This is a genomic window from Halobacillus sp. K22 (genome assembly GCF_052246795.1).
Taxonomy (GTDB): domain Bacteria; phylum Bacillota; class Bacilli; order Bacillales; family Halobacillaceae; genus Halobacillus.
In genome coordinates, this window is record NZ_JBQQCN010000001.1 from 115,343 (window position 1) to 173,013 (window position 57,671).

54 protein-coding genes, 5 tRNA genes, 2 pseudogenes and 2 riboswitches (2 of these 63 running past the window's edge) are annotated in these 57,671 nt (G+C 39.7%); of the genes and pseudogenes, 16 read left to right on the forward strand and 45 right to left on the reverse strand.

Going from position 1 to position 57,671, the window contains the following annotated elements:
- On the forward strand, positions 1-222 hold the 3' portion of the coding sequence (locus tag ACTWPM_RS00580; protein WP_443131127.1) for an SA1362 family protein. The gene continues 177 nt to the left of window position 1, outside the view; the window shows 222 of its 399 coding nt (coding positions 178-399); its start codon lies beyond the left edge, outside the window; its stop codon occupies positions 220-222.
- Positions 223-234: 12 nt separating this feature from the next.
- Here the strand turns inward: ACTWPM_RS00580 and ACTWPM_RS00585 are convergent, their stop codons facing one another.
- The 4 genes and pseudogenes from ACTWPM_RS00585 to ACTWPM_RS00600 form a co-directional block, all read right to left on the reverse strand.
- Positions 235-1,122 (reverse strand): patatin-like phospholipase family protein, encoded by an 888-nt coding sequence (locus tag ACTWPM_RS00585; RefSeq protein WP_443131128.1) that lies wholly within the window; start codon positions 1,120-1,122, stop codon positions 235-237.
- A gap of 89 nt (positions 1,123-1,211) precedes the next feature.
- Positions 1,212-1,643 (reverse strand): transcriptional regulator MntR, encoded by a 432-nt coding sequence (gene mntR / locus ACTWPM_RS00590; protein WP_443131129.1) that lies wholly within the window; start codon positions 1,641-1,643, stop codon positions 1,212-1,214.
- Positions 1,644-1,792: 149 nt separating this feature from the next.
- Positions 1,793-2,920: pseudogene (locus ACTWPM_RS00595) on the reverse strand (vitamin B12-dependent ribonucleotide reductase); the annotation flags it as partial.
- A 247-nt stretch (positions 2,921-3,167) separates the two neighbouring features.
- Positions 3,168-4,613: pseudogene (locus ACTWPM_RS00600) on the reverse strand (vitamin B12-dependent ribonucleotide reductase); the annotation flags it as partial.
- A 369-nt stretch (positions 4,614-4,982) separates the two neighbouring features.
- Here ACTWPM_RS00600 and ACTWPM_RS00605 point away from each other — a divergent pair.
- Positions 4,983-5,363 carry a rhodanese-like domain-containing protein gene (locus tag ACTWPM_RS00605; protein ID WP_443131130.1) on the forward strand — a complete coding sequence of 127 codons (381 nt, stop codon included), beginning with the start codon at positions 4,983-4,985 and terminating at the stop codon, positions 5,361-5,363.
- Positions 5,364-5,604: 241 nt separating this feature from the next.
- Here the strand turns inward: ACTWPM_RS00605 and gcvPB are convergent, their stop codons facing one another.
- From gcvPB to gcvT, 3 genes are read right to left on the reverse strand one after another with little or no spacing between them, the layout of a single operon-like run.
- Positions 5,605-7,074 carry an aminomethyl-transferring glycine dehydrogenase subunit GcvPB gene (gene gcvPB / locus ACTWPM_RS00610; RefSeq protein WP_443131131.1) on the reverse strand — a complete coding sequence of 490 codons (1,470 nt, stop codon included), beginning with the start codon at positions 7,072-7,074 and terminating at the stop codon, positions 5,605-5,607.
- Positions 7,067-8,416 carry an aminomethyl-transferring glycine dehydrogenase subunit GcvPA gene (gcvPA, locus tag ACTWPM_RS00615; RefSeq protein WP_443131132.1) on the reverse strand — a complete coding sequence of 450 codons (1,350 nt, stop codon included), beginning with the start codon at positions 8,414-8,416 and terminating at the stop codon, positions 7,067-7,069. The genes gcvPB and gcvPA overlap by 8 nt, the downstream gene beginning before the upstream one ends.
- A gap of 21 nt (positions 8,417-8,437) precedes the next feature.
- Complete coding sequence (gcvT, locus tag ACTWPM_RS00620) at positions 8,438-9,538, reverse strand: glycine cleavage system aminomethyltransferase GcvT (RefSeq protein ID WP_443131133.1); 1,101 nt, start codon at positions 9,536-9,538, stop codon at positions 8,438-8,440.
- Between the two features lie 69 nt (positions 9,539-9,607).
- A riboswitch (glycine riboswitch) is annotated at positions 9,608-9,705 on the reverse strand.
- 3 nt (positions 9,706-9,708) lie between these two features.
- A riboswitch (glycine riboswitch) is annotated at positions 9,709-9,795 on the reverse strand.
- Positions 9,796-9,969: 174 nt separating this feature from the next.
- Here gcvT and ACTWPM_RS00625 point away from each other — a divergent pair.
- Positions 9,970-11,613: a DEAD/DEAH box helicase gene (locus tag ACTWPM_RS00625; RefSeq protein ID WP_443131134.1), complete on the forward strand. Its 1,644-nt coding sequence runs from the start codon at positions 9,970-9,972 to the stop codon at positions 11,611-11,613.
- A 2-nt stretch (positions 11,614-11,615) separates the two neighbouring features.
- On the forward strand, positions 11,616-12,422 hold the full coding sequence (locus ACTWPM_RS00630; RefSeq protein WP_443131318.1) for a YqhG family protein: 807 nt from the start codon (positions 11,616-11,618) through the stop codon (positions 12,420-12,422).
- A 33-nt stretch (positions 12,423-12,455) separates the two neighbouring features.
- Here the strand turns inward: ACTWPM_RS00630 and ACTWPM_RS00635 are convergent, their stop codons facing one another.
- Positions 12,456-12,641: a YqzE family protein gene (locus ACTWPM_RS00635; protein ID WP_443131135.1), complete on the reverse strand. Its 186-nt coding sequence runs from the start codon at positions 12,639-12,641 to the stop codon at positions 12,456-12,458.
- A 47-nt stretch (positions 12,642-12,688) separates the two neighbouring features.
- Positions 12,689-13,174, reverse strand: a complete 486-nt coding sequence (locus ACTWPM_RS00640; RefSeq protein ID WP_443131136.1) for a shikimate kinase — start codon at positions 13,172-13,174, stop codon at positions 12,689-12,691.
- Between the two features lie 282 nt (positions 13,175-13,456).
- Here ACTWPM_RS00640 and comGA point away from each other — a divergent pair, with 282 nt between their 5' ends.
- The 6 genes from comGA to comGF are packed head-to-tail and all read left to right on the forward strand — an operon-like array spanning position 13,457 to position 16,956.
- A complete protein-coding gene (gene comGA / locus ACTWPM_RS00645; protein ID WP_443131137.1) occupies positions 13,457-14,452 on the forward strand; it encodes a competence type IV pilus ATPase ComGA in 996 nt (331 codons plus the stop codon).
- Positions 14,434-15,474 carry a type II secretion system F family protein gene (locus ACTWPM_RS00650; protein WP_443131319.1) on the forward strand — a complete coding sequence of 347 codons (1,041 nt, stop codon included), beginning with the start codon at positions 14,434-14,436 and terminating at the stop codon, positions 15,472-15,474. Before comGA ends, ACTWPM_RS00650 begins: the two co-directional genes overlap by 19 nt.
- A gap of 18 nt (positions 15,475-15,492) precedes the next feature.
- Complete coding sequence (gene comGC / locus ACTWPM_RS00655) at positions 15,493-15,795, forward strand: competence type IV pilus major pilin ComGC (protein ID WP_443131138.1); 303 nt, start codon at positions 15,493-15,495, stop codon at positions 15,793-15,795.
- A complete protein-coding gene (gene comGD, locus ACTWPM_RS00660) occupies positions 15,761-16,237 on the forward strand; it encodes a competence type IV pilus minor pilin ComGD (RefSeq protein WP_443131139.1) in 477 nt (158 codons plus the stop codon). The genes comGC and comGD overlap by 35 nt, the downstream gene beginning before the upstream one ends.
- Entirely contained in the window at positions 16,224-16,556 is a 333-nt protein-coding gene (locus ACTWPM_RS00665) for a hypothetical protein (protein ID WP_443131140.1), read from the forward strand. The genes comGD and ACTWPM_RS00665 overlap by 14 nt, the downstream gene beginning before the upstream one ends.
- Entirely contained in the window at positions 16,540-16,956 is a 417-nt protein-coding gene (comGF, locus tag ACTWPM_RS00670) for a competence type IV pilus minor pilin ComGF (RefSeq protein ID WP_443131141.1), read from the forward strand. Before ACTWPM_RS00665 ends, comGF begins: the two co-directional genes overlap by 17 nt.
- A gap of 444 nt (positions 16,957-17,400) precedes the next feature.
- Here the strand turns inward: comGF and ACTWPM_RS00675 are convergent, their stop codons facing one another.
- Positions 17,401-17,784, reverse strand: coding sequence for a Spx/MgsR family RNA polymerase-binding regulatory protein (locus tag ACTWPM_RS00675; protein WP_443131142.1), 384 nt, complete (start codon positions 17,782-17,784; stop codon positions 17,401-17,403).
- A 251-nt stretch (positions 17,785-18,035) separates the two neighbouring features.
- On the opposite strand from ACTWPM_RS00675, the gene ACTWPM_RS00680 reads away from it, so the two are divergent.
- On the forward strand, positions 18,036-18,281 hold the full coding sequence (locus ACTWPM_RS00680) for a DUF2626 domain-containing protein (RefSeq protein WP_443131143.1): 246 nt from the start codon (positions 18,036-18,038) through the stop codon (positions 18,279-18,281).
- A 46-nt stretch (positions 18,282-18,327) separates the two neighbouring features.
- Here ACTWPM_RS00680 and ACTWPM_RS00685 read toward each other — a convergent pair whose 3' ends face one another.
- Positions 18,328-18,951 (reverse strand): MBL fold metallo-hydrolase, encoded by a 624-nt coding sequence (locus tag ACTWPM_RS00685; protein ID WP_443131144.1) that lies wholly within the window; start codon positions 18,949-18,951, stop codon positions 18,328-18,330.
- Between the two features lie 162 nt (positions 18,952-19,113).
- Here ACTWPM_RS00685 and ACTWPM_RS00690 point away from each other — a divergent pair, with 162 nt between their 5' ends.
- Complete coding sequence (locus ACTWPM_RS00690; RefSeq protein WP_065814012.1) at positions 19,114-19,278, forward strand: DUF2759 family protein; 165 nt, start codon at positions 19,114-19,116, stop codon at positions 19,276-19,278.
- A 90-nt stretch (positions 19,279-19,368) separates the two neighbouring features.
- On the opposite strand, the gene ACTWPM_RS00695 is transcribed toward ACTWPM_RS00690, so the two are convergent.
- The 6 genes from ACTWPM_RS00695 to ACTWPM_RS00720 all read right to left on the reverse strand — a co-directional run bounded on the left by ACTWPM_RS00695 (position 19,369) and on the right by ACTWPM_RS00720 (position 25,814).
- Positions 19,369-20,136, reverse strand: a complete 768-nt coding sequence (locus ACTWPM_RS00695) for an ABC transporter permease (RefSeq protein WP_443131145.1) — start codon at positions 20,134-20,136, stop codon at positions 19,369-19,371.
- 14 nt (positions 20,137-20,150) lie between these two features.
- On the reverse strand, positions 20,151-20,837 hold the full coding sequence (locus ACTWPM_RS00700) for an ABC transporter ATP-binding protein (protein WP_443131146.1): 687 nt from the start codon (positions 20,835-20,837) through the stop codon (positions 20,151-20,153).
- A 120-nt stretch (positions 20,838-20,957) separates the two neighbouring features.
- A complete protein-coding gene (locus tag ACTWPM_RS00705; protein ID WP_443131147.1) occupies positions 20,958-22,841 on the reverse strand; it encodes an LTA synthase family protein in 1,884 nt (627 codons plus the stop codon).
- 280 nt (positions 22,842-23,121) lie between these two features.
- A complete protein-coding gene (locus ACTWPM_RS00710) occupies positions 23,122-24,078 on the reverse strand; it encodes an ROK family glucokinase (RefSeq protein WP_443131148.1) in 957 nt (318 codons plus the stop codon).
- A complete protein-coding gene (locus ACTWPM_RS00715) occupies positions 24,079-24,294 on the reverse strand; it encodes a YqgQ family protein (protein ID WP_443131149.1) in 216 nt (71 codons plus the stop codon). It abuts the gene before it with no gap.
- A gap of 65 nt (positions 24,295-24,359) precedes the next feature.
- The gene (locus ACTWPM_RS00720) at positions 24,360-25,814 is read right to left on the reverse strand and encodes a spore germination protein (protein WP_443131150.1); all 1,455 of its coding nucleotides are present in this window, start codon (positions 25,812-25,814) and stop codon (positions 24,360-24,362) included.
- 178 nt (positions 25,815-25,992) lie between these two features.
- Between ACTWPM_RS00720 and ACTWPM_RS00725 the strand changes: the two genes are divergently transcribed.
- On the forward strand, positions 25,993-26,853 hold the full coding sequence (locus tag ACTWPM_RS00725; protein WP_443131151.1) for a hypothetical protein: 861 nt from the start codon (positions 25,993-25,995) through the stop codon (positions 26,851-26,853).
- Here ACTWPM_RS00725 and ACTWPM_RS00730 read toward each other — a convergent pair.
- The 20 genes from ACTWPM_RS00730 to ACTWPM_RS00825 form a co-directional block, all read right to left on the reverse strand.
- Complete coding sequence (locus tag ACTWPM_RS00730) at positions 26,847-28,379, reverse strand: rhomboid family intramembrane serine protease (protein ID WP_443131152.1); 1,533 nt, start codon at positions 28,377-28,379, stop codon at positions 26,847-26,849. The genes ACTWPM_RS00725 and ACTWPM_RS00730 overlap by 7 nt on opposite strands.
- A gap of 344 nt (positions 28,380-28,723) precedes the next feature.
- On the reverse strand, positions 28,724-29,686 hold the full coding sequence (locus tag ACTWPM_RS00735) for an L-lactate dehydrogenase (protein ID WP_443131153.1): 963 nt from the start codon (positions 29,684-29,686) through the stop codon (positions 28,724-28,726).
- 90 nt (positions 29,687-29,776) lie between these two features.
- Positions 29,777-30,346, reverse strand: a complete 570-nt coding sequence (locus ACTWPM_RS00740) for a 5-formyltetrahydrofolate cyclo-ligase (protein WP_443131154.1) — start codon at positions 30,344-30,346, stop codon at positions 29,777-29,779.
- 103 nt (positions 30,347-30,449) lie between these two features.
- Positions 30,450-30,599 (reverse strand): 50S ribosomal protein L33, encoded by a 150-nt coding sequence (gene rpmG / locus ACTWPM_RS00745; protein WP_014643761.1) that lies wholly within the window; start codon positions 30,597-30,599, stop codon positions 30,450-30,452.
- A gap of 210 nt (positions 30,600-30,809) precedes the next feature.
- Positions 30,810-31,472 (reverse strand): phosphate signaling complex protein PhoU, encoded by a 663-nt coding sequence (gene phoU / locus ACTWPM_RS00750; protein ID WP_443131155.1) that lies wholly within the window; start codon positions 31,470-31,472, stop codon positions 30,810-30,812.
- Positions 31,473-31,495: 23 nt separating this feature from the next.
- A complete protein-coding gene (gene pstB / locus ACTWPM_RS00755; protein ID WP_443131156.1) occupies positions 31,496-32,347 on the reverse strand; it encodes a phosphate ABC transporter ATP-binding protein PstB in 852 nt (283 codons plus the stop codon).
- A 23-nt stretch (positions 32,348-32,370) separates the two neighbouring features.
- Positions 32,371-33,249, reverse strand: a complete 879-nt coding sequence (gene pstA / locus ACTWPM_RS00760; RefSeq protein ID WP_443122073.1) for a phosphate ABC transporter permease PstA — start codon at positions 33,247-33,249, stop codon at positions 32,371-32,373.
- Positions 33,249-34,196, reverse strand: a complete 948-nt coding sequence (gene pstC / locus ACTWPM_RS00765; protein ID WP_443131157.1) for a phosphate ABC transporter permease subunit PstC — start codon at positions 34,194-34,196, stop codon at positions 33,249-33,251. Before pstC ends, pstA begins: the two co-directional genes overlap by 1 nt.
- A 78-nt stretch (positions 34,197-34,274) precedes the next feature.
- Complete coding sequence (locus ACTWPM_RS00770; RefSeq protein WP_443131158.1) at positions 34,275-35,306, reverse strand: phosphate ABC transporter substrate-binding protein PstS family protein; 1,032 nt, start codon at positions 35,304-35,306, stop codon at positions 34,275-34,277.
- Between the two features lie 237 nt (positions 35,307-35,543).
- Entirely contained in the window at positions 35,544-36,785 is a 1,242-nt protein-coding gene (ltrA, locus tag ACTWPM_RS00775; protein WP_443131159.1) for a group II intron reverse transcriptase/maturase, read from the reverse strand.
- A gap of 598 nt (positions 36,786-37,383) precedes the next feature.
- Entirely contained in the window at positions 37,384-39,534 is a 2,151-nt protein-coding gene (locus ACTWPM_RS00780; RefSeq protein WP_443131160.1) for a peptidoglycan D,D-transpeptidase FtsI family protein, read from the reverse strand.
- 91 nt (positions 39,535-39,625) lie between these two features.
- Entirely contained in the window at positions 39,626-40,861 is a 1,236-nt protein-coding gene (locus tag ACTWPM_RS00785; protein ID WP_443131161.1) for an MFS transporter, read from the reverse strand.
- A gap of 104 nt (positions 40,862-40,965) precedes the next feature.
- Complete coding sequence (locus ACTWPM_RS00790; protein ID WP_443131162.1) at positions 40,966-41,580, reverse strand: superoxide dismutase; 615 nt, start codon at positions 41,578-41,580, stop codon at positions 40,966-40,968.
- 217 nt (positions 41,581-41,797) lie between these two features.
- Positions 41,798-41,870: transfer RNA gene (locus tag ACTWPM_RS00795), tRNA-Phe, on the reverse strand.
- A gap of 57 nt (positions 41,871-41,927) precedes the next feature.
- Positions 41,928-42,020 (reverse strand) — tRNA-Ser (locus tag ACTWPM_RS00800).
- Positions 42,021-42,034: 14 nt separating this feature from the next.
- Positions 42,035-42,111: transfer RNA gene (locus tag ACTWPM_RS00805), tRNA-Ile, on the reverse strand.
- A gap of 3 nt (positions 42,112-42,114) precedes the next feature.
- Positions 42,115-42,190 (reverse strand) — tRNA-His (locus ACTWPM_RS00810).
- Positions 42,191-42,219: 29 nt separating this feature from the next.
- A tRNA-Met gene (locus tag ACTWPM_RS00815) sits at positions 42,220-42,296 on the reverse strand.
- Between the two features lie 793 nt (positions 42,297-43,089).
- The gene (locus ACTWPM_RS00820) at positions 43,090-44,727 is read right to left on the reverse strand and encodes a Na/Pi cotransporter family protein (RefSeq protein ID WP_443131163.1); all 1,638 of its coding nucleotides are present in this window, start codon (positions 44,725-44,727) and stop codon (positions 43,090-43,092) included.
- 633 nt (positions 44,728-45,360) lie between these two features.
- Positions 45,361-45,981: an NfeD family protein gene (locus tag ACTWPM_RS00825; protein WP_443131164.1), complete on the reverse strand. Its 621-nt coding sequence runs from the start codon at positions 45,979-45,981 to the stop codon at positions 45,361-45,363.
- Positions 45,982-46,265: 284 nt separating this feature from the next.
- On the opposite strand from ACTWPM_RS00825, the gene ispG reads away from it, so the two are divergent.
- Positions 46,266-47,375 (forward strand): flavodoxin-dependent (E)-4-hydroxy-3-methylbut-2-enyl-diphosphate synthase, encoded by a 1,110-nt coding sequence (gene ispG, locus ACTWPM_RS00830; RefSeq protein ID WP_224893082.1) that lies wholly within the window; start codon positions 46,266-46,268, stop codon positions 47,373-47,375.
- A gap of 34 nt (positions 47,376-47,409) precedes the next feature.
- Here the strand turns inward: ispG and ACTWPM_RS00835 are convergent, their stop codons facing one another.
- Complete coding sequence (locus ACTWPM_RS00835; RefSeq protein ID WP_443131165.1) at positions 47,410-47,853, reverse strand: hypothetical protein; 444 nt, start codon at positions 47,851-47,853, stop codon at positions 47,410-47,412.
- Between the two features lie 163 nt (positions 47,854-48,016).
- Between ACTWPM_RS00835 and ACTWPM_RS00840 the strand changes: the two genes are divergently transcribed.
- On the forward strand, positions 48,017-48,301 hold the full coding sequence (locus tag ACTWPM_RS00840; protein ID WP_443131166.1) for a DUF2624 domain-containing protein: 285 nt from the start codon (positions 48,017-48,019) through the stop codon (positions 48,299-48,301).
- A gap of 737 nt (positions 48,302-49,038) precedes the next feature.
- On the opposite strand, the gene ACTWPM_RS00845 is transcribed toward ACTWPM_RS00840, so the two are convergent.
- Complete coding sequence (locus tag ACTWPM_RS00845; RefSeq protein ID WP_443131167.1) at positions 49,039-49,929, reverse strand: deoxyribonuclease IV; 891 nt, start codon at positions 49,927-49,929, stop codon at positions 49,039-49,041.
- A gap of 22 nt (positions 49,930-49,951) precedes the next feature.
- On the reverse strand, positions 49,952-51,271 hold the full coding sequence (locus ACTWPM_RS00850; RefSeq protein ID WP_443131168.1) for a DEAD/DEAH box helicase: 1,320 nt from the start codon (positions 51,269-51,271) through the stop codon (positions 49,952-49,954).
- Between the two features lie 185 nt (positions 51,272-51,456).
- On the opposite strand from ACTWPM_RS00850, the gene ACTWPM_RS00855 reads away from it, so the two are divergent.
- Entirely contained in the window at positions 51,457-52,419 is a 963-nt protein-coding gene (locus ACTWPM_RS00855; protein WP_443131169.1) for a 4-hydroxy-3-methylbut-2-enyl diphosphate reductase, read from the forward strand.
- Positions 52,420-52,916: 497 nt separating this feature from the next.
- On the opposite strand, the gene ACTWPM_RS00860 is transcribed toward ACTWPM_RS00855, so the two are convergent.
- The 5 genes from ACTWPM_RS00860 to dnaG form a co-directional block, all read right to left on the reverse strand.
- Positions 52,917-54,032 (reverse strand): Nif3-like dinuclear metal center hexameric protein, encoded by a 1,116-nt coding sequence (locus ACTWPM_RS00860; RefSeq protein ID WP_443131170.1) that lies wholly within the window; start codon positions 54,030-54,032, stop codon positions 52,917-52,919.
- The gene (locus ACTWPM_RS00865; RefSeq protein WP_443131171.1) at positions 54,032-54,736 is read right to left on the reverse strand and encodes a tRNA (adenine(22)-N(1))-methyltransferase; all 705 of its coding nucleotides are present in this window, start codon (positions 54,734-54,736) and stop codon (positions 54,032-54,034) included. Before ACTWPM_RS00865 ends, ACTWPM_RS00860 begins: the two co-directional genes overlap by 1 nt.
- A gap of 69 nt (positions 54,737-54,805) precedes the next feature.
- A complete protein-coding gene (gene cccA, locus ACTWPM_RS00870; RefSeq protein WP_443131172.1) occupies positions 54,806-55,177 on the reverse strand; it encodes a cytochrome c550 in 372 nt (123 codons plus the stop codon).
- Positions 55,178-55,858: 681 nt separating this feature from the next.
- Positions 55,859-57,007: an RNA polymerase sigma factor RpoD gene (gene rpoD / locus ACTWPM_RS00875; RefSeq protein ID WP_443131173.1), complete on the reverse strand. Its 1,149-nt coding sequence runs from the start codon at positions 57,005-57,007 to the stop codon at positions 55,859-55,861.
- A 38-nt stretch (positions 57,008-57,045) separates the two neighbouring features.
- Positions 57,046-57,671, reverse strand: the 3' end of a protein-coding gene (gene dnaG / locus ACTWPM_RS00880; RefSeq protein WP_443131174.1) for a DNA primase. It continues 1,189 nt past the right edge of the window; 626 of the gene's 1,815 nt are visible here — the last part of the coding sequence; its start codon lies beyond the right edge, outside the window; the stop codon is at positions 57,046-57,048.

Consider the following 57,671-nt stretch of genomic DNA (forward strand, 5'->3'; position numbering starts at 1 on the left):
AGTGGCGGAAGAAGCAGCAATGAAATGAAGAAATATAAGCAAGCCGTTAAACAATCTAAACAAAAATATAAGCAACCGGCTCCTGTAGTGAAAAAAAGCCAGGCGGCCAGAACAGTTAAACCTACTACGATTCACAAGAAGAACAAACGGCGAGGAAGCGGCCCGCAACTTAGAGTAATTGAAGGTAATAAAAATAAAGATAAAAATCGAGCCTCCTTTTAAAAGGCTCGATTTTTATTTTGTCCACCGTCTCAAAAATTCTGCAGCGTGTATTCTACCAATTTCCATCAAGGCTTCTTTTTCTTGCTTAGTCAAATGAAAATCCGTGGTATCAAATCCCTTAACTGATATGAAAATAATATCCTTACTTTTAGAATGAGAAATGTAACGGGCATCGTGAGCCTGTTGCATAGTTTTAAAGAGCGCGTGGAACATTTGAATGGAATTGCGGATTTTCTGTGCTGGGAGCTGACTCGGCGGGTCACTTAATTTCATGCCTATAATTGGCCTTTTGCGGCGTCCTTCTTTTCCCTCCCAAATCCATATAGGAAAATTACTCAGGACTCCACCGTCCACAATCAGGGATTTACCATTTTTCCCATGAAGTTTAATCGGCATAAAAAAATACGGAAGGCCTGAACTCATGCGAACAGCCTTTGCTACGGAGAATGTTGCGGGATCAATTCCATATACTCTTTTCAAGTCATCTGGAATCACCACTATACGACCTATACTTAAATCGGAACATACAATTTTTAATGATCCTGAGGGAAGATCAGCAAACGTTCGCACTCCTTTTTCTTCTAACCACTTTTCAATGGTACACTCAAGACGATTCCCCTTATACAAACCCATGCGAAAATATAGCAGTAACCACTTAGAAAGAGGAAATAAACGTTCAGCAAAGGGCTGATCAACAAGAGATTCAAAGGAAAGACTCTTCAATTTTTCTTTCAATTCCTTAGAGGTATAACCAGCTGCTGTCATACTAGCAAGAATCGAACCTGCAGAAGTGCCTGCAAGCCGGCTGAAATGATAGCCTTGTTCTTCAAGTTCCTCAAGGGCACCTATAAAAGCTAACGCTTTTATACCCCCTCCTGAAAACACTCCATCAACCTTCATACAATCCACCCCGCTTTGAACCTTATATAATCTTATGAATTGTTTAGAAGATGAATAACAAAAAGGCGCAGAAATCTGCGCCTTGTAAGTTATTCTTGATTCTGTTCTTCGTTCTTCTGCTGCACTTCTCTAAGGGAGTTTACACGTTCGGGTTTTTCGTCAAAATACTGGACAAGATCCCCTATTCTGTCAATAGAATTCCAACTCAGATGATGTTCAATTCCCTCTACATCTTCATAGATGTTTTCTTTATCTACCCCTATTATTTCCAAAAACTGTTCCAGCAACTCATGACGATATACAAGTCGCTTCCCTACTTTTTTCCCTTTAGGAGTTAAAATGAGACCACGATATTTTTCGTAATTTAGATATTGGTCCCGGTCCAGTTTTTGGACCATTTTTGTAACAGAAGATGGATGCACCTGGAGATTTTCAGCTATATCGGACACTCGTGCATATCCTTTATCTTCTATGAGCATATAAATTTGTTCAATATAATCTTCCATGCTTGGTGTTGGCATGATAAACCCCCAATACAGGCTGTCTTTATGTAGGTGTTTCATGAAAATGATACACTAGTTTCCCTACTGTGACAAGCGAGCGTCTTCCGTTAAAAGGAATACCGGACCCTTTATGAGTCCGGTATATAATTCATTCTGCTGATTAAATTTTACAAACCACACTTCAATTGAGCGTTACAATTTGTGCAAGTGTTACAGCCTCCGATGTCCTCCACGGTTCCTTTTCTACAGACAGGACAGGTATCGCCCACTTCAGAACCTATGGTCACATTTGTCTTATCTAATTCGTGCACTGTATCCATTAGAACGACACGGGGCTTACTTTCTTCTTCAAATTCAAATTCGGTCTGCTCTCCTTCGAATTCGTTTTCCTCTGCTTTTAAAGTGAGAACTTGACTGTCACGACTTCCATCTACATATACGGTGCCGCCTTTAGCTCCACCGCGGTATAATCGTTGATAGACTTTTTCCACCTGGTCAACTGAATAGCCCCGCGGAGCATTTACGGTCTTAGAAATAGAACTGTCAACCCAGCGCTGGATAATACATTGTGTGTCTGCGTGAGCTTCAGGCGACATAGTCATAGCAGTTACAAACCATTTAGGCAGATGATCAGGATCTTGCTCAGGGTGCTGATCCAAATACTCCTTCACAATATCCGCTTTCACTTCAATAAATTTACCTAGACGTCCACTTCGGTAATAAGAGAAAGAAAAGTAAGGTTCAAGACCAGTACTAACGCCGACCATTGTGCCTGTACTTCCAGTAGGTGCTACTGTCAATAGGTGAGAATTTCGAATTCCGTACTTCATAACCCCTTCCCGAATATCTTCAGGCATATCTTTCATGTATCCGGTATTAATAAATGCTTCACGCAATTTAGTGGTTTCCTCTTCACTTGCTCCTTGAAGGAAAGGAAAACTGCCCTTTTCTTTAGCAAGTTCAATCGATGTGCGATACGCCGTTGTCGCAATCACTCCAAAAATCTCATCTACTAATTTGTTTCCTTCTTCGGACCCATATTCCGTTTCACAATAAATGAGTAAATCGTGTAATCCCATAACTCCCAGTCCTACCCGGCGCTCCCCAAGAGCCTGAACTTTGTTTTCTTCCAAGAAATAAGGAGTTGCGTCAATAACGTTATCCTGCATACGTACGCCGGTTTGAACGGTTTGTTTCAATTGCTCATAATTCACTTTTTTCTCTGTTTTATCAGCAACAGATGCCAAATTAACGGCTGCCAGGTTACATACGGAATATGGAGCAAGAGGCTGTTCCAATTTTGTTATCCTTCCGGCTTTTTATCCAGAAGTTCTTACAGTTTTTTTCCTGCAAGTTCAGCATACATTTTCATCACACCAACTTGTGTAATGTTGCGGTCTCGTGGGTGGATTATATTCTCGCAATGAGGTTCACCACCTATGCGTTGCCCCTGACAGGAGTTTTAGCTCCCGCCTTCGGTTCGGATCAGCGTTTCAGCCTTCCCGCTTCATCCCGCAATGTTTTACATGAGGCAAACTATTCACCACATGGATTTGTAGCTACAACCTTTTGACCATACGCAGAAGCATTCGTCTTCTCATTCGCATTATCGATAAAGAATATTCCTGGTTCTGCTGAATAAGTTGCGCAGATGTTAATTAGATTCCAAAGTTCTGAAGCTTTCACGGTCCGGTAATTCCTTATACCGAAGCCTCTTTCTTCCCATTCTCTTACATCTCCGCTGTTTTGCCACTCATCGTTATAGATTTCCATTTCCTCTTTTGTATAGTTTTCTACATCAGGGAAACGTAAATGGTATTCAGCATCTTCTTCTACTGCATCCATAAATTCCTTGGTTATACATACCGAGATATTTGCTCCAGTCAGGAATTCCGGGTTATGCACTGTATACGTACCACCGATGAATAGTTTCTCCTCGGCTTCCTGAATTGCCTTTTCAGTAAATCCACCTAAACCAGGCATATGCTTATAATTTACAACACTTTGAAAAAGATCTTTCTCTGTTTCCGTTAAAGGTGTGAACTTAAGCTTGTCTTTGGCAAGCTGTTTAATATGTTCATCTTCAGTGTTTTGAATAAGGAAACGCAATATTCTCGGATTTTGCATTTTAGAAATAATAAATTCGAGGATGTCCGGATGCCAGTCAGCAAGCATTATCATTTGAGCTCCGCGCCTGGAGCCTCCCTGTTCTACCAGATGAGTTAGTTTAGCAATATCATCAAGCCAGGACACAGAGCCAGAGGATTTTCCATTAACTCCGCGAGCTAGTGTATTTCTTGGCCTGAGAGTAGAACCATTGGTCCCTACTCCGCCCCCGCGAGACATAATTTCCATTACCTGTTTACGATGATCGGAAATACCCTCTCTTGAATCTTGAATATAAGGCATCACATAACAATTGAAATAGGTTACATCTGTATTGGAACCAGCCCCATATAACACACGGCCTGCAGGGATGAAATTCAAATTTGAAAGTTCTGCATAAAAGTTATCAAAGCTCTTCTGCTTTTGAACCGGGTCTGTTTCTACTCCCGCCAGCCCTGTAGCATTGCGAAGAGCGATTTGTTCATAATACACTTCAAGCGGTTTATCAATGGTGTCCAGGTTCCGGGTGATTAAACCTGTCTCCCTCTCATTTTCATGATCAAGAACGTTTACAAATTCATCTTCTACTTTCACTACAGCTTCATGTTTTCCCCAGTCAATCGATTGAATGAAACCAAAGCCTCGAGCAGGAAATTTCGGATCGTCTTTCACTGTAAGCACCACAAAGTCATTCTCTGCTAACGTAAGTTTCTCCGTGTCTTTGAATGCGTATCTGTCCAGCATAACTAATCGTGAGACACCTTTGTGAGTGATTTTCATATCTGATGTTATTTCATGTACCTGAGAAAACTGTCGAATATCAGCATTTAACCGGTCTACATTAACCTTGGCATAGGTATCATTGGAGGTGGTGGTCTGCATTATGAATCTCTCCCTTGAATGATAAAATAAGTAATTTATTTTGTATTTACATGTAACATACCACATTTACGAAAACTTAATCAATATATTGTGTTTATGAAATAAACTTTTTCAATATATAGTGTTATTGAACAACTGTGTTGAATTTTGTCAATTTACTAATCGTACGCAGTAACCAGTACAAGCTAGTTTTCAAAAGTAAGAACCTGTTTTTTTGGGTTTTTTCGCTTTATTTATTAGTTGCATAGCAAAAGCTAAAAAAGACGCTCATACCAACTTTGAAATTCTAACATATAATAAACTTTTTTTGAAAAGCTAACGATTCCCTCCTATAATAGATAGAGGAAAAGAGAAATGGGGGGACATACTATGGAACTTTGGATATTGATTGGAGCTGTCATTGCTCTTATAGCTTTTGGCTTATATAGATATTTCAAATCCAAAAAAATCATGAGTACGTTAACAGAAGAAGAATTTAGACAAGGATACCGAAAAGCTCAGCTCATCGATGTTCGGGAACCTAAAGAATTTGAAGGCGGTCATATACTGGGAGCAAGAAATATTCCGTTGTCTCAAATGAAAAATCGCCTAATTGAAATCCGGAAAGACAAACCTGTCTATTTGTATTGCCAGAGTGGAGCTAGATCGACTCGGGCAGCCATGCTATTGAATAAGAAAGGTTACCAGGATCTTAATGTGCTGCAAGGCGGCTTCAAAAAATGGGGAGGAAAAATTAAAACTAAAAAGTAAAATAAAACCTGAGGCTGGGTAATGACCCAGCTTTCAGGTTTTTTTATTTTTCAATCTATTCATTGAACTCGGCCTGGCTACTTCATCATTCATTGATTTCTGCTATTTCCCATAATGAAACTCAATACTCTAAACTGAACGGTGCTGGCAAAACACCTAACAAATTTAGTCTTCCCAGTTATTAGTTTGTAGATATAAATAAATAAGCCAAAGACACCTCTTCAGATGCCTTTGGCTCTTGTTACTCTCCTTTAGCCTTCTTATAACTTAAGACAGGTTTACGGGCAGCTTGTGTCTCATCCATCCGACTGACTATAGTACTATGAGGCGCTTCCTGTACAATCTCAGGGTTATCTTTTGCTTCATTGGAAATCTGGTTCATAGCCTCTACAAAGGCGTCCAATGTTTCTTTCGATTCTGTTTCTGTAGGTTCAATCATTAATGCTTCTTCTACGTTTATTGGGAAATAAATGGTTGGCGGGTGATATCCAAAGTCCAGCAGGCGCTTAGCTATATCAAGCGTACGTACCCCCAACTTTTTCTGGCGTTTCCCAGATAGGATAAACTCATGCTTACAATGCCGATCAAAAGGAAGATCATACTGTTCTTGCAATCTTCTCATCATATAATTTGCATTGATCACAGCATATTCGCTCACTTTTTTCAGACCTTCCGGCCCCATCGTACGAATGTACGTGTAAGCACGTACATTGATCCCGAAATTACCATAATAAGGCTTCACTCGACCAATGGATTTTGGACGATCATAATCAAATACATACTGATTTTCTACTTTAGTCAATATAGGCTTTGGCAGGTAAGGTTCCAGTTCTGCTGACACTCCAACTGGACCAGAACCAGGCCCGCCTCCTCCGTGAGGGCCAGTAAATGTCTTGTGAAGATTTAAATGCACCACATCAAATCCCATATCTCCGGGACGTGCATACCCTAGAATAGCGTTTAGGTTTGCTCCGTCATAATAAAGCTTTCCGCCGGCCTCATGAACCACAGCTGACATTTCTTCAATATCTTCTTCAAAAAGACCTAGCGTATTTGGGTTCGTAAGCATAAGAGCTGCAGTCTGATTATCGACTACTCTCCTTAGATCTTCAAGGTCAACCAATCCGCGCTCGTCAGATTTGACAGTAACAGCTTCAAAACCGGCGACTGTCGCGGAAGCAGGGTTTGTACCGTGTGCAGAGTCTGGAACGATTACTTTTGTACGCCCGTAGTCTCCATTTGCTTCATGATAAGCTCGAATCATCATTAACCCGGTCCATTCTCCATGCGCGCCTGCAGCCGGCTGTAGTGTAACCGTGTGCATGCCGGTTATGGATATGAGTGATTGCTGCAAGTCGTATAATAAATGAAGAGCCCCTTGGACCGTTTCTGGCGCCTGATAGGGATGTATGTGACTGAAGCCAGTTAAACGAGCTACATCTTCGTTCATTTTAGGATTGTATTTCATTGTGCAAGATCCAAGTGGATAAAACCCTGAATCGACTCCATGGTTTCTCTTGGACAAAGCTGTATAGTGCCGCATGATTTGAAGCTCACTAACTTCAGGAAGGTCAGCTGCCTTATTTCTTACAAAAGCAGAGCCAATCATCTCTTCCGCATCCATTTCAGGTACGTCAAGCTCCGGCAGACTAAATCCTGTCCTGCTCTCTTGACTCAATTCAAAAATTAAAGGAAAGTCCTTCTCAGGCATAAATATCCCCCACTTCTTTTACAAATTGATCGATCTCTTCTTTTGTTCTTATCTCAGTTACGGCTACCAGCATATGATTGTGTAAACTTTTATCCAACTGGGAAAGATCATAACCACCAATTATACCTCTTTGAAGCAACAATCGGTTTACTTCTGTAATATCATGGTCCAATTTAATCACCAGCTCATTAAAGAAAGCACCATCAAATGCAACCTTGATATTATTTGAGTCTAATTGCTTTTTCATATAAGCGGTTTTTTGGATATTCATCCATGACATTTTTCTGAGACCTTGTTTTCCGAGAGAGGACATGGCCACCGATGAAGCCAACGCATTTAGCGCTTGATTAGAACATATATTAGAAGTTGCTTTATCACGTCTTATGTGCTGCTCTCGAGCTTGAAGTGTAAGTACAAACCCGCGACGTCCATCTTCATCTACCGTTTGTCCGACTAAACGCCCCGGTACCTTCCTCATTAACTTCTGGGTGGTAGCAAAATATCCACAATGGGGGCCACCATATTGAGCAGGAATTCCAAATACTTGAGCATCGCCAGTAACAATGTCTGCCCCAAATTCTCCAGGTGGTGTTAAATATCCTAACGCCAGTGGGTTACTTGAAGTAATCATCATCGTTTTTTTCTGCGTATCTATTATCCTTCTAACTTCATCAAGAGGTTCGATCTGACCAAAAAAGTTAGGATATTGAATAACTACACTTGCGGTATTTTCGTCTAATTCGGATTCTAATTGAGCTAGGTCTGTCTTCCCGTTTTTATGGTCGATTTCTACAACTTCGACACCAGGTCCCTTTACATAAGAGTTAATAACAGCAAGTGATTCAGGATGTACGGCTTTAGACACAAGTACTTTCTTTCGTTTTGTCTGCCCTGCTGAAAGATTTACGGCTTCAGCTAGTGCCGTTCCTCCATCGTACATAGAGGAGTTAGCCACATCCATCCCTGTCAATTCACAGATCATAGTCTGGAACTCAAAAATCGCCTGCAATTCCCCCTGGGAGATTTCCGGCTGATAAGGTGTGTACGCCGTATAAAATTCAGAGCGGGAGATTACATGATCTACGATGGAGGGAATGTAATGATCGTAAACCCCTGCCCCCAGGAATGAAGTGTGCGACTTCAAATTTACATTTTTATCAGCTAGTTTTGTTAATTCCTGCATTAACTGAAATTCGTTTTTTGGTTCCTTTAGGTTCAGCTCTCCTTTGAATCTGATATTTTCAGGAATATCTGAGAATAGTTCGTCAGATGTTTGCACACCAATGCGGCTGAGCATATCCTTTTTATCTTGTTCGGTCATCGGCAGATATCGAAATTCCATACGTATTTCCCCCTCAAAACTTTATCTTTTGTAAAATGGTGTAGGTACTACTTTAGCTTGAAGACGTCTTTTTCTTACTTGGACAGTTACTTCTGTACCTATCTCCGTGTACTCACGATTAAGTAACGCTAGTCCTACATTTTTGCCAAGCGTGGGTGACTGGGTACCTGTTGTAATAAATCCAATCGTCTTTTCCCCATCAAAAACTTCATAATGAGTACGGGGAATTCCTTTATCAAGCATTTCAATACCTACGAGCTTACGAGTTGGACCCTCTTCTTTTTGCTTTTTCAAAACCTCTTTACCAATAAAGTCTGCTTCCTTCTTTATTTTCACAGCAAAGCCAAGTCCTGCTTCAATAGGCGTAATTTCAGAGCTTAGCTCCTGACTGTAAAGGGCTAAATTAGCTTCAAACCTTAGTGTATCTCTTGCTCCGAGTCCTACAGGGAGAATCCCATGCTTCTCCCCTGCTTTAAGCAAAGCCTGCCAAAGGTCTGGTCCTGAAGAAGCCGGCAGATAGATTTCAAACCCATCTTCTCCCGTATAACCCGTCCTGGATACAATGGCACCATCCTGCACATCATCAATAAAAACGTCTGCTTTAAAACGGAAAAACTTTATTTCTGAAACGTCGGTTTTTGTTATAGACTGTAAAATTTCTTCAGCTTTTGGACCTTGTAGTGCCAATTGTACGTATTCATCAGACAAATCCTTTATGGAAACATCACCGTCCTGGTGTTTCTTCAGCCACTCCGCATCTTTCTCACGGTTTGCTGCATTAATGACTAAAAGATATTTGCCTGATCCTAATTGGTAAACGATCAGGTCGTCTACAGTGCCCCCATTTTCGTAACACATAATCGCGTATTGGGCCTTCCCAGGTTCAAGTTTAGAAACATCGTTTGTGAGCATTTTTTGTAAATAAGAGAGACTCCCCTCCCCTTCTACAAGCACTTCCCCCATATGAGAAACGTCAAATAAACCTGCTTTGGTCCTTGTTGCCTCATGTTCCTCTTTTATGCTTGAAAACTGCACTGGAAGATCCCATCCCCCAAAATCGATGGTTTTTGCTCCCAGTTTCTTATATTCAGCATACAAAGGTGTTCGTTTTAACTCAGCCATCCAACCACTCCTTAACCCTGTAATTTCATCCATAAAAAAAGAGACTCCACCGTGTTTCAGGTCGGGAGTCTCTGTCCATTCACCAGAAAGTTTGATGACTCTTCTCTTATGTAGAGAAGAACCATTTGCTTCTTGGGTGGTTTACTGTTAGTAAACGCTCTCCAGAGCTGCGTCCTACAGGGGTCTGTTTGCCTGAGAGATTCACAAGATGCTTGCTCCTTCGGCGCTACCTGAGTAGACTCTCCCCCTGCAGTCATTCGCTTAATATTCGTATTTTCTTAGATTCTATTGGACATACTATTCAAAAACGCATGGCTTCACTTATTCATTCGACATCATTATATCATAGCGTATTCATTATTTGACATTGAATTTGTAGAATCATTCTTAATTTTTAATAATCTTTCTAGAATAGATGGAGGCTTACAACTATGGTTGAAATTCATCCTGATCATACATTTATTCACACATTATGTACTGACTTGGAAAATCCGAATCATCTCTCCAACTGGCAAGGGTTTAAGCTGGCTTATCAGGCGGCAAAGATTAATACGGTCCCAAGCTTCGACGGACTACTAGCTTTAGAACATCTTCCTCATGTGCAATTTATGGATCACCAAATTGAGGCAGCTGAAAGAGTCGTTCACCAAATGAACGGGAGAGCCATTCTGGCTGATGAAGTGGGACTGGGAAAAACGCTCGAGGCTGGATTGATTTTAAAAGAATATATGATTCGAGGTATTGCTCGAAAGATATTAATCCTCACTCCTGCTTCGTTGGTTAATCAGTGGGTTCAAGAGCTTAATGATAAGTTTTATATTCAAGCTGCTTCCCCTAGAAAAAAACATGCTGCCTGGTCCGACTGGGAAGTGACGGTTACCTCTATTGATATGGCTAAAAGAGAATCTCACCGTCAGGAGATTTTATCTATACCTTATGACTTCATAATTATCGATGAAGCACACAAATTAAAAAACCATCAAACCAAAAACTATCAGTTTGTCCAAGAACTTAAAAAGACGTATTGTCTTTTGCTTACAGCGACACCCATTCAAAACAAACTTAGTGACTTATTCAATCTTGTGTCCATTCTTAAACCCGGCTATCTTGGAAATCTGACGGAATTCAAGAAAAAATATCGAAATGAAGCTAATAAAGAAGGAGACATTGAACACATCCATTCACTTGTAGGAAAAATGATGATAAGAAACCGCAGAAAAGATACAGGACTGGACTCCTCCAAACGTATAGTGGTAAACGAACGCTTGAAATTTACCGATGAAGAACAAAACATGTATCAGGAACTGGAGAGCTTGAAATCGAATCACCCTTCATTTACTTGGCTGACACTAGCTAAAGAATTGTGCTCCTCTCGTGAAGCTTGTTATATGTCGCTTAACCAAATGAACCAACAGGCAAATGAGCAGTCGATGGCAGTTTACTCAAAATTTATTAAAAATCTGCAGCAGCTTCCTCACCATGTTAAAGCTAAGCGCATGATAGAACTGATCAGTGAGAAGAATGAAAAGTTTATAGTGTTTACAGAATATAGAGCCACACAGTTCTATTTACAGTGGTATCTTCAACAACACGGAATCTCCTCAGTACCTTTCAGTGGAAAATTTAATAAAAGTAAACGCGACTGGATGAAGCAATTATTTAAGAATCAAGCTCAAGTCCTAATCGCAACGGAAGCTGGCGGTGAAGGAATTAATCTTCAATTCTGTCATAACATGATTAATTATGATCTTCCCTGGAATCCCATGAGGCTGGAGCAGCGAATAGGGAGGATCCACCGTTTTGGGCAAGAACACGACGTGAAAATTTATAATTTTGCTATTGAGAATACCATTGAGGACCATATTATGAAGTTGCTTTATGAGAAGATTGAAATGTTTAAAAATGCTGTTGGTGATCTTGATCATATCCTGGAACACATACCAGGAGGTTCGTTTGATAAACAAATTCAGACGATACTTGATCAATCAGAAAGCAAAGGCGAAATTGATATTAAACTAAACAATTTAGTCAGTTATGTGGAACATTCTATTAGCGAGAGGAGAGAAACAAGTTGACCGTGAACCCGTATTTTGATTTCGTCCATCAGTTTTTCACCTCTTACGGCTGCGCTATCCTCGAAAAAAGTGAATCTCATTTGAAGGTACAATTAACAAGTACCATGGATGAGGAAATAATGAACCGGCCTTTTTATTGGCATTACATGAAAAAGATGAACCGGCCAGGGGATCCCATGCAGTTACTCTTTACAAATACTAATCATTCCAAAGAAGGCGGAGTATATCTTCACGCTGGCACACCGAAGCTTCATACAATCTATAGTGCCGCGATCAATAAAGGGAAAACCACACGTCTTTATGAGGCCGTGGAACAGCCGCTTCAGAACCGTGCCTTATGTCCCTGGCTTGTAGTAAATGTCCACCTTCATTACAGAGGAAAACAAAGCAAGGATGAAACTTTGTCCCTGGGACTTAATTTAGTACACGGAACTCTTCTTACTAATATGATGGATAGATTGTGGGATATGGAATTTGAAACAAAAGTATCAGATTATACATTTCCAATGACTCCACTGATAAATTTGGAAAACGCATATAAACGCCTCGAACGATATGTAGAAGGGTATGTATCTTCGATGAGTGACGAATGGGCTAGTGTATCATTGGGGCACCTCCAGGAAGAAAAAGAGCTCTTAGAATCCTTTTACTCATCCGAAGATATTGGACTGGAGCAATTTACAAAGGAACAGGAACAAATTGATACACGATATAGACCGAGAATTCTAATGGAGGTTGTGAATGGCGGGTTATTTTACATTTCTCAAGAATCAAACTCCTATGTTATCAATAATTCAGCCGCTGACTAATAGTCAGCGGCTGAATTATTTAGAGTGATCCTTTCAATATTCCGTTGTTTTATGTTTTTTCTTAATCATCCTAAGAGCAAATGGGACGATACCAAACCAATAAAAAGCGCTTTTCTTTGATGGCTTCGCTTCTTTTCTTTGCTTCTTCTCTTGTTTACTCATTTGCATATATTTAACCATCTCTTCCGTGAGAAACTTCACATAATCATTCCGGTCCATAAAATCCCCTCTGAATTTGTGTCTTTAAGAATAGTATGGCCGAATCTCTAGTTTTTTAGACGCTCCAATATTTCAGTAACAATATCTTCAGGACTTTTATTATCTACATCAACCACATGATGAGCCAGTGAGGTATATATAGGTTGTCTTACAGCAAATAAAGCATGTTTTTCAGATAAGTCCCCTTTCCACAGAGGACGATCCTGATCATTTTGCAATCTTGATACAATCGTATTCCAAGAAGCTCTCAGGAACACCACCGTACCAGTCGATAAATGGTGGCGGTTTTCATCTTTCAAGATAACTCCTCCGCCAGTGGATACTACACTTTCCTCATTAATATTTTTCAGAAAATGAGTTTCGCATTCACGAAAATGAGATTCACCAAATTGAGCGAACATTTCTGAGATGGACATGTTTTCTTTCTCTTCTATTGATTTATCCATTTCTATGTAAGGAAGTTTAAGTTCATCACTTAGCTTCCCAGCTATTGTGGACTTTCCACTTCCCATAAAACCGATTAAGTAAATCATTGTAAACCTCCATTTATATAAAAAGTAGCTGTTAAAAGATATGGTTATTTTTTAATATCTAGAATCAGTAATAAAGTTATTATGTTATACAAGAAGCACAGCCTCGGCCTTTGTGATTCCGCTCTTCACTTTGATGATTTAGATATGAACTCCAGCAGGGTGCCTCTTGATTTTATACCCTCTTGAAAAAATAATAAAGTTTAAAAATAAAAGAAGGAATTTGCTGAATTATGTAGAATATAAACCTTTGTGAAAAATTATTGAAACGAGGTGATAGCTCCTTTGCAATCAATAGCAAATTACGCTCGGGATTTACTAATCTCAGCGATTCAGCAAACAGCTTCAGATATCCATTTTACTCCCTTTGCTGAAAACGCCAGTATTTATTTCAGGATTCATGGTAAAAGAATTTCTCATTCTACCCTCCCCTTACCACTCTATCAAAAACTTCTGGCCTATTTTAAGTTTACCTCCGGAATGGATATCGGTGAAATTAAGCGCCCTCAAAATGGCACCCTTCAACACCGAAGTGAACACTCTATCTTTGACCTCCGCCTCTCCACTCTTCCTATTACAGGAACAGAAAGTCTTGCCATCCGCATTCTCACACCTATGGACCACACTCCCTTAGAGCAGCTTTTCCTTTTTCCATCCCAGCTTAAAAGAATTGAACACTGGCTAAACCATTCAAGTGGTATGATCCTGTTTACAGGGCCGACAGGAAGTGGAAAAACCACTACTCTATATGCTCTTTTGCAAGCTTTAATGAACCGCAGTTCGTTTCAAGCCATAACCCTTGAAGATCCAATTGAAAAGAATTTAAACAACATTATCCAAGTCCAAGTGAACGAAAAGGCAGGTATAACCTACGATACTGGTTTAAAAGCAGCTCTTCGTCATGATCCAGACCTGCTTATGGTAGGAGAAATCAGAGACCGTGATACTGCTCACTTCGCATTTCGAGCTGCATTGAGCGGACATCTGGTTATAAGTACTATTCATGCAAAGGATGCCTATGGAACTCTTCGTCGCTTAAGAGAAATGAATATCCCTCAGGCAGACTTAGAGCAGACCTTAATTGCCATTGCCGCACAGCAACTTGTACCTATCCACGGAGAGGGGATGCTGCCTAGACGAGCCGCTATCTTAGAATTGCTGGATGGCAGCCTTTTAAGCTCTTCTATTAGGGATATTTCTCCATCCACTCAAAATCGTTTTCAATCGTTTGCTCACTTAAGGAGGAAGGCTTATGCCCTTGGATTCTTAAATTATTCGTAAACTTAACCCAAAGAAAATCTAAACTCCCTGTTGCTATTCAAATTCTATTTTTCCACCGCTTAAGCCACATTCTTCACAAGGGTTATCCCTTATTGGAAGCCTTAAAGATGACAGGATGGGATCCCTCATTGAGGCCATTGTCAGATGAACTTAACATCCACTTATCTAAAGGAGAAACCATCGATAACGCTTTCCTTCATGTTCACTTCTCACCACTGGTAACTAATTTTCTGTATTTTGGAAGAGTACATCAAGATCTTCCAGCTATGTTTAAACAATGTGAAGAGCTTCTAAAAATGAAAAAAGAGTACTCGCACAAATTATTTCAAGTTCTGCGCTACCCTCTGTTTCTTTTACTGTTTTTAATTGCTGCTTTTAGTATTCTAAAACATACAATTCTCCCTAATTTTCTACTCCTTTTTCAAGGAGAAGATTCTTCTTCCCTCTGGTTTATGATGGCATTAGATTACTTTATCAATGGAATTGTGATTTTATCAGGAGCTTTGCTAGTTGTACTTATGATTATGAAATTAATTCTCCCCAGACTTTCCCTAAATACGCGTATTGAGTTGTACGAAAAAGTCCCCCTTCTAAAAATTTACCATTCCTTTATGACTTCTTTTCTTTTTACTACTCATCTAAATTCCCTATTTAAAGCCGGTCTCCCATTAAAACAATCACTTGAAATCATGAGTAGCCACCACCGATATGAATTGTTGTCGTTCTACAGCGAAAAAATCATTCTACAGCTTGCCGAAGGTAAAACTCTGGGGCAATCGGTACACAGCTGTTCCCTGCTAAAAAGTGAACTAACCAATTTATTTCACCAAACAAGCGATATAGAAGCGCTAAATCATGAACTAGAGATGCTTTCTGAATTTTTTATAGAGTATGTACAAGAAAAGATGCTCAAATGGATGCAAATGATTCAGCCTCTGTTCTTTATTATTATTGCAGTTATTGTGGTCTGTATCTATGCTTCTATAATGCTTCCACTCTACCAGTGGATGGATCAAATATAAACCCGGGAGTGATAACTTATGAAAAACGAAAAAGGTTTTACATTAATTGAGATGCTGATTGTACTGCTCGTTATATCTGTACTGATGATAATCACGATACCAAACTTAACTAAAAACAACGGGACAATAAGAGATAAAGGCTGTGAAGCCCTTGTAATTACGGCTCAGGCTCAAGCTGAAGCTTATTCTATAGAAAACGATGGAAACTATCCTGAAGAACTATCTGACCTAGTTGACGGTCAATATTTAAAACAAACCACCTGCCCTGATGGAGGCGTGCTCGGATATGATTCAACTTCCGGTGAAGTCTCTGCTCCTTGAAGACTCAGGTCTTTCTAAAGGATATACAATCAGTGAAGTTCTAATTGTTCTTGTCTTCTGGTCCATTCTCCTTATAAGTATTGTTCCTCTCCATAATCGCACGTTTCATCACATTCAATCCTCTCACTTCATATCACAACTGAAAGATGATGTATTATTGACTCAACAACTTACCATGCAGGACCATCTCTATTATAAGTTGTTTTTTCGACCAAATTCGAATGAATATCTGTTGTATGATCAAAAAAATAATACGACCATTTTTCGACGATCGCTCCCTGAAAATTGGAGAATGCAACTTCTTTCCCTTGAATCCACTGTCCGATTTAATGAAAATGGAGTGGTTACAAAACCGGGTACTATGAAAATTCATACGCCTCAAACCATCTTCAAGATCGTTTTCCCTTTCGGAGCAAGCAGGTTAACTATTGAAGAACTCTAATGGATTTACTTTAGTTGAAACGTTTACAGCACTTAGTCTGCTTCTTTGTCTTATCATCTTTCTCCTCCCTTCCCTAAGCCACATACGTTTACTGCAAGAAGATCTGGCTACTGAAAGAAAGGCCATATCCTATCTTCATGATGAACTGCACGCCCTTTCCTATAACAGTACAAATTTACCAAGTGTACACCCAGTCTCTCAAGATTCTCGTTTCATGATTCAATTTGAAGAAAAAAAAGGTCTTATTGAAGGCTGCGTTACGTGGAAAACGCACTCAGAGCAAATAAAGGAAGTATGTTTATATGGCAAAGGTCCATAACAGGGGTTTTACCTTACTGGAAACTTTGATCAGCCTCGTCATTATTTCCATGATACTTTCTCTTTCTTTTCCGTTATTTCGTATGATGTCTAATAAGGATTACTATGAGGAATTATCTGTCCAGCAACTGTTTTCTTTTTTACAGGAAGAAGTAAACAGAAGTCGTGAAGTAGAAGTGATTTCTAACACCATCTTAATTAAAGATGCTATAAACCGTAAGATCATTATTGAACAATATCAGAACCTTATAAGAAGGAGAGTAGACCTTTCTGGCCATGAAGTTTTATTGCAAAATGTAGAGGGCATTCACATAACCACTCACAACCACTCTATAATGGTTGAGGTTCATATGGAAGGCGGGGGTGTTTATCAGAAAAATATTCATAGAGCCGTTCCTTAATCAACAGGGAATCATTTTCCCATGGGTAGCTGGGATAGGATTTATCCTCATTTTTCTCACTATAAGCTCTGTGCAGCACTACCAGAACCACGTCTTATTTAACAATACCTACACTTCTTATATTGTTAGACAGAATTTACTGGAAACCGCCCAGCAAAGTTTAATTATGCGCTGGAAAGAAACCTCCCCAGAAGAAATCCCTTTTTTCAGTTTAAATACGCCTAACGGAAAAGCTCAGGCCAACTGTAATAGAGAAAGTGATGACATCGTTCATTGCAGATGGGAAATAACATACTACTCTGCAAACACAAAATCCATACACACTTATTATAAATTAATTAAGACGACGAATTAATAAAAAATCATCGCATTCCCACAGATCATGGTTTGCGATGATTATTTAATCGAAGTTGGCCATATCGGGTTCCTCTTTCATACCGTAATTTATGAAATACTTGCCGCGTATTCAAGTTTCTGATTTGTAATGCCCCGTAACCCTTCCACATCATATCCGACAACTAATCTTTCTCCATCAGTCAGAATTGGACGTCTTAAGAGTTTTGGTTTTTCAATTACTAAGTCAATAAACTCGTTTAAGGAAAGATCCTCTACATCCATATCCAGAGATTTAAACTCTTTACTGCGTTTAGCAAGAATTTCGTCTATTCCATAAGTGGTTAAAGATAAGATTTTCCTTAGATCTTCTACTGTCGGGGTCTCCCTAAACAAATGCTGCTCATTGAAATCAATTCCCTGACTTTTCAACCAAGACTTGGTACGACGACAAGATGTGCAGCTTGGGTAGCTGTAAAACCTTAACTCTTCCATTTACACCGCTCCTCATAAAATATTTAATGTATTCAGTTGTACAGTTATTGTATAACCTTTGTACAATATTTTAAACGTACTTTTCATAATTTTCAATTGAAAGTTTTTCCTTATCCCATTTAGGGGTAATGTATAGGGAGTCTGCTTATGCATATAATGTAAAAAGAATGCTAAGCGATTTATTTACAATTAAGATTTGGTCGTTTATAATATTAATGATAGTTTATCGAAGGAAAAGGAGGGGGAAAAGCATGGATCGTATGTTTAGAGTGCTAGCCTTTTGGACAGGTATTTTTGCTGTCATGTTTTATGCAGGCGATATGATGGAGGCTTCCTTATTATCCCTTGCCCAAACGGCTTTTTTCCTTACTGTGGGTTACCTTAAACTGTCTGAACGTATGTATGTTTACATATTTTTCTCATACCTGACAGTTTTCATGATCGGTTTTACTTATTATTCTTCATTTATTTTAGTGCCAGGTTTTGGAGGACACTAAAAAAATCCTGTTATCCGGTGGATAACAGGATTTTTTTATTCTTTTTCTAAGTGAAAAAAGGGTTTTCTTTCCTTTCCTCTTCGATCGTAGTAGGCATTCCATGCCCCGGATAAATACGCATGTCATTCCTTAAACTGAATAATTGATTTTGAATACTATCCAGCAATTGTTCTCGATCTCCTCCTGGTAGATCCGTTCTTCCCATACCTCTTTGGAATAAAGTATCTCCTGCTATCGTAAAGCGCTGTTTTCTAAATACGAAAGATACACTTCCAGGAGAATGACCAGGAGTGTGGCGGACTTCAAAAGAAAAAGGCCCTATTTCCATCTGACCGCTTTCAAGCGGATAATCTGCTGGCCGGGCTGTAATTTCTCCCATTTGAAAAAAGCCAGAACCGTTTTTTGATGGATCGCTCAGCCAGTCACTTTCTGCTTTGTTCAAATAAACAGGAACATCGTAAGCTTCCCTTACTGCGTCTACGACACCTATGTGATCGAAGTGGGCATGAGTTAACAACACCCCTATAACCTTTAACTCTTTTTCCTTTAAAAAAGCTTCTAATTTTGGAAAATCTCCCCCTGGATCCACGACTAGAGCTTCTTTATTCTGATGGACAATGTAAGCGTTTGTAGCCATTGGGCCCAATGGCAACCGAGAAATATTTAACAATGTGTAGACACCTCTCACTAAATTTAATAAAATACGAATAGATAACTCGACAATTTCATTTTTATATTATAAAATGAATAAGGATTGAACTAAGCTACATACAGTATAACATCCTTGTTATGGGGATGATAATAAAGAAAAGGGATTTAGGGGGTGCTGATTTTGGTCACAGCTATTCTTCTTTTACTCGTTGCAATTTTATGTGTAATTGCGGTGTTCCGTGAATTGAAAACTAAAAACTTCTTCGCCGTCTTATTTGCTGGTGCATCAGCATTAATGTTCGGTTGGTTCTCAGTAATGACAATTTACTCCAATCTTTTTAGTTAATGAATTAAAAAAGTGTGATACTCAAACGGGTATCACACTTTTTTTATGGTTTACATTCCTTGTACATTCTGTATAAGCATCATCATTCAACTAGTCTCCAGGCTCTATAAGCTGTTTACTTTTGTTAAAGAAATACCTGTACATAGCCAGAGTTACAAACATAGCACTTATAGATACTGAAGAAAAAATACTTAAAGATATAACCAACTGGTATTTAATAGCCATTACTGGTTCAACACCTCCAAGTATCAAACCAGTCATCATTCCTGGAAGCTGTACCAGGCCAATGGTTTTTAAACGGTCCACGTTTGGAATCAGCGCAGCATGCAGCGTTCTTTGTACAATTAAATGAGAAGCTTGTTTAGGTTCTGCTCCCAGCGAAAGCGCAGCGAGTAGCTTCCCATTATTATCTCTAAACTCACTTTTCATTCTTTCTAAGGCAAGGCCCATGGCCACCATACTGTTTCCAATTACCATTCCGCTCATAGGAATAACTTCTGAGGGTCTGAATTGTATCATGTCAAAGACCAACCACATTGTAAGAACGCTGGCCTCTACTAATAAAAGACTTAAAAAAATGACAGGTAGTACAAAGGGTAGCTCTTTTCCTTTTTGTCTCGCGTGAAAGGTAGCAATAATAATCATAATTCCTACCATTAAAGGAATCCCTATATTAGCAGGGAGATCAAATAAATATGTTAATATGTATCCAATTGCAAATAACTGGACAGTGCCCCTGAATGCAGACCATAATACATTTTTACCCAGTCCTAATTGGTAGAAATAAGACAGAGTTAAAGGGACAATTACAAAAATGATAAGAAACAATAAAGACTGATTTGATACTTCTGGCGCCAAAGCGTTCACATCCTCTATCCTTCAATAAATTTAAGCAGTTTTTCGTTTTCGGGGTGGTCGAACATTTCAGGAATTGCTCCATCCTCCTGAAGAACTCCATCCATAATAAATAGACCTCTGTCGCCCAGTCTTCGGGCCTGATTCAAATTATGAGTGACCATTACCATCGTCAAGTCATGTTCCTTAATTAATTCTTCCAACACCTCTTCAATTTCCTCAGCGGTTTTATAATCAAGTGCACTCGTAGGCTCATCGAGCAGCAGAACTTCAGGTGAATTAGCAAGCGTGCGTGCCAATGATACGCGCTGCTCTTCACCACCGGACAAATGGCTTACATCTTTATGAAGATAAGATGATGGAAGCTGTACGTAATCCAGAAGAGTCTCCGCATGCTTGTCTTCCCACTCCCCGAACAACGTAGGGCCATACTTAATATTATCTAATACTGTCCCCGGAAAAAGATGGGGAGCCTGTAGGACCAGACCTACATTTTTTCTGAGTTCCGTAACTGGATATTCTGTTATTGGTTTTTCATTAAAATAAATGGTCCCACTATCGGGCTCACTTAAACGGTTAAATAAATATAATAAAGTACTCTTACCCGCGCCTGATGGGCCAAAAAGGATGACTTTCTCATTTTTTTCAATCGTAAATGTAAGATTATTTAGTGGATCTTGACTGACATTCTCAAAACGAAACATAAAATTACCTCTCTTTAATTATTGATCATGTTTGTATCCTTACCCTGGGAGCACAAAAAATATGTAAATAAATATTAAAAGCCGTCATGAAAAGATTCATGACGGCTTTTAGATTTACTATTATTGATCTTCATTCGGCCCAAAATCATAGAACCGGAACAAATCACCGTAGATAATATTGTCTGAATACTGTAGTTCCTGATCAACCTTTTCTTTAATAGGAGTACACTGTTCTTCATTCTCTTCCTCTAACGGTGCGCCGCTCTGACGATCGAAACAAGTTCCATCTGCAAAGACATATTTCTCACTGACAAAGCTTCCATCTCTCATAGCAATGAAGTCCTTCCCTTTATCTGCAAACATATTGTCTCCAAAGGTAAGATCTTCTTCATTATTTATTCCTAGTAAATGCAGCAGAGTTGGTTTTACGTCAATTTGTCCAACCACTTCTTCTCGTACTTCCCCATTTTCATATCCTGGGATATGAATCATAAAAGGTACACGTTGAAGTTGAGTATGCTCATAGGCGTTAATTTCTTTTCCTAGAAACTCTCCAATTGCTTTATTGTGGAATTCACTAATTCCGTAGTGATCCCCCATTAACACAATGATTGAATCTTCATAAATACCTGAAGCCTTTAACTCCTGGAAAAATGACTGTAATGCTTCATCCGTATAGCGTGCTGTCTGAAAATAATGATTCAGCGTCTTAGAACCAGAATCGTACTGATCAATATTCGCTTTTTCTTCTGGCAATTCAAAAGGAAAATGGTGGGTTAATGTTATAAACTTACTGTAGAAAGGCTCCTTCTGTTCTTTCAAGTACTTAATGGACTGGTTAAAAAAAGCCTTGTCCTCAAGTCCCCAGCCAAACGAATTTTCTGGTGTAACTTCAAAGGATTGTTCACCATAAAATTGATCGTAACCAAGATTGTCGTACATGACATCTCTATTCCAGAAACTCTTGTTATTTGAGTGAAAAACAGATGTTTCGTAGTTTTCGCTATTTAAGATTTCCGGCAGGGAATGGTACTCATTCTGAGCATGAGTGAAATAGACGGCTCCCCTCCCCAGCGGATATAAAGAGTTCTCTACGATAAACTCTGAATCCGAGGTTTTCCCTTGAGCTGTCTGGTGATAAAAATTCTTAAACCAGATAGTATCTTTACTTTCTTTTAGGTCGTTAAGGAAAGGGGTGGCTTCTGTACCATTTATTTCAGAATCAAATAAGAAGTTCTGAAAAGATTCAATGCTGACAAAAATCACATTTTTATCTTCTGCAATTCCGTATAATGGCACATCCTTGTTATTGCCATCCGGAGAGTTACTGTCCAAATACGATTCGATTTCGCTGATTTCACTTCCGTCTGCAAGTACACGCTGGGCTTTCGTTTTAGTCTGCATGGAAGCATCGTATAAATGGTAGTTGTACACACCAATATTCTTAACAAGGTATTCTCTATCAAAAGCGCGCACAAAAAGCATAGGCCGCTCCATTTCAGCAAGTACCACGTTACCAGCTAGCAGCAGGAAAGTAACAGCTGTAGCAGCAATTTTACCAGAATGAGGTAAACTAATAGATAAGTCAAACTTCCTTTTACTTAAATACCAAATAATTGCAACATCCAAAAACAGAAGGATATCCTGCAAATGCAGGAGTGTTATAAAGCTTCCGGTTAGGTCTGCAGCATTATTCCCTTGAAAAAGAACTGGAATGGTAATAAAATCAGTAAAATTCCGATAAAAAATTAAATTAATAAACAGGATGAGGGATCCAATAAGAGAGGTCCATCGTAAATACTTCATCTGTCTTGCAGGAGTGAGCCAAACGCTAATTGCGAAAATGAGGTAGGCACTTGCGATTGGATTAATCAGCAAGATGAATTCCTGTAATGGATTTTCAATGGATAAGTCGAACATAAACCGGTACACTAAATATGTCTTTATTCCAAATAAAATCGTAGCTATTATAAATAAAGGCATGCGAAACTTATTCATTTGCATGTTGGTTCCTCCTCAAAATACACCCATCTGGTCAATATTTTTACTTTTATTTAACCAGATCATCTAGCTTCCTTTACAATTTCCACTTATACTGTTTTATTAAACAGTTTCCTTGTATATGACGAAAATTCTATCACAAAAGTTTCAAAAAAAGTAGGTTTTTTAATATTTGTTAGCTGATTGTTAAGCGCAGGTAATGCACTTGACATTATCCATTAAATGGTAATAAAGTGTAGGTAAATATAGAATAATAAAGGTGGAGCTGGCTAAGCTCCACCTTTTACTGATTAGCTTTAACTAGAAAAGCCCCTCCAATTACCCCGGCATCATTTCCTAACTTAGCTACATCAAAGCTTGTAGCTTCAAACGTTCTTGGCAAAGCGTATTTTTTATAAGCTGCTTTTAGAGGATCCATCAATTGGCTGCCAGCCTGCGAAACACCACCGCCAATAATAATCTTTTCAGGATTTATCGCAATTGCAAGATTAGCGATTGTGATTCCCAGCAGGTCTGTAACCTTTTCAATTACTGTTACTGCCGCTTCATCACCCTGCTCGGCTGCTTCAAATACATCTTTTGCTGTCAGCTGATCCGAAGGGATGTTTTGTAAAGTGCTGGCAGGAGCGCTTTGGATAGCTTCCTTCGCTAATCTTACAATACCTGTGGCTGAAGCCAGCGTTTCCAGGCAGCCAGTTTTACCGCAATTACAAGGAGCCCCTCCTTCAGGTACTACGGTAATATGCCCAATTTCACCGGCAGTACCATTAACTCCGTTTAAAATCTCACCATTGGCTATAATTCCGCCCCCTACACCTGTACCTAAAGTTACAGCAATTAATTCTTCGGCTCCTTCACCAGCTCCCAGCCACTTTTCTCCCAGAGCGGCAAGATTGGCATCATTATCTACCCATACAGGAAACCCGGTCAATTCACTTAATATTGCTCCAAAATCATAATTCTTCCAACCAATATTTACCGCCTCATGGATAAAACCACTATTTGGATCCACAAAACCAGGGGCTCCGGCACCAATACCAGCCACTTGCTTCTTGTCAATATGTAACTCTTCTAAAGAACTCTTGAAGGCTTGATGAATATCCTCAGCTATACCCTCTCCTCCATTCTCTCTGTTGGTTTCAATTTCCCACTTTCTTACGATTTCCCCATTATGTTTAATCACGGCGAGCTTTACCGTAGTACCGCCAATATCAGCGGCAAGAAAAATATTCTTCTCCATTTAATTTTCCTCCCCTTGCAGACGATCTTTTTCCTTAGCTATTTCTCCTCTTAATAATAAAAGAGCCATTTGAAAGTCTTCTTTCTCCATACACTGGGAGCGATAAAGTTCCTTTACTTCATCCTCCATCAGTTCTAAATCAGCCAGTCGATCGCCAACGTAAATAAAAGTACCGAACTTTTTTAAATGCTGTTGAATATCATAAATCGTTTTCATATTTTTATCACCTAATTCATTATATCAATAGCAGCGTAGATTGAAAACGTAAAACCCTGACCTATTTATCGGTCAGGGTCTTTTGGATGTAAGAAAGCGGGTCTTCTATTCTTTAATGGTATTGGAGAACGGAAGAGCACATCTCGGAATGGTTTCCAGGAAAAAGGAAGAAACGGCCATAAATAAGGCGTTTTAAATGTCTGCATATGCGATAGATAAATAAGCCAAAATGTAATTCCTATAACATATCCTTTTACTCCTAAGAAACCTGTAAGCAGTAATAAAGCAAGCCTTGATAATCGATCAGCGAGTCCAATCTCATAACTTGGGGTTGCAAAGGTACCTATTGCTGCTAGAGATAAGTACAATACCACTTCACTAGAGAAAAGGCCCACCTCCACTGCTACTTGCCCAATCAAAATAGCTGCCACAAGTCCAAGTGCTGTAGCTAATGAAGAGGGCGTATGAATAGCGGCCATCCTCAACATATCAATTCCTATTTCAGCAATTAAGAATTGAAGGAGCAGTGGTACTACTCCTGAATCAGTCGGTCCAATGAATGATAAATTTTCCGGCAGAAGGTCAGGCTGCATGGAAAACAAAAAGTAAAGTGGCAGAATGAAAATTGAAGAGATAAACGCAATGAATCTTATCCAGCGTAAGTAGGCACCTACGAGCGGTTTCTGACGATACTCTTCTGCGTGCTGCAAGTGGTGCCAGAAAGTTGCCGGCGTGATCATAACACTAGGAGAACCATCTATTATGATAAGGATATGTCCTTCATACAGATGTGCTGCTGCAGTGTCAGGCCTCTCGGTATAACGGATAACAGGATAAGGATTCCAATGCTGACCGCTTATGAATTCCTCAATAGTTTTTTCTGCCATTGGCAGCGCATCTGTATCTATTTCCCCAAGCACTCTCTGCAAATGTTCAATACGTTCAGGATCCGCAATATCTTTTAAGTAACATAAACAGACATCTGTTTGTGACCTGCGTCCTATTTGAGTATATTCCATACGAAGAGACCGATCTCTAATCCGCCTTCTAGTAAGCGCGGTATTAAACACAATCGTTTCCACGAACCCATCTCTTGAACCTCTTACTACCCTTTCTAAATCAGGTTCTTGTGGACCGCGCACAGGATAAGTCCGCGCATCAATCATTACGATTTCTTCCATACCTTCAACCACTAAGGCCGTCGGTCCAGCTAAAACCGTGTCCGCTGCTTTATTTAGATCTTTTTCCTTATCTAACTCAATATAGGGAAGGTGAGTCTCCAGCAGCTTAGTTAAGGGATCAGGATCTAATTGGTCAGGATCCAGTCTTGAAAGAAGCTTCATTAAATAATGAAGGATATCGTCTTTAACAAAGCCATCAACCATAAATAAAGACATGCCTCTCCCTGCATAAACAAGATCTAAATGAATCATATCAAAACTTTCTTCCACCCCAAGACGATCGCGGAGGTAGGCTACATTTTTTTCATAATCCTCAAATAAAAATTGCTTATCTTCCATATCGCACCCTCTTCCATTCCTCATAGAAGTTAGCTTTTGTTAAATTCAAGAAAACATACTCATATAAAAGAATTGAGTTCCACCTTACTTAACTTTTAACGCATGTCCACCTCTTTTCCTTCATAACTATCTATATACTGCTTAATCATTGGAATAGGTGACGTAAGGAGGTGACCTTATGAAAAAAGTATGGCTGTACTGGGTATTCGTTCCGTTAGTATTTGTCATTGTACTTGCACTATATTCAAATTATTTCCGAGATGATGCTGTAATTAAATACTTTCCACTTGCTCAAGGAAGCGCATTTAGTTCTTATGAAACTAAATTACAATTTGAGTCTCAGCAAGATGAAGATGAGTACGAAATAAAATGGGAGATGCTCTCAAAGAGCAATCAGTCTATGTATTTAAGACAAGACGTATCATTAATATATGTTAACGGAAGGTTAAAAGGAATCATGAATAAGTGGAAGGAAAATGCTGATGTAATTCACAAAAAAACCAGCCTTCATGGAGAAGATAGTCAAAGGTACGAAGCAATTAGTTTTCATCATGGGGAAATCCATGAAGGAGAAGAACCAATTAAGAGTATTCAAGCTACTTCTAGCGACACTCTCTATGTAATTGATTCACCGCTAAGCAAACGGTCCTCCTTTCATGTACCTTCCACCCCTGAAGAAAAAGAGTGGAAAGAGACACTGGACCATAGCATTACACAACAAATCGAAGCCCAATGGAACGAATTGCTCGAGTATTATCAAATTCCTAAAAATCAATACACCCTTGTGCCTTTAACACAGCTTGGCGCATTTAAGGAACAACCCTTCCCAGGCACTACAGAAGAGAACTACGAACGTATAAAAGGTCAGTTATGGGAAGGACTGTATAAAAATTATATTATGGGCATTTCAGATGCCGAATCTTCTCATCCAATTCAAAGTTACATCCCATTAATTCTTTTTGATAATAACGGTAAACATTTAATGGTTCTGTTTGAAGACGATAGAGGTAAAAAACATCAATTGATTCAGTACTACTGAAGTTCCTCGGATAAGTCCTGAAAATCTTGGTTTTCAGGTCTTAAGTCTGCTGCTATTTGGGCATGCTCGGAAGCTTTATTTTTCTCTCCCTTCTGCTGATAAAGCAGCGCTAAATTATAATGAGCTTCTCCCATATCAGGGGAGAGCTCAACAACTTTTTGTAAATCTTCAATCGCTTTTTCAGGCTCGCTTAATTTATTATAAGCGTAGGAGCGATTAAATCTTAATTGTGCTTCATATCTACCAGGATCGGCCAAAGCTTCAGTGGTTATCGAAACCACTTGAGTATAGTTTCCACGTTCATTAAGATCCTGGGTTTCCTGTACTTGTCCCATTCTTTCGCCCCCGTTAAATAGCCCTTCACTTCCAATAAAAGCCATGGCACAGAGAAGAATAATATAACCAGAAAGCGCAGTTAATTGGACCCATTTGTCGTTTCGCTTTGGCAAATTAAAGGCGGCAGAAGCAATAAAACCACCAATCAAACCTCCCATGTGAGCGCCATTATCAACTTGAGGCACCATAATTCCAAATGCAATATTTAAAGCGATAACAAAAAGTAAATTCCAGCCCATCGTTTTAAAAAACAATTGGCTATGACGAACTCCAAAATACAGTAAAGCCCCAAATAATCCAAATATGGCTCCTGAGGCACCGGCTGCTACATGGGGATTTAGCATGAAGCTGGCAACCCCTCCGAAAACCCCGGCGAACAGATAGATCACTGAAAAACGCCAGGTTCCATAAATCCGTTCTACTGCAATGCCAATATAGTACAAAGCGAGCATGTTCATAAGTAAGTGAAGCAAGCCTATATGAAGAAACATGGAGGAGCCTATTCGCCACCATTCTCCTTCCATGATGGCAGGGTTATACTTTGCCCCAAATTCAATTAATGTAGAAACGGATGTCGTACTGCCTTGAGATTCCACAAACATGAATAAAAGAATATTCACAGCTAATAAAATATAAGTCATCATGGGTTTGCCGAATTGGAATAAAGACTGGACTTCCTGTTGCTTCTTCCGGTGACTGGATACAATCTGCTGCTTTAAATAAGGAATCATGGCCTCCATTTCATTATGTGATATCCTTTGTTCCAGCATAGGCTCCTCTAGTCTTAAGGCTTCATAAAACCGCTTCCGTTCGCTATTTTTAAGTTCGTCTGAAAAATAGTATAAATGTACTTTTAGCTTCTTATCCTCATTCATTTCTACAACCACATTTTCCCATTCCTCCACAGGAGGAAATTCGGAAACATAAACGGTGTGCAGAATGACATTCCCACCACGATAAATTTGCCTATTTTGCTTAAGCTGTTGATATGTAACTTGAAGATCTCTTTTTAATTCATTTCTCCAATTTATCTGCTTATGTTTTATTCGGATTACATGGTTTTTCCACTTACCTGCATATTCAAGCCAAGCTTCTTTTTGTTCTGTGTTAATATGAAGAACCTCACACCCTTGATTTAGCACAAGGTCATGAGTTACCTTCCAGAAATAAAAATCCTGTTCGATAAACATAGACTCACCTCCCTGATCCCTTTAATCATATCACGATAAAATCATTAGTCGCCATAAGTAGGATTCACAAAAAAAGCTGCCTTTATGGCAGCTTGAAGTCAACGTCTTTGAAACATCTGGGCAAGTAATCTCCTTCTTACCCACGGAACACTCATTGAAGCCTTAACCATACCTCTTCTGAGTAAAGGTATTTTTGTAACAATATCCAGTAAACGATAACGAAATTTATAAACTCCAAAAACAACGGAGCTCACTACTGCAGTCCATTTCAGAATAGGGCGCAACTCATCCACCTCATTTTTGGCATTAGTCGATGAGTCTATCTTTCACCAGATCCCCCCTCGTTATTCATCTTTATATTTTCTTAAGACAGGTTCCATCGTCTCTTTTAAAATAGATGCGGATCTGCTGAATTTTTGTTTCTCTTCAGAATCAAGGTTTAACTCAATCACTTCTTTAATCCCTTTACGATTAATGATCGCCGGCACCCCAATATACAAATCCTCTACTTCATACTCTCCTTGTAAATAACCTGAAATAGTTAATACAGCATTTTCATTGTGTAATATCGCACGCGTGAGGCGCACGAGCCCCATAGCTATTCCGTAGTGGGTTGCCCCTTTACGCTCAATAATATGATAAGCAGCATCTCTAACTTGTGCAAAGATGGAGTCGAGATCCTCTACATGATAGGTTTCAGGATGATCCTGTATGCGATCAAATACAGAACGTCCCGCCACATTTGCATGACTCCAAACGGGTAATTCAGAATCACCATGCTCTCCCATGATATAAGCATGAATATTTTTAGAGTCCACTTCGAAGTACTCACTTAATTGAAATCTTAGTCTAGCTGTATCCAATATTGTTCCAGAGCCAATCACTCGATGGACAGGAAGTCCTGAGAACTTCCAAGTCATATAAGTTAGAATATCCACTGGATTAGTAGCTACTAAGAAAATGCCGTCAAAGCCGCTTGCCATAACTGAATCAACAATGGACTTAAAAATTGATGTATTTTTTTCAAGTAGATCTAAGCGAGTTTCCCCGGGCTTCTGGTTAGCACCGGCCGTAATAACAACAATATCAGCGGTACTGCAGTCATCGTAACTGCCAAACCAAATTTTCTTGGTGGAAGGTGCAAAGGCTAATCCATGGTTTAAATCCATGGCATCTCCTTCAGATTTATCCTTATTTAAATCAATAAGGACTAATTCATCAGCAACTCCTTGATTCAATAAAGCAAACGCATAACTTGAGCCTACTGCGCCCGTTCCTACCAAGGCCACCCGATTTACTCTTTCCATTCCATCATCTCCCTTGAATATGGTGCTTTCATTGTAAATCATATAATAGAAAATATAAGCCCTGAACGCTAACTCTTCATGAATATTTTGTTAAGGGCGTCTTGTTTTTGATAACCCGTTTTCGGTAAGTGTATGCTCCACTCTTTGGTCAAACTTCTCTATCGGCACAGAAGGCACCTTTTGTGCTTCAGAAGCGATCATAATCGTTTCTCCATAAAATTCATTCAAGAACCTGTCATAATAGCCCCCACCATAACCTATTCTGTATCCATAATCATCAAAAAGCAGTCCAGGCACTAAAAGTAAATGAATTTCATCCTTTTCCACATTTTCTGCTACTGCCGGATCAGGTTCTTTTAACCCGAAATAAACCGTCTCCAACTGACCATAGTCTTCCAGTTTATAGAAATTCATCTCTCTAGTCTCAGGAATACACTTTGGAACAACTACCTGTTTATGTTCCTTCCATGCCTGATCAATAATTGGGTATGTAGACCATTCATGCTCCTGAGAGATGGTCATTCCTATAGTTTGCGCATTTTTCCATAGATCGCTTTTGAATAAATGTTGATATAAAGCTGTTTGAATCGAGTCTTTATTATCTTTAGAAAGGTTATTTAATGTTCGTTTTCCAATTTTCCTCCACTCTACTTTGTCCATAACTCCAATCTCCTTTTAAAATTGGCTATCTAAAATAGATAAACGTATTATTCTCTTGAAGCGTTAGATATAAAAAAAACAGTAGGAAATAATCCTACTGTTTTTATTTAGTCTCACGGTGCAAGGTATGTTTACCTAGGCGGGGACTGTATTTACTTAGTTCCAAACGTTCAGGGTTTTTACGTTTGTTTTTTGTAGTAATATAATTACGGTCACCTGTTTCAGTACAAGCAAGTGTAATGTTTACACGCATTGTCTATCCCTCCAAATTCAATCTTTTCACTATATCATCTATTTCATCAGACTTTATTAATATTAACAAATTAACTTAATCGTTTCAAGCATGATTTTGCGAGCCCAAACGTATCTTAGAGATTCTGACTAAATAGAAATACCGCGATTAAAACTACAACCTTCTCTCTTGATAAGCAAAAGCTGTTCATTAAGAACAGCCTTTTGCTTCTTATTTATTTAAATCATACGATTGACCTTTTACAAGGTAGAATATATTTTCACCTATATTCGTAATGTGATCGGCAAAGCGTTCAATATATCTTGCCACGTAAGAAATTTGCATAATGTGTTGAATTTGCTGTGGGTTTATAGCAGTTAATTCTAATGTTTCCCTTACAATTTCTCCATATTTCCTGTCGACCACATCATCCATTTCTGCCAGTTTACTTGCTAAAGATATATCCTCATATTCAAAAGCTTTAATAGCTAAGTCTACCATATCCATGGCTAGTACAGCCATTTCTCTGAGCTCAGGATTAATCTCAATTCCATGCTCCTCGCCCAGGTGAATGGTAGCCTTTGCAATATTCGTGCCGTGGTCAGCCATACGTTCCAAATCAGATGATATTTTGATGGCTGTTATTAAACGTCTTAAATCCCGAGCGACAGGCTGCTGTTTAGCAATTAGCAAAATCGCATCTTCGTTTATTTTATCTTCCTTGGCATCAATAATTGCATCATCTTCAATGATTTCTTTGGCTTTACTTACATCTCCCTGATAAAAAACATGGATCGCAGTATCCAGTGAATACTTAGAGTCAAGAGCAAGTTCTTTTATCTTTTCTTTCAGATCATTTAGTTCTTCTTCAAAATGGTGGCGTATAGAAACCATTATCTTCCCCCTCACTCTCGTTCTTAACCGAACCGTCCTGTAATATAATCTTCAGTCCGCTTATCTTGAGGGTTTTGGAACAAATCGTCTGTTTCAGCGAACTCAACTAATTCTCCGTTCAGGAAAAAAGCCGTTTTATCAGAAATACGGGCAGCTTGCTGCATGTTGTGCGTCACAATAATAATACTATATTTCTTCTTAAGCTCCTGGACAAGTTCCTCTACTTTTGATGTAGAGATCGGATCCAGGGAGGAAGTTGGCTCATCCATCAGAATCACGTCAGGTTCAACGGCAAGTGCACGAGCAATACATACACGCTGCTGCTGACCACCGGAAAGACCATACGCATTTGCATCCAGACGGTCTTTCAATTCATCCCAAATGGCAGCATCCTTTAAGCTTTTTTCAACAATCTCATCGAGAACTTCTTTTTTCTTAATTCCGTGTACTCGTGGCCCATAAGCTACATTATCATATACCGACTTTGGAAATGGGTTCGGGGATTGAAAGACCATTCCTACTTTAGTTCTTAGATATTCCTGTTTAAAGTTTCCACTAAAAATATCTTGGTCACGATATTTAATGGAGCCGGAAGTTTTAACAATCGGCACCATTTCCACCATGCGGTTTAACGTTTTTATAAAGGTGGATTTACCACACCCAGAAGGTCCAATAATAGCTGTTACCCGCTTCTCCGGGATGTCCATATTGATTTCATAGAGAGCTTGATTGCTTCCATACCATAAATTCAAATCATCCACTTGCATGACATTTTTAACCTCTGTTTTTTTCTGTTTCTCTTTTTTCTCAACGACAGGTTTTGAAGTTACGCCCCCTGTCCTTTTCTCCTGTGTTTCTTCACTGATTTTAGTCATTGTGAAACCCTCCTCATCCTTGATTAAAGACGCTGTTGAAATTTATTACGAATCAATACGGCAATCGAGTTCATCAATAGCAGAACGGCTAAGAGTATGATAATTCCAGCTCCGGCAACAAACTGCCATTCCTCTTGCGGTCTTGCGGTCCAATTATAAATCTGGATAGGCATAGCCGTATATTTTGCAAGCAAAGAGTCCGGAAGCGCATAAATGGCTGTAGCAGCTCCTACAATTATTAATGGGGCTGTTTCGCCTATAGCTCTTGAAAGGGCAATTATCGTACCCGTTAATATTCCTGGTAGCGCTGCGGGCAGAATCACGCGAGCAATTGTCTGCCATTTAGATGCCCCCATTCCTAATGAAGCCTGGTGCAAGTCAATAGGTACAGACCTTAAAGCTTCCTGAGAAGCCACCACAATAACCGGAAGAATCAGCAACGCCATCGTTAAACCTCCGGCAATTAGCGTATATCCAAAGTTAAAAATATAAACAAAGAATGTAAGACCTAGTAAACCAAACACAATGGAAGGAACCCCTGCCAGGTTTGAGATGTTCACTCTAATAAATTCAGTAAATTTGTTTTGCGAAGCATATTCTTCTAAATAAATGGCTGAAGCTACCCCGATAATAACAGAGAAGATCGCAACTATAGCCATTAACATAATTGAACCTATCATCCCTATCCAGATTCCTGCCTCTTCTGGGTAAGGAGCTGGACCACTTGTAAGATAATCCCAGCTTAAATAACCAATTCCTTGAGTCAATACGCGGTAAAAAAGCAGTACTAGAAAAATAAGACCCACCGAGGTAGCTAGAAAGAACAGCCCCATCATAATCTTATTTTTTAATACTCTTCCTTCCATCCGTTTCTTGATGCCTTCTTCATTTTGTCCAAGCATTAATATTCCTCCCTGAACTTACGTGAAATATACTGTGCTAACAAGTTCATACCCAGAGTGAATACGAATAACGTCATTCCAACTGCATATAAACTGTAATAGATCGTAGAGCCAAACGTTGTATCCCCCGTGGCAGCCTGTACAATAAAAGCTGTCATTGTCTGAATAGACTCTGTAGGGTCAAACGTTAAGTTCGGCGTAGCTCCAGCCGCAATCGTTACAATCATCGTTTCACCGATTGCTCGAGAAATTGCGAGTACAATCGAAGCCACAATTCCAGAGAGCGCCGCTGGAAGTACTACCTTATATACCACCTCAAGCTTTGTTGCTCCAAGGCCGTATGCTCCTTCACGAAGTGCATTTGGCACAGAGTTCATGGCATCCTCCGATAAAGAAGCCACCATAGGAATAATCATAATACCAACAACAAATCCACCGCTTAAAGCGTTGAAAATGCCGAGATCTGGAATAATACTTTGGAACATGGGTGTTACGAACGTTAAAGCAAAGTAACCATAAACGACCGTAGGGATTCCTGCTAAAACCTCTAAGATAGGTTTGATAACACGTCTAACTTTGTCATTAGCGTACTCACTCAAAAATATGGCAGACATAAGACCTAACGGTACAGCAGTTACTGTGGCAATCAGTGTAATAAGTAAAGTTCCTCCGATAAGAGGCGCCACTCCATATTCACCAGACCACGGAGACCAGCTTGTCCCTGTATAGAAATCAATCATAGACACATTAGAAAAGAAACCGATCGACTCACGTAATAAAGTAAATAAAATACCGATGGTTGTTAATACACTGATAATAGCGCACAATAGTAAAAACCACGGGATAACCTTCTCTATACGCTGTCCAAAAGTGGTCTTTTGTTTATTTCTTTCAATTAAATCCTGGACATTCAATTTATTTCCCTCTGATTGTAAACCTTTGTCCATTGTCAAACTCCTCTCATCCATAAGGCAAGGTGAGACCAGTACCTGGTCCCACCTACCCTTTTAGATTTTAAAATTCAATTACTCAGCCCAGCTTTTTGCCTTGTCAAGCTGTTCTTGGTATTTTTCTTCAGGAAGAGCAACATATCCAACTTCTTCAGCAGCTTTTCCTGCATTGTTTAAAGTGTACTCCACAAAGTCACGAACTTGTGGTTTGTTTTTATATGCCTCTACATTCACATAAGTGAATAGTGGTCGTGATAGTGGTGTATAAGAGCCATTTTGAATTGTTTCACCAGAAGGTTTTACAGGTTCAGCATCCCCTTCAGCAATCCCTAGCACTTTAAGAGAATCCTTATTCGCTGCATAGTAAGCATAGCCGAAGAACCCAATAGCGTTAGGATTGTTTTCAATACCACGTACTAGAGTATTATCATCTTCAGAAAGAGTAGTATTTTCTCCTTCTTTCATTGGTTTCTCTTCTAGAACTACTTCGTTGAAGTAATCGAAAGTACCTGAATCATGTCCTGGAGCGAAAATTTCAATTTGCTCTTCAGGCCAGTCCGGATTGATGTCAGACCACATTTGTGCATCAGAAGATTCAAGGAAGATCTGTCTAAGCTGTTCAATGGTTAGGTTTTCAACAAAATCGTTTTTTGAACTTACTGTTACAGAAAGACCATCGAATGCAAGTTCTAGAGGCTCAAGCTGAACCCCATTTTCCTCTGCTTGTTTCTTCTCTTCTTCTTTAATTTCACGGGAAGCATTACTTAGGTCAATTTCACCTTTAGTGGATTTTTTGAAACCACCACCGGAACCTGAGCTGTTTAGAGATGTTTCAACTTCTGGAGCCTCTTCACGATAGCTATACGTTAGGTTTTCCATGATTGGGTACACAGTAGAAGAACCGTCAATTGCGATTGGACCAGAAACTTCTTCTCCAGATTCTTCAGAAGAACTGCCCTCACTGCCTGAACTTTCTTCCGTGCTAGAGTTTTCAGAACCGTTTTCTCCTTCTCCGCTAGCATTGTCGCCAGAACCGCCGCATGCGGCAAGTACTCCAAGCACTAAAATAAATGCAAACATTAGTGCTAAACTTTTAAAGTTTTTCATTTCTTTCTCCCCCTATTTCTAAACATGTATTATGTGATGCCGGCTTGACCAACTCACATCCTATATATTAAAGACAGAGTTTTAAGGACATATAAATCAAACGTAAAGGTTTTGTAAATTGGTCGGTTTTTATCGTATTTTTTATTTTTAAAGCATAATCGAGTAGGAGGAGGTGACTAACCTTCGTCCTCTCACACCACCGTACGTACGGTTCCGTATACGGCGGTTTCATAAAATTCAACGTGCTTTCAATGATTTCAAACCCATACGTTGCCAATAATGATCATCGAGTGTGCGGTGGAGAATAGGGCTGCTGGCTATACGCCAGTAGCCTTTTCTTGTGTTTCCCCATTCATAGGCTTTCGCCTTTGTCACTCCCAGGGCTATTAAATTCTTCACCTTCGTCTTGGGCAACTTCCATTCTTTCCATCGAATCATTCGGAGTCTTCTTCTCAACCATTCCATCATTCTTTTGAAGACAGAAGGCGTTTCGGCCAACTGAAAGTAGTTATACCATCCGGTAAGAAATTCATTGATTTTCTTAATTCGGTATTTCATATCGGCACTCCACTTTCGACTTGTCAATTGGCGTAGACGTTGTTTGGCCTTGTGAACCGAATCCTTATGGACGCGCACTCTAGCCTTCCCTTTCACCGAAGGTGTAAAGCTGAACCCGAGAAACTTACGTTTCCACGGGCGGCTCACCGCACTTTTCTCTCGGTTTACCTTGAGTTTTAACGTCTTTTCGAGGAAAGTTGTCATATTCCTGAGGATTCGCTCAGCGGCGCGTTTGGAACCTGCATACATTTGGCAGTCATCGGCAAACCGAACGTAGCGAATCCCTCTGCATTCAAGTTCTTTGTCCAGTTCATCGAGCACAATATTAGAAAGAAGAGGGCTTAATGGACTTCCCTGAGGTGTTCCTTTTCGGTTTGGGGTCGTAAGCCCACCTTCCATAATGCCTGCTTGAAGATATTTTCGGATAAGACTAAGCACCCGAGGGTCTTTAATGCGGAAGCTTAGCGTTCGCATCAAGCGGTCGTGGTTCACTCGGTCGAAGAATTTCTCGAGGTCGATGTCCACCACCCAGGTGTATCCTTCATTGATGTAGGACTTCGCCTGTCTCATCGCATCATGTGCTCGCTTTCCCGGCCGGAATCCATAACTTTGTGTGGAAAACGTTGGGTCATACATCGATTGAAGATAGAGATTAAGCGCTTGTTGGATCGTACGATCCATCACCGTTGGGATACCTAACTTCCGGTTGCCTCCGTTCGATTTCGGGATTTCGACTCGACGGACGGGAGACGGTTGATACGTACCCTTCAGAAGTTGATCGTGGATGGTGTCCCATTCTTCCGAAATCTGAGTTTTCAGTTCGGAGGTGGCAACCCCATCAACGCCATGACTTCCTTTATTCTTAGTCACCTTGAGATAGGCGGCATTCATATTGTTTCGGTGTAGGATGCTTTCCAACATATTTTCGCTTACCCTCCACGTGACCATTTCGTTCTATTGTGTGGCATCGATCTTCCACCCCAGTTACGCCCTCGAAGACTTCACTTCTCTCTCGTAATTGGTTGATATATTCTGTGTCATCAGATGATGCGTACGCCAGAGAAATGGTACTCATTTTTATGATTCGGCCCTTCCCTCACCTTCCGGAAGATAAGGTACTATGGCTTCGGCTGACTTCTGATGGTTCAGCGATTCCTTAGGAATCGGTTACCGCATGTGTACGGCTTGTCCATCAGACCTCCCCGGGTAAAGGTATAAACTTCCTTTCCATATCCCCGTCTCATTTACTGCCTGCCCCTTTGGTCGTTGGGGCTTCGTCTTGTTTTGCAGACTCCTCCCAGACAGACAGCCTTCTATGAGATTCGTATTCCTCGGGGCGGAAATTTGTCTTCAGCTTCCTTCAGATTCCAGGTCTCCCTGGACACCCTTGCCTTTGACTAACAGCTACAACGACCTTCGCCGTTCGGGACTTGAACCCTAGAGTTTATACCCATGCCGGGCACACAAAAAAGGCTAGCCGAAAGGGATTCGGTTAGCCTTTAATCAATTTATATATTTATTATTCCGTTGTTTCTTCAGTGTTTTGCTCAGATGGTTGTGCTCCGACACCTTCTTTTTCTCTTTTTTCCTTTAAATCGAAATAAGCTTTTCCTATACGTGCTCCGATCTTATTACTAACACTGGTGGTGGGAGTATCATTACCCAAGTATGGAGTAACAACAGAGAAAGCAATTTCAGGATCATTGTGCGGAGCATAACCGATTAAAGTTTTATTCAATAAGTTATCCTCCAGACGATAGGAGTCCCCTCCATTTACAGGTATAGATTTAGACGCTTCTGCTGTTCCTGTTTTACCTGCCATATTATATTTAGCATAAGGGGGATCGGAAAACACGCTGCTTGCTGTACCTTCACTCGTTTGGAATACCTGCCTGAACCCTTCTTGCACACGTTCAATGTAGGTAGAGTCCATTTCCAGCTGGTTAATGATTTCGGGTGTGTACTCTTTATAGATTGGTCCTAACCCTTCTGAAGAAGTCGAAGGATCGTGGATTTGCTTTACCAGCTTCATTTTAAGTCTGCTACCTCCATTGGCTATGGTAGATACGTACTGATTTAACTGCATGGCCGTGTAAGTGCTGTACTGACCAATCGCAAAGTCCAGGATATTACCATCTGCCGGGTTATCTCCTTCAAAGCCGATTGCTTCGTATGGGAAATCAAGACCTGTTTCCACCCCTAAACCAAATTGATTAAAGTTATACAAAAAGGTTTGAAAGGTATCATTTTGCAAACTAATAGGCCGTCCATATTGGTAATCAAATTCTTTACCTAAATACATGGCAAGAAAATACATATAAACGTTGGATGACTGTTGAATAGCCTCTATATCATCCACAACTCCTATATTAGGAGTATAGGATGCCTTCTCCCGGTCAGAAGAGATTTTTATGGCACGGTCATTTACAGTCTGTCCAGGGTCAATAGCTCCCTCGTGTAAACCGGTTAAAATCGTTGCCCCTTTGACCGTAGAACCCGACATATAAGCATTATAGACCGCCTGGTAAGAGGTGTCCGAGAAACGCTCTTCTCCTTCTTCCAAGTTTCGATTATACTTTTGGCCAGAAATGGCTAGAATCTCACCAGTTTTGGGATTAGACACCACGGCTACTGAATTCTCAAGATGCTTATTCTCATTAGGTGCCTGCTGGATAGCACTCTCTAGTTCTTCACGCAATATTTGGTCTACTTTTTCCTGAAATTCCACGTCGAGAGTGAGAACTAAATCTTTCCCCCTCTCCCCTTCACGGACCACTTTTGAATCAACTACATCGTTATTTTTATCAATTTCATACTGAACTTTTTCTTTAGTTCCCTTTAACACCTGTTCATACTGCTGTTCAAGACCGCTCGTTCCAACCCGATCGTTTCTGCTGTAGTCCAATGCCATAAAGTAATCTAAATTATCGCGAGGGATTCCCTGCTCTCTAGAGGTTATGTTCCCTATATAACTTCTGAAAGTATTTCCATATAGATATTCTCTTTCCCAGTCAGAAGTAACGTTTATTCCAGGGAGAGTCCCCAAATGCTCCGCCACTGAAGAATATTCTTCATAAGAAATGTCTGAATTCTTTATAATGTGAGGAGACAGAGCGTATGCTTTATCCAATTCTTTTTTAATGGCGATAACTTCCTTAGTTTGATCGTCATAAGAACTTACTTCAGATTCTTTTATACTGTCAAGCTGAAGCTGGTAAATTTCACCATTATCCATGTTCTCTGTACTTTTATCTGCTATACGCTTAACTACTTCTTCTCTATTTTCCAAAAAGAAATATTCTTTTAAGTCCCGAGTGCTAAGCCTGTCCTCAAACTCCATGCTAATATACTTAGCCAGCTTTTCAGCCAGCTCTAGACGATCTTGTTGTTTTACACCCTTAGGAGGAGTATAAGTTATCGAATACAGAGGTTCATTGTTGACCACTACCCTTCCATAGCGATCGTACATTTCTCCTCTTGGCACAGGTATATTCGTTGTTGTATTTTCTGTTCGATCAATTTCATCCTGGGCTTCTTCTCCATTAAGGATTTGAACTACCCCAAGCTGAAGGATAATCGCTCCGAATAATAAAAATACAATGAAAAAAACAATATTCAAGCGAAAAGGAAGGTGGGTTTTTTTCTTTCCTGAATTCTTATCGCTGTTCATCAATGTCCTCCCCCAATTTCCACAAAATTCTTCCTATATTATAGCATTATTTTACTCCTATATAATAGACATGCTATGTGGGAAGATAGTTTCAATTGTGAGAAGACTGAACTATTTTCGTATCTATATCTTTTATGAAGAAATAAATTAAAAAGTGCCCGCCTCCGACAAGCAGCAATATATACGGAATTCCTGTCTCAGGAGGAATGACAACAATCGCAAGCAAAAATATAACAATGGAAAGGACTCTTCCCATATTTAAAAAGATTTCCCTGACTACAATGTATTCAATTCTCATCTCACCAGCGTTCCACGACTTTCCGATGACATCATAAGTTAAAGATATATAAGGAACGTACAACAATGGAAAAAAGATCCCTGCAATTGCACCGTATAGTAATAACAAAGGCATGCTTTTACTTACCAGTAAAATCAAAACACTAAGGTAGAGGGAAAGACCTGCTATAAAAATAGCCTTTTTCCTCCGCCTGGGTTTAACAAGGCGAGTAACTAAAAAATAAAACAGGAAGGAGAACCCCGAGTACACAAGATTAAAAAAACCTAAGGACAATTCATTTCTTGTCATTAAGAAAATCCATATGGACACCGCAAATAAAAAAGTCCCTTCTCGAAACCCCTGGGATACATGTGCGTTTAATATACGTTTCCAATTAAGATTATTTTTCCTTTCATTAATGATTCTCCGAAACGAAAAATTTCCTTGTGCTTTTCTTCTTGATAATCCAAAGCTAACTAGAACAGCAACAATAAACAGCCCAAATGAGACTGCAAAAATAACCGTGTATCCTGTGAAGTTGTTTAAACGAGAGATAATAAAACCTGCGAGCAGCGGCCCGGTCATCCCTCCTAAAGATTGCAACACGCCTAAAAACCCATTAAAAAAGTCTCTTGTATCAGGTTCGGTTATCTCAAAAGTTAAAACGTTGTAGGCTAGCCAGTAAAATCCATACCCCACTCCAAGTAATGCTCCGAGCATGATATTAAACTTAGCTGCGTTTTCACCTACAATAAGAACTGTTAAGAAAAACAAAGAAAGGACGATCACTCCTGTACGAAGCACAATTACTCTGTCGATATGTTTCGCACACTTGCCAGCAAATATAAAGGTTAAGGGCTGTAATACATATATACTCAAATTATATAGAGCAATGTCCGTATAACTATTCGATTGTTTCCACAAATAAATATTCACAAATGTACTGGATAAAAAAATCCCGAGGGAGTATAAACCTCCAATTAAAAGCAACAACAATAGATCTTTTGAAACGTTTTCGTGGCTCAACCACGCTCGCAGCCTACTCACCATATCCATGTCTCCTTTGTGTTCTACATTAGTGTTGGCAGAACAAAAAGAGATATACAAAAAGAAAAGACCTGGATGAAAATCCAGGTCTTTTCTCTAAAAACTAATTATTTTGCTGCATCGTAACGTTTTGCTACTTCATCCCAATTAACTACGTTCCAGAATGCTGCAATGTAGTCTGGGCGACGATTTTGGTAATTCAGATAGTAAGCATGTTCCCAAACGTCTAGTCCTAAGATTGGAGTCTTACCTTCCATAATCGGTGAATCTTGATTTAGCGTATCGATTACTTCAAGGCTGCCGTTATTAACGACTAACCAGGCCCAGCCTGAACCGAAACGACCTTTAGCAGTTGTTGCAAATTTTTCTTTAAACTGATCCAAGCTTCCAAAAGTATCATTAATTGCAGTCGCTAAATCACCTGTTGGTTCGCCACCGCCATTTGGAGACATGATTGTCCAGAAAAGACTGTGGTTTGCATGTCCGCCACCGTTACGGCGTACAGGCGTGCGAATATCCTCCGGTACAGCTGCAAGATTGTTAGCTAACAATTCTTCCAGTGACTTGTCCTGAAGATCTGCGTGCCCTTCTAATGCATTGTTAAGCTTAGTCACATAAGTGTTATGGTGCTTCGTATGGTGGATGTTCATAGTTTCCTTATCGATGGTAGGTTCTAGTGCATCGTAAGCATAAGGTAGTTCTGGTAGTTCAAATTTGGCCATAGTATAACTCCTCCTTTAATTAATATGTAAAACCAAAATTATGCTGTTTGCATAACTTCTTGATTTTACATTATCAAACCGGAATTGTACTTGCAAACAATATGCAGCATTCCGTTTGGAAAACTTTTGACTTCCGCTATTAAGGTTTCCCGTATTGAATAAATTAAAACATAAAAAAACCAAGCCAATCGGCTTGGTTTTTTACGAATAATAAAAGTGGCTCGGGACGGAATCGAACCGCCGACACACGGATTTTCAGTCCGTTGCTCTACCGACTGAGCTACCGAGCCGTAATTTGCTATAAGTTTCTTGACTTAATGCTTTGTTCATTCAAGCGATATGTATCATGGCGGAGGAGGAGGGATTCGAACCCCCGCGAGCCGTTAAGCTCCTGGCGGTTTTCAAGACCGCTCCCTTCAGCCAAACTTGGGTACTCCTCCGTATGATAAATAAATGGTGGACCCTGCAGGACTCGAACCTGCGACCGATCGGTTATGAGCCGATAGCTCTAACCAGCTGAGCTAAGGGTCCCCATGGGGCGGCTGATGGGAATCGAACCCACGAATGCCGGAACCACAATCCGGTGCGTTAACCACTTCGCCACAACCGCCGTAATGAAAGTTTTAATTATGTAATAAATGGTGGCGGTGGAGGGAATCGAACCCACGACCTCACGGGTATGAACCGTACGCTCTAGCCAGCTGAGCTACACCGCCATAAAGTAAAAATGAGTAAATCTTGTTTGAAGCGACATTTAATAATTTATCATGTATCTAATGCTTTGTCAACAACTTTTTTTGCGCTGAAATTAGCGACAGGAATAATATAGCATGGTCTCATTAAGCTTGCAAGACTTTTTTTAAAAGCTCTGTTAAACTTTGTTGGTGATTCTTTTATAAGCGTCTTATTCAACAAAGGGCCGGTACTGTGAAACTCAATTTTGTGATATATGTTGAGTCCGTTTCCATAGAAGAAATTTTGTTCATGAGGAAATTACTACTCCTGTACCATCACCGGAACAATCTAGAAATAAGTCACTCCTCAAAGGATTGAAAAAAACAATCCTTTTGACGCTCGGCTTATGCTAATTGTGGCTTTCGAAGCAATTCCGCATTTGAGCATTTTCCCTTCTTAACCCCTTCTTCCGCACTTGTTCTCCTCTATGTATAGCGGCAGAATAAGAGAATAAATTTCAGCAAGTGGGCTATTCTGCTCCATCCCCCAGTCTCAATCGAGACTTCCCCTACTAAACAAACCCTAGATCGCTACGCTCTCCTTGTTTCCTTTATCTCCGCCAGTTCCAGGCTTGCTTGGTGCCTAACATCCAATTATGATAGTACGACTTGCCCTTTCTTTCATGTTTGCTCTTAAGGGGCTTTCCTCCCATAAAGATTCTCAAAACTGATTCTTATAAAATTGGAAGCATATTTGTAAATATCAACATGGAGATTTATCAGAATTTATTAAAAAAACAGCTGAAGCAATTAGCTCAGCTGTTTTTTTATAAGATTATAAACTTTCTTTTTCTCCCAGGACTTCTTCAGCAATATTAACAGCGTGGTCACCAATACGCTCCAAGTTGCTGACCATATCGACGAATACGATACCAGCTTGTCCAGTGCAGACTCCTTCATTTAAGCGAATAATGTGTTTTTTACGGTAACTGCGTTCCATTCGATCTAGTTCATTTTCTTTTTGAACTACCGCTAATGCTTCTTCCCTATTCATTGTTTCAAGCGCTTTTGTCGCTTGTTTCACAGTCATTAAAGTAAGGTCAAACATTGTATTCAAGTCATCAATAGCCTGAGGGGTCAAGTAAACTTTATTTGAGTTTTTATAATCGATAAGTTCAATGATGTTTTCAAAGTGATCACCAATCCGCTCAAGGTCCCGAACAGAATCCATCAAAGCTGAGTGCTTAAGACTTTCCTCGTCAGTTAAGGAAGCTTGAGATAAATCAATTAAATAATCTGTTATCTTTCGATCCAAATTATTTAGCGCATCTTCTATCTGCATCGCAATTTCTGAATGTTTTTGCTGTTTATTATTTAAATAAAGACTCGTCTCTTCCAGCCCTTTGTATGCGTACTGTCCCATTCGAACTACCTCTTCTTTTGCTTGATCAAGGGCAAGCGAAGGAGATTGCTCAATAAAAATCGGATCAAGATGCTGCGGCTTAAATTCAATTAGGGAATCTTCACCGGGGACTAATTTAATTACTATCCAGGCTAGAACAGCTACGAATGGAAATTGCACTACTGTATTCGCAATGTTAAAAGATCCGTGTGCAAAGGCAATAGTCATTTCAGGCCCTAAGTTTAGATATCCTTGTAACCATTCTACATAGGCTGTAAATGGTTTGAGCAACAGGAGAAACACAGTGGCACCCAGCACGTTAAATATAACGTGGACGAATGCAGCTCTTTTTGCGCCGACACTGGCGCCGATAGCCGCTATAACAGCGGTAATGGTTGTTCCGATATTATCACCAAAAAGCACAGGTAGTGCTGCTTGGATATCTACCAGTCCTTCTCCAAACAATCCTTGCAAAATACCTATGGTAGCACTAGAACTTTGTACAATGACAGTGAACAATGTTCCTATTACTACTCCTAATACCGGATTTTCACTCATGCTTAGTGTAAGCTCTCTAAAAGCTTCTAAGGATCTAAGTGGTTTCATACCGCCGCTCATAGTTTCGAGTCCGAAAAACAGGGCACCCAATCCAAAAACCGTCTGTCCAAGGTTGGTTACTTTTTTATTTTTAAAGAAGAATATCATTAAGGAACCTACTGCTAATATTGGAAGACCATATGCTTTTATATCAATACCAATAATGAATGCTGTAAAGGTAGTCCCGATATTAGCTCCCATTATGACTCCAATAGCCTGCCTGAACGTCATAAACCCAGCGTTTACCAGGCCTACCGTTAAAACCGTCGTGGTTGAGCTGCTTTGAACCAGAATGGTTACTACAGCACCTGCAATCACGCCCATAAGAGGGTTGCTTGTAAAGCGATCCAACATTTCACGTAAGCGATCGCCAGCTACCTTCTGCAGTCCGTCTCCCATATACTTTATACCAAATAGGAAGATACCAAGACCGCCAATAAATTCAAATATCATTTTTTGAACGTCTATCTCCATTTAGTCCCCACCCTTTCTTCATCCAAGTTTCTACAGTTTCTCTCTCTTTTTTTTAAAACACCTTTCTCATTATTAACGAAAGATATTTTATTTGTAAAGGATATCTGAGAATCTTAACATTAAATTTACATTCAAATTATAGAGAGGTAATATTTGTTTGTTATTAGGATCTTAAAAGAACTTATGAAAAACTCTACGCTATAGAAATCCATACTAAGAGAAGCGTTTTTAATTGCCTGCTTTTTCGTGATTTAATTTTTTCATTTTCCTCGTCTGAGTTTTTTGTCTCTATTTCATCAACCGTCTGGTAACACTTTTGTCAGACTGATTAATTAAATGGATAATTTATCTAAACCATTCAAATATCAGTCCTGCTAGCGAGATGCATTTTATAAATTTTCAAGCAACCGGTCATTAGCTTTTATATGATTAGAAAAAACAGTCCCTGAAACGGATAGTGAATAACTATATATCTCTATAATTTCCGAGGAACATTTTAACTCTGGCGCAAATGGCAATTACACAACAACCTAGTTAATTTTTTTTAATAATAAAAACTCCATACCCTATGACTTGTATTACCAAGTCATAGGGTATGGAGTAGTAACAGCAGATCATATTTGTTTAATTTTTTTAAATCTTTTTGACTAATATTTTTGTTCCATCTACAGAAACCACTTTGATATTATCATCTTTAGATATCCACTGCCCATTAGAGACAGCACTATAGTCTTCTTCCTCGATCTTAATTGTCCCTACCGGCCTCATGTCAGTCAAAGCCTTACCAGTTTTATCAATAAGGAACTGATAACTTTCTTTCATGGAATTGTATCCCATCTCTGAGGATAATTGGTCTCTGAGTGTAATTTTTGTCCACATCTTTCTGTGTTTAAATACTTTAAGGAACAGCAGTGAAGCAGCTCCACCAAGAATTACTCCAATAACACTGTACAAGCCAGCAACCCAGTTTGGCGCGCTGAAACCAACCGCAATTACCATTACTGCGGCTCCAATAGTGGCAAGGGTACCATCGTTTATGAGCTTACCATCAATCACCATAAGTATAATCCCAAGAAAGTAGACAAGCATCATGACTATAAACATATCTGTGGCTAAGTAACTGGAAAAATACACTGTAATAAAACCAAAACCAATAATCGCAAAGATTCCTTTCATATTAACCAGCAGTTCACCGATTAAAAACATGGTACCTAAAAAGGTTATAAACAAAGCGATCCAATCAAATGCAAGCACGATGAACACATCCTCCCGTTTATCTTCTAATTACTATATGTACGATTAAGTCTTTACTTTCGTTTCATTAAATATCGTTTGAGTTTACTATTTGCTTACTCCATAATATAATTTGTTAAACTTGGGTATGTAAAACAGAAGCATTTACAATAGTTTTACATTTGAATGGCTGTAATTAAGTGACTTGACTTCTCATTTAAGTTAATACCCTTTATAATGAAGAGTGGAACGTAAAGAAGCATACCTTTTTTGTAAGTATATAAAGGAGCGATTTGAAAATGGCAATTACCCACAGAAAAGATACACGCCCTGTAAAAGTAGGAGACGTGACCATCGGCGGAGCAGATGAAGTCGTTATTCAATCCATGACTACTACTAAGACCCACGATGTTGAAGCTACAGTAGCAGAAATTAAACGTTTAGAAGAAGCGGGCTGCCAAGTTGTACGAGTTGCATGTCCTGATGACCGTGCCGCTGACGCTATTCCAGAAATAAAAAAGCGAATTAATATACCGCTAGTTGTCGATATTCACTTTGATTATAGAAAAGCCCTGAAAGCAATTGAGGGCGGTGCAGATAAAATCCGTATCAACCCAGGAAATATTGGTAAACGGGAAAAGGTTGAAGCTGTGGTAAATGCTGCAAAAGAAAAAGGGATCCCTATTCGTATTGGAGTTAATGCAGGTTCTTTAGAAAGACACATCCTTGAAAAATATGGGTATCCAACAGCTGATGGCATGGTTGAAAGTGCTCTGCATCACATTAAAATTCTAGAAGATCTCGATTTTCATGATATTGTGGTTTCATTGAAGGCATCAGATGTACACTTAGCAATTGAAGCTTATGAAAAAGCTGCACAAGCTTTTTCTTACCCGATTCATCTGGGCATTACTGAATCTGGAACTCTCTATGCAGGAACCATAAAAAGTGCAGCAGGTCTTGGCGCCATCTTAAGTAAAGGGATCGGAAGTACACTCCGCATCAGTCTTAGTGCTGATCCAGTTGAAGAGGTAAAAGCTGCTAAAGAGCTTCTTAAATCATTTGGACTTGCTGCCAATGCAGCTACTTTGATCTCTTGCCCAACTTGTGGACGTATTGAGATTGATTTAATCTCTATTGCAAATGAAGTTGAAGAATATATTCAGACCATTCAAGCCCCTATTAAAGTTGCCGTACTAGGCTGTGCTGTAAACGGCCCCGGTGAAGCACGTGAAGCAGATATAGGCATCGCAGGTGCGCGTGGAGAAGGTCTTCTGTTCCGCCATGGAGAGATTATCAGGAAAGTACCTGAAGATATCATGGTGGAAGAACTCAAAAAAGAAGTCGATAAACTCGCTGAAGAGCATTACGAGAAACAGCGTATCGAAAAGGAAAAATTAGAACAAAAAGCATAAAAAAGGTGGACCTTACTGGTCCACCCTTTTTTATTTAGATCAAATTATAGATCGGAGCAAAGAATATTGAAAACGCAATGGATACAACACTGATAATAATCGCCATGTTCCCAAGCGTATCAGCTCCACGCCGTTTTCCTATAATCCCTAATACAATGCCAGCGGCACCTAATATGAGGGGAGCAAAGAAAAAGGAAAGAATCGCTGCACTTAGCCCCAGCCAACCCATACCTACTTTTACATCACTTTCCATAGTTGTTTCTTTTTCTTCAGTTTGAAAAGGTTCATCTATTGGCTCTACTGCCGCTTCCTGAGCATATTCTTCTTCATAACTTTCCCCATATACTGGCTGATAAGGACCGCGTCCATGATCATTAACTGGTTGCTGGTCATTCTCATGGACTTGCTCCAATTCATCGCCATGCTCTGGAGCTTTCTCTGTTTCCTGATTCTCAACAGGATTTATTGGATCATACATACGGATACCCTCACTTTCTGTTTGGAGAATCACGTTTAGTATGTTCCATAATCTCCTTTACTAACAAGGGATTTTTTGACATATCCATCATTTTTAATTAACACGTTCTCTCTTCTTATTTCATATGGTGTACTAAATCACTGGTGCGAGAGGGAGTATAAATATGAAGCATGTAGCTCAACAATTTGTTATGCAAAAGTTAAAGCAGCTGACAGTTCATGATTTAATTACTTACAGTAAGCAATATAAGATCCCAATCTCAAAATCAGAAGCAGAACTCATTGTAAAAGCTCTCAAAAAAAATAAGGAAAACCCTTTTGATCCAAACGGTCGTAAACGTATGTTAACTAAGCTGGCTTCCATCACTTCCATTGACACAGCCCACTCTGTGAACCGCCTGCTTATGGAATTGGCTAAAGAATACGGCGTGGCTCACTGGTTAAAATAATACCTAACAGAGACATAATGAAAAGTAATTCTTTTCGATTAGTCGCTTCAGGCTCGAGGAAAACAGAAAATGATATTTAGAATAGGCTCTGTTAAACTTCCGTGTTGATTTTAAGGTAAAGCTCCCATTACTTGAAGACTCGGTTTCGAGATAGTTGGGGCCCGTTACTCTATTTGGAAGATGGCTGGTGGGGAAATAACTCGCTTTCCTATGGGGGAACGGTGAGCTTCCTCGCTCGTTTCACTCCCTGCGGGATCTCACCTAGTTCCTTCTCCCATGGGAGTCTCGCCATTTCCCCACCAACCCAGCCACAGGAGAATAACGGACCCTTCCAGAAATAGAATCCTCGCCTTCTTAACTGACCTTAAAGGCTTCTATGACAGGCTATTCCCCATCTTTATAGCATGAAAATAGCCTCATATTCACATGCTCTTTTTGTGGATCAAGAAGATATCCTAAGTGGTTTCGAGTTGCTGATTTAGCAACGTCCGGAGGGGACGATGTAGACTCCTGCGGGATGAACATGATCGGTGAGATCCCGCAGGGTTGTTAAGCCCGAGGAAGCTCAGCACATGCCCGCGGAAAGCGAAATCGTCCCCCGAAGGACCTTCACTCTAACCCAATATCTCGAAACTGAGTCTTCAACTATCCGGCCCTATTATTTAATAAGCCTCTTATGAAAATCAACAATAAAATTTGAAGAGCTAAAATAAAAAAAGGTGCGCGTGCACCTTTTTTTATTGTTTCATTATTTTAATTTTTAAATCTTCATCAAATGTTCCTTCTTTAACCATTTCTATTTCAAATCCATAAGGAGGTTTCTTATTCTTCTTATCTTCCCCTACGTAAGGAGTTTCAAGGATCTTTGGCAGATCCTTTAAGGTAGGGTGATGAATCACATGATGCAAAGCTTTAAATCCAATGTGACCAAAACCAATATTCTCATGCCGGTCTTTTTGAGCGCCCTGCTCATTTTTACTGTCGTTCACATGCACGACCTTTAATCGGTCGAGACCTACAATTTTATCGAACTCATTTAATACTCCATCAAAATCTTCTGCTACGTTATAACCAGCATCATGTATATGGCATGTATCCATACATACAGATAATTTTTCATTCATTGTGACGCCATCTATAATTTTGGCTATTTCGTCAAAATTTCGACCGATTTCAGACCCTTTCCCTGCCATTGTCTCCAGGGCTATTTGGACATTTTGATTTTTGTGAAGCACTTCATTCAAACCTTCAATAATTTTTGGGAGCCCTTTCTCCAGCCCCTGTCCTACGTGAGAGCCTGGGTGGAGTACAATTTGCTTGGCTCCTATTGCCTCCGTACGTTCAATTTCATTTCGAAGGAAGTCTACACCTAATTGGAAAGTTTCAGGCTTAGTCGTATTACCAATGTTAATGATATACGGAGCATGAACAACGATGTCTGAAATATTATGTGATTTCATATGATCCTGTCCAGCTTCGATGTTTAATTCTTCTATAGGTCGCCTCCTCGTATTTTGAGGAGCTCCCGTATAAATCATAAATGTACCGGAACCGTAAGATGCAGCCTCTTCACTTGCTCCGAGAAGCATTTTTTTCCCTTTCATTGAAACATGTGAGCCGAGTTTCAAATTAAAACTCCTTTCTTGATGCTTATTTTTTGCGATACTCATTCCTTTTTAGCCCTTTCAAATTTTTATCAGCTTTTTTCTTCATTTTTTTCTTATAGCCTGGTTTCACCTTTTTGGGTTTACGAACCATTTGTCTCGCTTTCTTTTCAAGATCTGTTTCTTTTCTTTCCCTTGTCTGACGTTCATTATAGGAATTAACTTCTTTCCATTCTCCATTCTTCACTTCATAGAAATTAAAAGTAAGGCCTCTGCTCTCAAGCTTCTGGATTAAGGGGAGGTCTCCTTCCTTGTAAAGATTAATGGCTGTGCCCTGCATGCCGGCACGAGCTGTTCTTCCTACACGATGGATATAAAATTCTTCTTCTTTAGGCATCTGAGCATTTATGACATGACTAACACCTTGAATATCAATTCCACGAGACGCTAAGTCAGTCGCTACAATATACTGATATCTTAAATTTTGGAGTTCCTTAAGCATCCTTTTACGTTCTCTTGGAGATAATCCTCCATGAAGGATTCCAGTTTCCAAACCGCGGCTGAGCAAAGCATCCGCTAGTTCATCAGCTTGGTCTTTGCCATTTGTAAAGATGATAGCAAGATAGGGCTGAATAGCTTTAGAAATATCCATAATGATATCGGCCGGGTCCTTGTGACGCAAAGGAACTAAGCGGTGCTCCATAGACTCAGGCGATGGTTTATCATCCTCTATCTGGATAAGGGTAGGGTTAGTTAAATATTTTTTGAGAAAAGGCTGTAAACGTTCCGGAATCGTAGCCGAGAAAACTAACATTTGAACATCAGGATCCATACGAACCAGGATTTGATCTACATCCTCTATAAAGCCTAAATCAAGCATTAAATCAGCCTCATCCAATACAAAACCTTTGGCTTGATGCAAATCTACGGCTTCTTCCTTGACCATGTCCAGGATTCTTCCAGGAGTTCCCACGATAATATGAGGAGGAAGAGAAGATAGTTTATCCACCATCTTCTGCTTATCCGTACCTCCAATTAGCAGCTTAGAGCGCCATACCTTCTCTTTTCCGCCGAATTGAATAGCTTTCTTCACCTCTTCATGGATTTGAATAGCAAGTTCCCTTGTGGGAGCTGTAATAACAAATTGAACATTAGAGGAATTCTCATCAATTTTGTTTAGCAATGATAAAAGGTAAGCGTGAGTTTTTCCAGAGCCTGTGTGTGATTGTCCAATTAAACTTTCGCCTCGTAAAGCAGCAGGCATTACTTCGCGCTGAATAGGGGTTGGTTCATGAAAACCAAGTTCTCCAATGATCTGGCTGATCACCGGGGTAATAGCAAATTCTTCAAATTTATGTGTACTCATTATGTTTTGTACTCCTTTAGTGTAAAATGTTCTCATCCCATTATAATAGAGCAAGAGAAGAAATGCACGATAACAGGACAAGCTGCGACAAGATTCTTTGTCTTCTTTCCACTTAGCCTTTATAATAAAGGATGGTAAAGTAAAAGTATTCAATTGGAATTGGATAAAGAGGAGGACTTTAAATAATGGAAGTCATTAAAATCGCCCCTCGCGGTTATTGTTACGGTGTGGTAGATGCAATGGTCATTGCTCAGAATGCTGCAAAAGACCCGAACCTGCCCCGCCCTATATATATTTTAGGAATGATTGTACACAACTCGCACGTTACCCAAGCTTTTGAAGACGAAGGTATTATTACCGTCGATGGTAAAAATCGCATGGATCTTCTGGACGGAATCAATGAAGGGACAGTTATCTTTACGGCTCACGGAGTTTCTCCGGAGGTTAAAGAGCGTGCTAAAAAGAAAGGTCTTACCGCCCTTGATGCAACTTGTCCCGATGTGACTAATACTCACAATCTAATCCGTGACAAAGTAGCTGAAGGCTATGAGATTATTTATGTCGGTAAGAAAGGTCACCCTGAACCTGAAGGAGCCATGGGTGTAGCTCCAGGTAAGGTACATCTTGTCCAAACGGAAGAGGATGTAGACAATCTAAATATCGACCATGATAAATTAATGGTCACGAACCAGACTACCATGAGTCAGTGGGATGTTTATGATGTGATGGAAAAGGCAAAAGAAAAATATCCTCAGCTGGAAAAACATCAGGAGATTTGTATGGCTACTCAGGTTCGCCAAGAAGCTGTTTCTGAACAGGCCAAGGAAGCTGACCTTACTTTAGTTGTTGGAGATCCTAAAAGTAATAACTCGAACCGCTTAGCTCAAGTATCTATGGAAAAAGCAGGTACTCAAGCTTATCGAATAAGTGATGTGACTGAAATCGACTTGGACTGGCTGGAAGGTGTGCAGAAGGTAGCCGTTACAGCAGGCGCTTCTACTCCTACCCCCATAACTAAAGAAGTAATAAAATTCATCGAGCAATATGACTTAAATGACGTGGACACTTGGATTCGCGAATCCAAAGTGGAACAGAAAAAGATTCTTCCGCGTGTGAAAACTAAAAAGAAAAGCCAAGTAAAAGAATAAACGATCAAATAAGTTGTGCGGACATAATAATGTCCGCACATTTTTTTAAAATTCAGCTAAGAAATGCTTAATTAAGGTTATGGGATGGCTTCAAAATGAGGGAAGATCCGCGGAAGGAGCTAGACCAATCCCCACAGGGAGTAATAATGACCAAGGAGGCTCTTCTATTAGAGGTTCAACTAAGTTGTGCTACGCGGCAAAGTCAAACGCCTATGTATCCACCAGGGCCGCAGGAAAGCTTTCAAATGTGGAATCGTCCCGAAGGACAGGACCAGCATAAGCCAACCCTCAAAAGAATTGTGATTTTACAATCCATTGATGAGTCATGAGCGTCCGGGTAATGGAACAAGACAAATCATTTACTAACCACCCCTTACCCTCTTTCCGAAAAGAACTCTATGATCTCGAAACTGATTCTTACTCAATCGGTAGCTTATTAACGAAAAATCTACATTGAGGTGTTTTCTTTAACTATTCATTTACGCATCTATACCACTTTATACAAACGTAAAAGGTTCGGTATTGGATTCAGAGAGAATAACAGATACATGCTGCTGCCATTTTTCTACTAAATATTTTTTAATTTCAGCACAAACCACTTTTTCAACATGATGACCAGGGTCAATCAATGACAGTCCCATTTCCATGGCATCCTGTGCTGCATGAAAAGTCATATCCCCAGTAATATAAACATCTGCTCCGTTCGCTTTTGCCGCATGGATATATTTTTCACCACTCCCCCCAAGAAGTGCAGCTTTTCGGATTACTCTTGAGCCTGTCCCTGTCATACGTACAGCAGGCACATCGTATTTTTCCTTTACTATTTCACATAACTTCCTCAACTCCATCGGTTCTTTCAAGTGGCCAATACGACCTACCCCTTTATCTTTTCCGTGATTTAAGAGGGGATAAAGGTCATAAGCCACTTCCTCATAGGGGTGAGCTTTTTCCATTGCAGCCAACACTACACTTAACTTCGATTTAGGTACAATGGTTTCTATTCGCTTCTCTTCAACTACTTCAAGCTCGCCGCTCTGCCCGATATAAGGATTTGTTCCTTCTTGAGGCTTAAAGGTACCCTGACCGGATAATTGATACGTACAATGGCTGTATTGTCCTATATGCCCAGCTCCAGCCTCACTGATAGAATTTCTTAATTCATCCGCATGGTCTTCCGGTACAAACACTGTCAGTTTTACCAGTTCATCCTGACCAGTTTTAACTAAAGGAAAAGTATCTACAAGACCAATGGCTTCTGCCATCACATCATTGACCCCGCCTGATGCTACATCAAGGTTAGTATGGGCAGCGTAAACTGTAATGTCATGTTTAATAAGTTTTTGAATGACTCTACCTTTAGGAGTGTCAAAATTAATTTGATGCAACTTTACAAATAACAAAGGATGATGTGCAATAATTAAATCAACTTGCTTCTCAATAGCTTCATCAACTACATTTTCAAGTACATCAAGCGTTACCATCACCTTGCTTACAGGTTTATTCAGTGTGCCCACTTGAAGACCGACATTATCCCAATCAAAAGCCAAATGCTTTGGAGACCATTTTTCAAACCATTGAATAATTTCACTACCTGAGATTGTACGATTTACCATTATTTAAGTGCCTCCTTTAACCAATTAATCTCTACTTGTAACTGTGCAACTTTTTCTTCATTTACCACAGAAGCCTGCTTAACTTGAGAGAGAACATACTCTTTCTTCTCAAGCTCAGCTTTACACTTTACATTGAATACCTTTCCGCCTTTTTTTAAAAGATGGGGGCCGAGCCAAAGTTGTTTCTCCAAGTTTAAAGAATCATACGAGGCATCAGGCTTCCCTTTGTCCCCTACAAGAATTTCATATATATGACCATTTTCTTCTAAAATTATTTCATCTGTTAAATCATAGCCGTTTTGAAAAAACCACTTCCTTACTGACCTAGCATCTATATTAGGCTGAGCTATTATCCTTTCGGTTTCGGAAAGTTTTTCTTTCCCATTTTCTAAGATATCTCTTATCAAGGGCCCTCCCATTCCTGCGATAACGATCTGATAGACCTCATTGGGTTTTAAAACCTGTAAACCATTTCCAAGTCGGACGTCAATTCGCCCTTCTAAACCATGATCTTTTACTTCTTTCCACGCACTGGTGTACGGCCCTTGATTGACTTCGCCTGCTATTGCCTGAGCGGAAGGATCATTCAAACAAACATAACACGGAAGATACGCATGGTCAGAACCGATATCAGCAAATAAAGATCCCTTAGGCAAATATTCGGCTACGTTAGCAAGCCGCTTGGATAATTGATTGACATTCATATTCTCTCTTTCCTCTCATAATAAAGAAAAGCTTTCTGATTGTCACAGAAAGCTTCTCAAGTATAAGTATTATTTCTTCTCTGCTAACCATTCCGCCACTGCTGCAGCATCTTCGCCTGTGTAAAGACCCGCTGGCATCGCAGAACCTTTACCATTTACGATAATGTCCTGAATTTCTTCAGCAGAATAACGACTGCCTACTTCTGTAAGGTTTGGCCCTGTCCCGCCTTCTAAGTTTCCACCGTGACAACTGGCACATTGTGACTGAAACATTTCTTCCGGATTGGCATTCGCTGTTTCTTCCTGTTGTTGTTCTCCACCGTTTTCTTCTTCATTCTGAATCGCTTCACGCTGGTTAATCCCTGCAGCAGAAACGATGATCATAGCTACTATACCTAAAACAGCAATAATAGCAAATGGAATCACAGGGTTTCTTCTCATTAGTTGCATCCTCCTTATGTATTCCTTTAGTTAGTATGGGCAAATATATTCGACTATATTTATTTTACTTGAAAAGCTCCACTTATTAAAGAGATAACTTGTGAAAAGTTACAAAACAGAAGCGAGAAATAGGAAAAGGATCCCTATAATACTCGATATCTTCAAATAATGAAATCTTCATCGTAAACCGATCCACATCCACAGCAAACAATGAGTGACTGCCATTCCATATACCCATTGAGCGCTTACGGATTTACGAAAAGCAGCAACCCTATAAGCAAGCCTGTAATTAGAGGAAAATGATATAGTACAGTTTGCGTTCCTATTACCTGCCGAAGAGATAGAAGAGCTGCGAGAACAAAAGTCGACAAAAGCCCTGTTTGCAATATGAGGCTCATTTCAGTAAAATAAATGACAAGAAATGAAAGGGGTAACAAAAAAAGGGTTAAGGTTAAAAATAAGAGCTTATGTGACTTTTTTTTAGACTTAGTGAACTCTAAGTCTCTGTCACCGATTTCAATTTGCCCTTGAGTTTAGAGAGCCAGCAGAAAATCGCAATATTCGCTGGGAAGCAGCTGATTTTCTTTCATACGCAACATCCCCCACCAGATAGAGAATTAAAAAACCCAGGCACCATCTACGCATTATGCAGCCGATGGATACCTGAGTCAGAATATTTCTTTATTCCATAAAGTCTTTCAGACGTTTACTCCGGCTTGGATGTCTTAACTTGCGAAGCGCTTTTGCTTCAATTTGACGGATTCTCTCCCGCGTTACACCAAATACTTTTCCTACTTCTTCAAGCGTACGCGTCCGTCCATCGTCTAATCCGAATCTTAAACGGAGTACGTTCTCTTCACGGTCTGTAAGTGTATCAAGAACATCTTCCAGTTGTTCTTTTAACAGCTCATATGCTGCATGGTCAGAAGGGGAAGTAGCTTCCTGATCTTCAATGAAATCACCTAGATGGGAGTCATCTTCTTCTCCGATAGGAGTTTCAAGCGACACTGGTTCCTGAGCAATTTTCAGGATTTCCCGTACTTTGTCTGGCGTAAGTTCCATATCCTGAGCAATTTCCTCTGGAGTAGGCTCACGACCCAGATCCTGTAGAAGCTGACGTTGTACTCTGATCAGCTTATTAATAGTTTCTACCATGTGAACAGGAATACGAATGGTACGAGCCTGGTCTGCAATTGCGCGTGTAATCGCTTGTCTGATCCACCATGTAGCATAGGTACTAAATTTATACCCTTTACGATAATCAAACTTCTCTACCGCTTTAATAAGACCCATATTTCCTTCTTGAATTAAATCTAGGAAAAGCATGCCTCTCCCTACATATCTTTTCGCGATACTTACAACTAGACGCAAGTTGGCTTCAGCTAGATCCCTCTTAGCTTCTTCGTCACCATTTTCAATTCTCTGCGCAAGACTGATTTCATCTTTTGCAGATAAGAGGTTCACACGTCCGATTTCTTTTAGATACATTCGAACAGGATCATTGATTTTGACACCTGGAGGTACACTTAAGTCGTTAAGGTCAAACTCTTCTTCCTTATCTAATTGTTTCATACTAGGGTCAGTCTCAGAGTCACCAATCACCTCAACACCCTGTTCATTCAAATGCTCATAAAATTCATCCATTTGATCAGAGTCTAATTCAAAGCTTGATAGCTTTTCCGCTACTTCCTCGTAAGCAAGTACTCCTCGCTTTTTCCCTATTTCCAACACCTGATCTTTTGCTTGTTCAAGTGTCATTTCACTCGTATTATTACTATTACTTTCCTTTTCTTTAGAACGTGATGGCTGCTGTTGCTTGTTATCCGCCATAAGTCCCCCTCCTTCCAACATATCTATACCAACTATACCTATGTGTTTTTTAATTCTTTTTTCCTTTCAATGATCTTCATAGCAATTTCAGCAGCTTTAATTGGTTCATTTTGCTGTTCTGCCCGCTTCAAATCATCTTCTAAGGTTTTAATATCCGTACGGTCACTATGCTCAGCTTTAATCCGGAAAATGTAATCTTGGATTTCCTGATCAGATACTTCTTCACTTACCGGTGCCATAGCCAGTTCAATTACTAGATTTTTTAGAGCTGGATCATCAAGTTTTTCCACAAACTGACTCACATCTGACTGATTACCATCTTCATAGTAGGCATACAGATAAGTCACTATAACCTGATGGTCTGAAATATTAAATGCTCCTCCCAGTTCCTCTTGAACTTTCTCAGCAATGAAAGGGTCTCTTAACATATAAGCGATCAGTTTTCTTTCCGCATTATGAAAAGCCGGCAGGAGTTTATTCTGAATGGAATACTGGCTTGTACGGTTAGTATATCGGTTTTGGTCTCTGTTATCCCGCTTAAATGTGTTTTTCCCTCTAATATCGTGAACCTCTTCTTTAAGAGTATCCACCGCTATCTGGAACTCTGAAGCAAGTTCATTTAAATAATGCTCCCTCTCTACTGCCCGATCAAGGAGAGCGACCT

Coding starts and splice junctions, on each gene's coding strand:
- ACTWPM_RS00820 (WP_443131163.1), bottom strand. CDS start 44,727: ATGGAGATAGACGTTCAAAAAATGATATTTGAATTTATTGGCGGTCTT.
- rpmG (WP_014643761.1), bottom strand. CDS start 30,599: ATGCGTGTAAACATTACACTTGCTTGTACTGAAACAGGTGACCGTAAT.
- gcvPA (WP_443131132.1), bottom strand. CDS start 8,416: ATGGAATTTCGATATCTGCCGATGACCGAACAAGATAAAAAGGATATG.
- gcvPB (WP_443131131.1), bottom strand. CDS start 7,074: ATGCCTGAGAAGGACTTTCCTTTAATTTTTGAATTGAGTCAAGAGAGC.
- ACTWPM_RS00740 (WP_443131154.1), bottom strand. CDS start 30,346: ATGGACAAAGTAGAGTGGAGGAAAATTGGAAAACGAACATTAAATAAC.
- ACTWPM_RS00725 (WP_443131151.1), top strand. CDS start 25,993: ATGAAAAAAGTATGGCTGTACTGGGTATTCGTTCCGTTAGTATTTGTC.
- rpoD (WP_443131173.1), bottom strand. CDS start 57,007: ATGGCGGATAACAAGCAACAGCAGCCATCACGTTCTAAAGAAAAGGAA.
- ACTWPM_RS00785 (WP_443131161.1), bottom strand. CDS start 40,861: ATGGTGAGTAGGCTGCGAGCGTGGTTGAGCCACGAAAACGTTTCAAAA.
- gcvT (WP_443131133.1), bottom strand. CDS start 9,538: ATGGCTGAGTTAAAACGAACACCTTTGTATGCTGAATATAAGAAACTG.
- ACTWPM_RS00730 (WP_443131152.1), bottom strand. CDS start 28,379: ATGTTTATCGAACAGGATTTTTATTTCTGGAAGGTAACTCATGACCTT.
- ACTWPM_RS00680 (WP_443131143.1), top strand. CDS start 18,036: ATGGATCGTATGTTTAGAGTGCTAGCCTTTTGGACAGGTATTTTTGCT.
- ACTWPM_RS00790 (WP_443131162.1), bottom strand. CDS start 41,580: ATGGCCAAATTTGAACTACCAGAACTACCTTATGCTTACGATGCACTA.
- ACTWPM_RS00865 (WP_443131171.1), bottom strand. CDS start 54,736: ATGAATGTCAATCAATTATCCAAGCGGCTTGCTAACGTAGCCGAATAT.
- ACTWPM_RS00860 (WP_443131170.1), bottom strand. CDS start 54,032: ATGGTAAATCGTACAATCTCAGGTAGTGAAATTATTCAATGGTTTGAA.
- ACTWPM_RS00705 (WP_443131147.1), bottom strand. CDS start 22,841: ATGCAAATGAATAAGTTTCGCATGCCTTTATTTATAATAGCTACGATT.
- pstC (WP_443131157.1), bottom strand. CDS start 34,196: ATGGACAAAGGTTTACAATCAGAGGGAAATAAATTGAATGTCCAGGAT.
- pstA (WP_443122073.1), bottom strand. CDS start 33,249: ATGCTTGGACAAAATGAAGAAGGCATCAAGAAACGGATGGAAGGAAGA.
- ACTWPM_RS00840 (WP_443131166.1), top strand. CDS start 48,017: ATGAAGCATGTAGCTCAACAATTTGTTATGCAAAAGTTAAAGCAGCTG.
- ACTWPM_RS00715 (WP_443131149.1), bottom strand. CDS start 24,294: ATGAAAACGATTTATGATATTCAACAGCATTTAAAAAAGTTCGGTACT.
- ACTWPM_RS00770 (WP_443131158.1), bottom strand. CDS start 35,306: ATGAAAAACTTTAAAAGTTTAGCACTAATGTTTGCATTTATTTTAGTG.
- mntR (WP_443131129.1), bottom strand. CDS start 1,643: ATGCCAACACCAAGCATGGAAGATTATATTGAACAAATTTATATGCTC.
- ACTWPM_RS00720 (WP_443131150.1), bottom strand. CDS start 25,814: ATGGAAGATAAGCAATTTTTATTTGAGGATTATGAAAAAAATGTAGCC.
- comGC (WP_443131138.1), top strand. CDS start 15,493: ATGAAAAACGAAAAAGGTTTTACATTAATTGAGATGCTGATTGTACTG.
- ACTWPM_RS00635 (WP_443131135.1), bottom strand. CDS start 12,641: ATGGACCGGAATGATTATGTGAAGTTTCTCACGGAAGAGATGGTTAAA.
- comGF (WP_443131141.1), top strand. CDS start 16,540: ATGGCAAAGGTCCATAACAGGGGTTTTACCTTACTGGAAACTTTGATC.
- pstB (WP_443131156.1), bottom strand. CDS start 32,347: ATGACTAAAATCAGTGAAGAAACACAGGAGAAAAGGACAGGGGGCGTA.
- ACTWPM_RS00675 (WP_443131142.1), bottom strand. CDS start 17,784: ATGGAAGAGTTAAGGTTTTACAGCTACCCAAGCTGCACATCTTGTCGT.
- ACTWPM_RS00605 (WP_443131130.1), top strand. CDS start 4,983: ATGGAACTTTGGATATTGATTGGAGCTGTCATTGCTCTTATAGCTTTT.
- ACTWPM_RS00585 (WP_443131128.1), bottom strand. CDS start 1,122: ATGAAGGTTGATGGAGTGTTTTCAGGAGGGGGTATAAAAGCGTTAGCT.
- phoU (WP_443131155.1), bottom strand. CDS start 31,472: ATGGTTTCTATACGCCACCATTTTGAAGAAGAACTAAATGATCTGAAA.
- comGD (WP_443131139.1), top strand. CDS start 15,761: ATGATTCAACTTCCGGTGAAGTCTCTGCTCCTTGAAGACTCAGGTCTT.
- ltrA (WP_443131159.1), bottom strand. CDS start 36,785: ATGTTGGAAAGCATCCTACACCGAAACAATATGAATGCCGCCTATCTC.
- ACTWPM_RS00855 (WP_443131169.1), top strand. CDS start 51,457: ATGGAAGTCATTAAAATCGCCCCTCGCGGTTATTGTTACGGTGTGGTA.
- ACTWPM_RS00710 (WP_443131148.1), bottom strand. CDS start 24,078: ATGGAGAAGAATATTTTTCTTGCCGCTGATATTGGCGGTACTACGGTA.
- ACTWPM_RS00735 (WP_443131153.1), bottom strand. CDS start 29,686: ATGGAAAGAGTAAATCGGGTGGCCTTGGTAGGAACGGGCGCAGTAGGC.
- cccA (WP_443131172.1), bottom strand. CDS start 55,177: ATGAGAAGAAACCCTGTGATTCCATTTGCTATTATTGCTGTTTTAGGT.
- ACTWPM_RS00700 (WP_443131146.1), bottom strand. CDS start 20,837: ATGTTTCGTTTTGAGAATGTCAGTCAAGATCCACTAAATAATCTTACA.
- ACTWPM_RS00625 (WP_443131134.1), top strand. CDS start 9,970: ATGGTTGAAATTCATCCTGATCATACATTTATTCACACATTATGTACT.
- ACTWPM_RS00780 (WP_443131160.1), bottom strand. CDS start 39,534: ATGAACAGCGATAAGAATTCAGGAAAGAAAAAAACCCACCTTCCTTTT.
- ACTWPM_RS00640 (WP_443131136.1), bottom strand. CDS start 13,174: ATGATTTACTTAATCGGTTTTATGGGAAGTGGAAAGTCCACAATAGCT.
- ACTWPM_RS00835 (WP_443131165.1), bottom strand. CDS start 47,853: ATGTATGATCCAATAAATCCTGTTGAGAATCAGGAAACAGAGAAAGCT.
- ACTWPM_RS00850 (WP_443131168.1), bottom strand. CDS start 51,271: ATGAGTACACATAAATTTGAAGAATTTGCTATTACCCCGGTGATCAGC.